43 protein-coding genes and 1 pseudogene (1 of these 44 cut by a window edge) are annotated in these 57671 nt (G+C 57.7%); 26 read left to right on the forward strand and 18 right to left on the reverse strand.

The features are described from left to right. Positions 1-468: 468 nt before the first annotated feature. The 4 genes and pseudogenes from AB4Y89_RS04570 to AB4Y89_RS04585 form a co-directional block, all read left to right on the forward strand. A pseudogene (locus AB4Y89_RS04570) lies at positions 469-714 on the forward strand (Ig-like domain-containing protein); the annotation flags it as partial. Positions 715-753: 39 nt separating this feature from the next. Beyond that, positions 754-2631: a hypothetical protein gene (locus AB4Y89_RS04575; RefSeq protein ID WP_442299875.1), complete on the forward strand. Its 1878-nt coding sequence runs from the start codon at positions 754-756 to the stop codon at positions 2629-2631. A 709-nt stretch (positions 2632-3340) separates the two neighbouring features. After that, complete coding sequence (locus AB4Y89_RS04580) at positions 3341-3763, forward strand: YciI family protein (protein WP_442299710.1); 423 nt, start codon at positions 3341-3343, stop codon at positions 3761-3763. Beyond that, on the forward strand, positions 3760-5025 hold the full coding sequence (locus AB4Y89_RS04585; protein ID WP_442299711.1) for an RNA polymerase sigma factor: 1266 nt from the start codon (positions 3760-3762) through the stop codon (positions 5023-5025). Before AB4Y89_RS04580 ends, AB4Y89_RS04585 begins: the two co-directional genes overlap by 4 nt. Here AB4Y89_RS04585 and AB4Y89_RS04590 read toward each other — a convergent pair. Next, a complete protein-coding gene (locus AB4Y89_RS04590; protein ID WP_442299712.1) occupies positions 5016-5303 on the reverse strand; it encodes an MGMT family protein in 288 nt (95 codons plus the stop codon). The genes AB4Y89_RS04585 and AB4Y89_RS04590 overlap by 10 nt on opposite strands. 347 nt (positions 5304-5650) lie before the next feature. On the opposite strand from AB4Y89_RS04590, the gene AB4Y89_RS04595 reads away from it, so the two are divergent. From AB4Y89_RS04595 to AB4Y89_RS04610, 4 genes are read left to right on the forward strand one after another with little or no spacing between them, the layout of a single operon-like run. Continuing rightward, positions 5651-6676, forward strand: coding sequence for a recombinase RecA (locus AB4Y89_RS04595; RefSeq protein WP_442299713.1), 1026 nt, complete (start codon positions 5651-5653; stop codon positions 6674-6676). Next, positions 6658-8184, forward strand: a complete 1527-nt coding sequence (locus tag AB4Y89_RS04600) for a DNA polymerase Y family protein (protein WP_442299714.1) — start codon at positions 6658-6660, stop codon at positions 8182-8184. The genes AB4Y89_RS04595 and AB4Y89_RS04600 overlap by 19 nt, the downstream gene beginning before the upstream one ends. Further along, on the forward strand, positions 8177-11392 hold the full coding sequence (locus AB4Y89_RS04605) for a DNA polymerase III subunit alpha (RefSeq protein WP_442299715.1): 3216 nt from the start codon (positions 8177-8179) through the stop codon (positions 11390-11392). The genes AB4Y89_RS04600 and AB4Y89_RS04605 overlap by 8 nt, the downstream gene beginning before the upstream one ends. After that, a complete protein-coding gene (locus AB4Y89_RS04610; protein WP_442299716.1) occupies positions 11379-11666 on the forward strand; it encodes a hypothetical protein in 288 nt (95 codons plus the stop codon). Before AB4Y89_RS04605 ends, AB4Y89_RS04610 begins: the two co-directional genes overlap by 14 nt. Positions 11667-11668: 2 nt before the next feature. Here the strand turns inward: AB4Y89_RS04610 and AB4Y89_RS04615 are convergent, their stop codons facing one another. Both AB4Y89_RS04615 and AB4Y89_RS04620 read right to left on the reverse strand, forming a co-directional pair. Continuing rightward, the gene (locus AB4Y89_RS04615) at positions 11669-12949 is read right to left on the reverse strand and encodes a hypothetical protein (RefSeq protein ID WP_442299717.1); all 1281 of its coding nucleotides are present in this window, start codon (positions 12947-12949) and stop codon (positions 11669-11671) included. A 192-nt stretch (positions 12950-13141) separates the two neighbouring features. Further along, positions 13142-13999, reverse strand: a complete 858-nt coding sequence (locus AB4Y89_RS04620; protein ID WP_442299718.1) for an aldo/keto reductase — start codon at positions 13997-13999, stop codon at positions 13142-13144. A gap of 306 nt (positions 14000-14305) precedes the next feature. On the opposite strand from AB4Y89_RS04620, the gene AB4Y89_RS04625 reads away from it, so the two are divergent. From AB4Y89_RS04625 to AB4Y89_RS04635, 3 genes are all read left to right on the forward strand, one after another. Further along, entirely contained in the window at positions 14306-15031 is a 726-nt protein-coding gene (locus AB4Y89_RS04625) for a 3-keto-disaccharide hydrolase (protein WP_442299719.1), read from the forward strand. Positions 15032-15095: 64 nt separating this feature from the next. Next, positions 15096-15947 (forward strand): c-type cytochrome, encoded by an 852-nt coding sequence (locus tag AB4Y89_RS04630; protein ID WP_442299720.1) that lies wholly within the window; start codon positions 15096-15098, stop codon positions 15945-15947. Continuing rightward, positions 15947-17614: an acido-empty-quinoprotein group A gene (locus tag AB4Y89_RS04635; RefSeq protein WP_442299721.1), complete on the forward strand. Its 1668-nt coding sequence runs from the start codon at positions 15947-15949 to the stop codon at positions 17612-17614. The genes AB4Y89_RS04630 and AB4Y89_RS04635 overlap by 1 nt, the downstream gene beginning before the upstream one ends. Before the next feature lie 65 nt (positions 17615-17679). On the opposite strand, the gene AB4Y89_RS04640 is transcribed toward AB4Y89_RS04635, so the two are convergent. From AB4Y89_RS04640 to AB4Y89_RS04660, 5 genes are all read right to left on the reverse strand, one after another. Beyond that, positions 17680-18819: a TIM barrel protein gene (locus AB4Y89_RS04640; protein WP_442299722.1), complete on the reverse strand. Its 1140-nt coding sequence runs from the start codon at positions 18817-18819 to the stop codon at positions 17680-17682. Positions 18820-18862: 43 nt separating this feature from the next. Then, the gene (locus AB4Y89_RS04645) at positions 18863-19699 is read right to left on the reverse strand and encodes a sugar phosphate isomerase/epimerase family protein (RefSeq protein ID WP_442299723.1); all 837 of its coding nucleotides are present in this window, start codon (positions 19697-19699) and stop codon (positions 18863-18865) included. Then, positions 19690-20667: a Gfo/Idh/MocA family protein gene (locus AB4Y89_RS04650; RefSeq protein WP_442299724.1), complete on the reverse strand. Its 978-nt coding sequence runs from the start codon at positions 20665-20667 to the stop codon at positions 19690-19692. The genes AB4Y89_RS04645 and AB4Y89_RS04650 overlap by 10 nt, the downstream gene beginning before the upstream one ends. Before the next feature lie 48 nt (positions 20668-20715). Beyond that, positions 20716-22248 carry a M81 family metallopeptidase gene (locus AB4Y89_RS04655; protein ID WP_442299725.1) on the reverse strand — a complete coding sequence of 511 codons (1533 nt, stop codon included), beginning with the start codon at positions 22246-22248 and terminating at the stop codon, positions 20716-20718. A 79-nt stretch (positions 22249-22327) separates the two neighbouring features. Continuing rightward, positions 22328-25720, reverse strand: a complete 3393-nt coding sequence (locus AB4Y89_RS04660; protein WP_442299726.1) for a TonB-dependent receptor domain-containing protein — start codon at positions 25718-25720, stop codon at positions 22328-22330. Positions 25721-26059: 339 nt separating this feature from the next. Between AB4Y89_RS04660 and AB4Y89_RS04665 the strand changes: the two genes are divergently transcribed. From AB4Y89_RS04665 to AB4Y89_RS04680, 4 genes are all read left to right on the forward strand, one after another. Next, the gene (locus AB4Y89_RS04665; RefSeq protein WP_442299727.1) at positions 26060-27205 is read left to right on the forward strand and encodes an ROK family protein; all 1146 of its coding nucleotides are present in this window, start codon (positions 26060-26062) and stop codon (positions 27203-27205) included. 24 nt (positions 27206-27229) lie between these two features. After that, the gene (locus tag AB4Y89_RS04670; protein WP_442299728.1) at positions 27230-28222 is read left to right on the forward strand and encodes a sugar phosphate isomerase/epimerase family protein; all 993 of its coding nucleotides are present in this window, start codon (positions 27230-27232) and stop codon (positions 28220-28222) included. A 14-nt stretch (positions 28223-28236) separates the two neighbouring features. Next, entirely contained in the window at positions 28237-29502 is a 1266-nt protein-coding gene (locus AB4Y89_RS04675; protein ID WP_442299729.1) for a Gfo/Idh/MocA family protein, read from the forward strand. A gap of 121 nt (positions 29503-29623) precedes the next feature. After that, entirely contained in the window at positions 29624-30304 is a 681-nt protein-coding gene (locus AB4Y89_RS04680; protein WP_442299730.1) for a UdgX family uracil-DNA binding protein, read from the forward strand. Between the two features lie 99 nt (positions 30305-30403). On the opposite strand, the gene AB4Y89_RS04685 is transcribed toward AB4Y89_RS04680, so the two are convergent. After that, positions 30404-31390, reverse strand: a complete 987-nt coding sequence (locus tag AB4Y89_RS04685) for an energy transducer TonB (protein WP_442299731.1) — start codon at positions 31388-31390, stop codon at positions 30404-30406. A gap of 271 nt (positions 31391-31661) precedes the next feature. Between AB4Y89_RS04685 and ileS the strand changes: the two genes are divergently transcribed. Together ileS and lspA are read left to right on the forward strand one after the other, a co-directional pair. Continuing rightward, on the forward strand, positions 31662-34541 hold the full coding sequence (gene ileS / locus AB4Y89_RS04690) for an isoleucine--tRNA ligase (protein ID WP_442299732.1): 2880 nt from the start codon (positions 31662-31664) through the stop codon (positions 34539-34541). Then, entirely contained in the window at positions 34541-35086 is a 546-nt protein-coding gene (gene lspA, locus AB4Y89_RS04695; protein ID WP_442299733.1) for a signal peptidase II, read from the forward strand. Before ileS ends, lspA begins: the two co-directional genes overlap by 1 nt. Positions 35087-35223: 137 nt before the next feature. Here the strand turns inward: lspA and AB4Y89_RS04700 are convergent, their stop codons facing one another. Then, complete coding sequence (locus AB4Y89_RS04700) at positions 35224-37101, reverse strand: CCA tRNA nucleotidyltransferase (RefSeq protein ID WP_442299734.1); 1878 nt, start codon at positions 37099-37101, stop codon at positions 35224-35226. 165 nt (positions 37102-37266) lie between these two features. On the opposite strand from AB4Y89_RS04700, the gene AB4Y89_RS04705 reads away from it, so the two are divergent. Then, entirely contained in the window at positions 37267-37806 is a 540-nt protein-coding gene (locus tag AB4Y89_RS04705) for a DUF6982 domain-containing protein (protein ID WP_442299735.1), read from the forward strand. Between the two features lie 78 nt (positions 37807-37884). Here the strand turns inward: AB4Y89_RS04705 and AB4Y89_RS04710 are convergent, their stop codons facing one another. The 3 genes from AB4Y89_RS04710 to AB4Y89_RS04720 all read right to left on the reverse strand — a co-directional run bounded on the left by AB4Y89_RS04710 (position 37885) and on the right by AB4Y89_RS04720 (position 42216). Beyond that, on the reverse strand, positions 37885-39498 hold the full coding sequence (locus AB4Y89_RS04710) for an amino acid permease (RefSeq protein ID WP_442299736.1): 1614 nt from the start codon (positions 39496-39498) through the stop codon (positions 37885-37887). A 238-nt stretch (positions 39499-39736) separates the two neighbouring features. Next, the gene (gene bla / locus AB4Y89_RS04715) at positions 39737-40615 is read right to left on the reverse strand and encodes a class A beta-lactamase (protein WP_442299737.1); all 879 of its coding nucleotides are present in this window, start codon (positions 40613-40615) and stop codon (positions 39737-39739) included. A gap of 50 nt (positions 40616-40665) precedes the next feature. Then, the gene (locus AB4Y89_RS04720) at positions 40666-42216 is read right to left on the reverse strand and encodes an APC family permease (protein WP_442299738.1); all 1551 of its coding nucleotides are present in this window, start codon (positions 42214-42216) and stop codon (positions 40666-40668) included. A 284-nt stretch (positions 42217-42500) separates the two neighbouring features. On the opposite strand from AB4Y89_RS04720, the gene AB4Y89_RS04725 reads away from it, so the two are divergent. The 4 genes from AB4Y89_RS04725 (at position 42501) to AB4Y89_RS04740 (ending at position 48656) form a co-directional block, all read left to right on the forward strand. Then, positions 42501-43802, forward strand: coding sequence for an acetamidase/formamidase family protein (locus tag AB4Y89_RS04725; protein ID WP_442299739.1), 1302 nt, complete (start codon positions 42501-42503; stop codon positions 43800-43802). Positions 43803-43886: 84 nt separating this feature from the next. Then, on the forward strand, positions 43887-46856 hold the full coding sequence (gene uvrA, locus AB4Y89_RS04730) for an excinuclease ABC subunit UvrA (RefSeq protein ID WP_442299740.1): 2970 nt from the start codon (positions 43887-43889) through the stop codon (positions 46854-46856). 11 nt (positions 46857-46867) lie between these two features. Next, positions 46868-48133, forward strand: a complete 1266-nt coding sequence (locus tag AB4Y89_RS04735; protein ID WP_442299741.1) for a tetratricopeptide repeat protein — start codon at positions 46868-46870, stop codon at positions 48131-48133. 22 nt (positions 48134-48155) lie between these two features. Further along, on the forward strand, positions 48156-48656 hold the full coding sequence (locus AB4Y89_RS04740) for a hypothetical protein (RefSeq protein WP_442299742.1): 501 nt from the start codon (positions 48156-48158) through the stop codon (positions 48654-48656). 63 nt (positions 48657-48719) lie between these two features. Here the strand turns inward: AB4Y89_RS04740 and AB4Y89_RS04745 are convergent, their stop codons facing one another. Next, positions 48720-50762, reverse strand: coding sequence for a beta-N-acetylhexosaminidase (locus AB4Y89_RS04745; RefSeq protein ID WP_442299743.1), 2043 nt, complete (start codon positions 50760-50762; stop codon positions 48720-48722). Positions 50763-50904: 142 nt separating this feature from the next. Here AB4Y89_RS04745 and AB4Y89_RS04750 point away from each other — a divergent pair, with 142 nt between their 5' ends. Together AB4Y89_RS04750 and AB4Y89_RS04755 are read left to right on the forward strand one after the other, a co-directional pair. Further along, positions 50905-51447: a hypothetical protein gene (locus AB4Y89_RS04750; RefSeq protein WP_442299744.1), complete on the forward strand. Its 543-nt coding sequence runs from the start codon at positions 50905-50907 to the stop codon at positions 51445-51447. 144 nt (positions 51448-51591) lie between these two features. After that, positions 51592-52278: a M48 family peptidase gene (locus tag AB4Y89_RS04755; RefSeq protein WP_442299870.1), complete on the forward strand. Its 687-nt coding sequence runs from the start codon at positions 51592-51594 to the stop codon at positions 52276-52278. Positions 52279-52311: 33 nt separating this feature from the next. On the opposite strand, the gene AB4Y89_RS04760 is transcribed toward AB4Y89_RS04755, so the two are convergent. Then, positions 52312-53169 carry a prolipoprotein diacylglyceryl transferase gene (locus AB4Y89_RS04760; protein WP_442299745.1) on the reverse strand — a complete coding sequence of 286 codons (858 nt, stop codon included), beginning with the start codon at positions 53167-53169 and terminating at the stop codon, positions 52312-52314. A 70-nt stretch (positions 53170-53239) separates the two neighbouring features. Between AB4Y89_RS04760 and hpt the strand changes: the two genes are divergently transcribed. Then, on the forward strand, positions 53240-53809 hold the full coding sequence (gene hpt / locus AB4Y89_RS04765; protein ID WP_442299746.1) for a hypoxanthine phosphoribosyltransferase: 570 nt from the start codon (positions 53240-53242) through the stop codon (positions 53807-53809). Positions 53810-53852: 43 nt separating this feature from the next. On the opposite strand, the gene AB4Y89_RS04770 is transcribed toward hpt, so the two are convergent. Continuing rightward, the gene (locus AB4Y89_RS04770; RefSeq protein WP_442299747.1) at positions 53853-55043 is read right to left on the reverse strand and encodes an MFS transporter; all 1191 of its coding nucleotides are present in this window, start codon (positions 55041-55043) and stop codon (positions 53853-53855) included. A gap of 116 nt (positions 55044-55159) precedes the next feature. Beyond that, entirely contained in the window at positions 55160-56458 is a 1299-nt protein-coding gene (locus AB4Y89_RS04775; RefSeq protein ID WP_442299748.1) for a sugar MFS transporter, read from the reverse strand. 146 nt (positions 56459-56604) lie between these two features. Here AB4Y89_RS04775 and deoC point away from each other — a divergent pair, with 146 nt between their 5' ends. Next, positions 56605-57369: a deoxyribose-phosphate aldolase gene (deoC, locus tag AB4Y89_RS04780; RefSeq protein ID WP_442299749.1), complete on the forward strand. Its 765-nt coding sequence runs from the start codon at positions 56605-56607 to the stop codon at positions 57367-57369. A gap of 168 nt (positions 57370-57537) precedes the next feature. On the opposite strand, the gene AB4Y89_RS04785 is transcribed toward deoC, so the two are convergent. Continuing rightward, a protein-coding gene (locus AB4Y89_RS04785; protein WP_442299750.1) for an HAD family acid phosphatase crosses the window boundary here: on the reverse strand, positions 57538-57671 show its 3' portion. 661 nt of this gene lie beyond the right edge of the window; only the last 134 of its 795 coding nucleotides appear in the window; its start codon lies beyond the right edge, outside the window; the stop codon is at positions 57538-57540.

Raw genomic sequence — 57671 nt, forward strand, 5'->3', positions numbered from 1 at the left:
CAGGTCCAACAAGGGCAAAGTTCTGGCCTTCTTCAGCCTTCCCTTCCTGACATCTTTCACGACCAAGGATGCTGCGACCAACATCCTGAATCCCGACGTAAACATTCTGCTGGCTAGTGGAAACTATCGTATTCACCTGCCGCTCGACGTTATGCATTATCTTGCGATGCCCAATGACTCTCGAGCTCGCCTTCAGGATTCCTCGCTCGCAAATTACTCAAAATAAATAACTTATAAATATGCTGGCAATTTGGCTTCCAAGTTGCCTAAACTAATGCGCCACTGCGCACTGCACCACTGTCTTTTGTGCTTGACCAGGACGATGAACGGCGCCAAGGGAGGGAGCCTGTGCCTTCGGATCTCAAGATCAGAGGGAGCTTTGCAATTGCTGCCGCTTTTCTCTTCGCAGTGATATGCGTTGGTTTGGTCACGCCACTGGTCCGCAGCTTCGTAACCATTCCACGTGTCATGGTTACCAGCCCTTACGCCGGCGAGGTAGGTGTCGAGCCCCAGGAACCGATCACATTGACCTTCAATAAGGCGATGTCGCCTGAAACGATACTTCCGGTAACCTTCAGCTTGCGTGATGAACAAGACAGGATCATTCCCGCTACAGTCTCTTACGACGATGCAGCGAATAAGGCGGTTCTCACGCCGCTTGCCGCATTGAGCCAGGGTTCCACCTATAAGGTGACACTGCGGGGAGGCAAACAAGGCATCCTCGATCAGCACAATCGTTCCCTGGCGGAGGATATGAAATGGCAGTTCACGACCGGTGTTGAGACTGCCGCATCGCCGGAACAAGGCCCAGACGGCCCCATCCTGCTGGTCACGAGTAAGGCAAATGGCTTCAGCCAATACTATGCGGAGATTCTTCGCAATGAAGGATTGAATGAGTTCGATGTCGCAGATATAGATCAGATTTCTGCACAGGAACTCGCCAGGCATGACATCGTGCTTCTGGGTGAAATGCCTGTTGATAGCAATCAAATCCGGGTCTTTGTCGACTGGGTACGAAGCGGTGGAACCCTGATCGCAATGCGGCCGCTCCGAAAGCTGGCGGAGAACTTCGGGTTTAGCTCGCCAACTTCCGAAGCTGACAAGGCCGTTCAGCATAGCGGCTATTTGAGGATCAACTCGAAGACCCCAGCGGGCGCTGGATTGATTCAGCAAGCGATCCAGTTTCACGGCGACGCCGATCTATTCGCCGCTGACAAGGCCACCGTATTTGCCACGTTGTATACGGATGCCAAAACTGCGACTCCATTCCCTGCGGTCAGCGCTCTAACGTTTGGCTCGGGCAACGTCATCGTATTCAGCTACGATCTGGCAAAGTCCGTTGTCTATACGCGCCAAGGCAATCCCGAGTGGTCGGGGCATGAGCGAGATGGAATCCCTCCGATACGGTCAGACGACCTGTTTTATGGACCGAGCGAAAAGGACCCCCAACCAGATTGGGTGGCCCGGGAAGCAATTGCGATTCCCCAAGCGGACATTCAACAACGGCTGCTGGCCAACTTAATCATCACTTTTAACGCGAGCAAAACACCGCTTCCACACTTCTGGTATTTGCCCCACGGCTTCAAGGCCGTCATCGTTATGACCGGTGATGATCATGGACATGGAGGAACCGCGGGACGCTTCCGTGAGTATCAACGTAAAAGCGCCAGCAACTGTTCGCTCGAAAAATGGGAGTGCATCCGCGCTACCTCGCACATTTTTGTCGGATCGATCTCCTCTGAACAAGCTGAGGACTTCGTGAAACAGGGATTCGAGATCGGATTGCACGTTTATACAGCATGCACAGATTGGCCGGTCCACCAGGTTCGAGAGGACGACGGTGTTGTAAGACGAGAAATCGATCGTGAATTTGTAAACGATCTCTATTTGCAGCAACTCCAAGGTTTTGCCGCAAAGTATCCTAATCTTCCGCCTCCTGTCAGCAACCGGACTGATTGCATCACCTGGGGCGATTACGATACGCAGCCACAGGTAGAGTTCAACCATAGGATTCGGCTCGATACGAACTACTACTACTGGCCTGCAAAGTGGGTCAAAGATACTCCGGGGTTATTTACCGGCTCCGGGCTCCCGATGCGTTTTGCCCGCCGCGATGGGAGTCTGATCGACGTCTATCAAGCTCCGACTCAGATGACGGACGAATCAAAACAGAGCTATCCATTCACGATTGATACGCTCCTCGCGAATGCTCTGGGAAGCGCGGAGTACTTTGGCGTATTTACCGCCAATATGCATAACGATGACGTAAAGTCTTCCGGCGCTGACGCGATCATCGCATCGGCTCAAAAACATCATGTCCCGGTCATTACCGCTGCACAGCTATTGAAATGGCTCGACGGGCGGAATGCTTCCCGGTTTCGGAATCTCAAATGGTCAAACTGCCAGCTTTCTTTTTCAATCGACGTTGGAATCGGAGGAAGTGGCATCGAAGCGATGCTGCCGATCCACTCTGCCGCTGGTGACCTGACTGCCGTTTCGCTCAACGGAGCTACCGTGCAGTGGCAAAAGCGAACCGTAGCAGGACTTTCTTATGCGGTTATTCCAGCCGGGCCGGGAACATTTCTGGCAAGTTACGGTCACACAGCGGCAGGTAGCATTGCGAGTCGCTGAAGATCCAGTAGGTCCTTATCGAAAAGATCCTGCAAACCCCCATCCGAGATATGGGGCACCCACCGGTAGTGAAGAAATCTATCTGGAGATCTTTGCAGCCGTACGCTTTTCGGCATGCCTTGAGGTCGGGAATTCTTCTTTTGTTTGGTAGACAACCCAACCGGGAAAGCGCTCCTGCGAAATACAGACGACTTCAGGACGCTTATCGCGCTTTGCAGGCTCGGGCTTCTCTCCCCGCAATCGGGCAGAAAGCATCGCGGGAAGCCGCATGACGAAAAACAGAGACATGAACAGCGATGAAAATACTTTTGCCGCAACCGTGACAAGGCCACTGACAGCGTAATCCACTACGAGCGGGGGGCCGAACGACGTACGAAGGGAAGATGAAGGCTTACCCATCTGAACATTCCTAAACGAGGCAAATCGCAATAGCCGCTGGATGGGTGCGGTTTTTGAAGATCCGCACCGATACTTAACCGTAGCCCGAATCGGTGCTGCCAACGCCAGGCCCCGACCGTCAGACTTTGGTTGCGGACCCAAAATGGAACCGTATTTTCGCCGTACGCGGTATCTCGCGGGGCCAGCAGCCGGAAACCTCGGACGGGCAAAAGAACCAGGATTTTATTGTGGCCTCGTAGAAATCGGCACTCCCGGTTCGACGTTTAGGTAGAACGACCAATTTGGTTGGAATCGATAATAGGAGAAAGCTATGCGTTTCATGATGATCGTGATCCCAAAGGGCTATGAAAGTGCAGCTCCAAATGCTATCCCAAGCGCCGAAGCAGTGGCCAAGATGATGGAGTACAACAGGAGTCTGCAGAAGGCCGGCGTGCTGTTGGCGCTCGATGGGCTCCTGCCTCCTTCGACCGGGGCACGTATTTCCTACACCGACGGCAAAGCTACGGTTACAGATGGACCTTTCGCCGAAGCTAAAGAGGTCGTTGGGGGCTACTGGATCATTCAGGTGCGGTCGCGGGAGGAAGCGATTGAATGGGCCAGGCGCGCGCCGATGGCAAACAACGAGATCATCGAAGTGCGTCAAATTCAAGAGATGAGCGATTTTCCCGAGGACATTCAGAAGGCAGCGGAAGGCTTCGAGACTCTGACGAATACCGTGGCCGTCAAAGCATGAGCAAAATCCATCAGACGATTGAGGCGGTGTGGAAGATTGAATCCACCCGCCTTATCGCGGGGATTGCACGCGTTACCCGCGACGTCGGCCTTGCGGAGGAATTGGCGCAGGATGCGCTCGTCGCGGCTCTCGAGCAATGGCCGGAAGAAGGTATCCCGGAAAAGCCTGGGGCATGGCTGATGACGGCAGCCAAACGTCGCGCCATTGACTATTTACGTCGCGGACAAATGCTCGACCAGAAACACGGAGAGATCGCCCGGGAAATTGAGTTCCAACAACAACAGTTGTCGGACGCATTGGACAGAGCCCTGGACCAGGTCATCGACGACGATGTCCTGCGCCTTATCTTTACTGCCTGCCATCCGGTTCTCGCAATGGAAGGCCGTGTCGCACTTACGTTGCGGCTGATCTGCGGACTCACCACAGCCGAGATTGCCCGGGCTTTCCTGGTGCCGGAGAAGACTCTGGGCCAGCGGATCTTTCGCGCCAAGAGGACTCTCACCGAAGCCCATGTTCCCTTTGAGACTCCGCGTGGAGATGAGCTGCGCAGAAGAGTGGAGTCCGTACTTTCGGTCGTCTACCTGATCTTCAATGAGGGATATACGGCAACCTCAGGCGAGGAGTGGATGCGGGTCGCACTCTGTGACGACGCATTGCGGCTCGGGCGAATACTCGTGGAACTTCTGCCCGGGGAGTCTGAGATCCATGGTCTTCTGGCGCTTATGGAACTACAGGCATCACGTACCGCTGCTCGTAGAGGACGGAATGGGCAAGCGATTCTCTTGCTGGAACAAGATCGATCACTCTGGGACTACGCGCAGATCAGGCGAGGAATGACGGCACTCGAGCAGGCGAAGAAGTTAGGAGGCGGCGCCGGCAACTACGCGCTGCAGGCGGCGATCTCCGCCTGTCATGCACGCGCCCGCACGCCCCAGGAAACCAATTGGGAACAGATCGTCCTCCTCTATGACGCGCTACTCCAGATCAGTCCGTCCCCAATTGTGGCGCTGAATCGGGCGGTAGCTGTAGGGATGGAACGAGGGCCAGCCGCCGGGTTGGCCGAGCTGGATACTCTGGGCGCTGAACCTGCGTTAGCCGGCTATCATCTGCTTCCCAGTATCCGTGGCGATCTGCTTATCAAGCTGGGCAGATTCACCGAAGCCCGTGAAGAGATCCAGCACGCGATAGACATGACACAAAACAGCAGAGAGAAAGAATTACTGATGGAACGGCTAGAGCGAATGCCTAAGGCTCACTCGTAGACCTCCCAGGGCTTGAAGGTGTGTTCATGCCGTTCCATATTCACCTTCTCTCCGATGAAGCGGACGCCTTCCAGCTTCAGGCGTGAGCGCTGCTCTAGTGCGGCTTCTCCATGCAGCTTGATTGCGCCTCCGGCGCCAAGCACGCGATGCCATGGCAGATCATCTGGCGGATCTGTACGAAGAAGCCTTGCCACGGCACGATGGTAGCGTAGATAGCCGGCTGCCGCGGCGACTCTGCCATAGGTGCTGACCTTGCCAGGCGGAATAGAGAGAATCATCAGCCGAAACGCGCGGTCGCGCTGCTCTTCCGGACGTGATGCGTCCCACAGAAGTCTCTTTTTAGCTTGCTGTATGGACAGTTGATCGATCCCAGATGATCTTGTCGGTCTTCGAGTTGGCTTTCCACCAGAGTGCATGTTTCCTCTCTGCCAGGCATTAGGCATTGGCTGTTTCTGCTGCGAAATTAAGCCGACTGCAGAGTCGGTTATGAAGCCGACAAATGCAGTCTTGAGTCGCCTGATAAACATCTTATTTACTTTGAGATAGATAGCAACCACGGGCACATCCCTGGATTTATTTCGCTTGCCTTCCACAGCCGGCAAAGGCGAATATAAGGCGAAACAATATGCCGCTCGCCTCCACAATCCGACTGCAGGTTGAGTCAGCTCTAGCACGGAAGATTCCCTCTGCTTTGACGCCGGCTCCCAGGCTTATCCGGCCCCAGATACCCACGGGCCTGGCTGAGTTAGATGAGTTGTCGGGAGGAGGATTTCCCCTGGGAGCTTTGACGGAACTGGTCGGAGCTGAATGTAGCGGACGAACTTCAGTGGCTCTCTCGTTCCTGGCGCAGTTGACCGCGGCAAATAAGGTGTGCGCCTGGGTCGACTCGGCGAATGCCCTTGACCCTGCCTCTGCTGCTGCCATCGGAGTGGACTTAGGCCGCCTGCTGTGGGTCCGTTGCGCTGACGTTGCAGACGTCTCTACGAAGACTACAAAGTCGGTAACGTTGCCGCCGGAGTATTTCATCCCTGGCTCTCCGAAAAAAGGACTGCATGGTGGAGGATTTGGTCCACACCCAAGAACCGAGGTCCGCGGACTCTCCGAAGCGATGTCCGGGCTTTTCACGGGAAAAACTCCATTGCCCAAACCTGTGGAGACCTCTGAGGCAAAGACAAATCGTTCGGCTTCAGGCGAATCTGTGGCGGCAAACCCCATCACGTACAGAAAGCGCCGTGCCAGGCATTACGATGCGATTGAGCGCGCTCTTCGCACCACTGATCTGCTTTTGCAGACTGGAGGTTTCAGCGCCATTGTTCTCGATCTTGCAGGTATCGCGCCGCAATACGTGGCACGTATTGAACTATCGACGTGGCACCGCTATCGTGTTGCCGCGGAAAAGACGCAAGCCTGCATTCTGTTGCTGACCCAGTATCCATGCGCGAAAAGTGGATCGGAGCTGCAACTGCGCTTGCTGAATGCCGAACCGATCCTTGAAGCCCGCACAGTCTTCAGCGGGATGCGGCCGCGCATCGAGGCATTGCGTCAACGCTTCCCGCAACCGGCAAACAATGTCGTGTCGATGCGGAAACCACCGCAAACGGCTCGCATGGCTTCCTGGCAGAGCCGAACTCCATGGGCAGGTGCACAGTGAACTCCGGTGCGTTGTATGCCTGCCTGCTGGTCAAGGAATTCTCTGCGCAGGCATTGCTACGTCTGCGTCCGGAACTGCGCGAGAAGCCGTGTGTGATTCTGGACGGCGAGCCGCCAGCCGAAACTGTGTCCTCGTTAAACACCAGGGCACGGTTATTAGGTGTGCAACGAGGAATGACGAAGGTTGAAGTGGATACCTTCGGAAACATAACAATGCTGTCCCGTTCCAGATCTGCCGAAGCGGCATCGAGGACCGCGCTTCTGGAGTGTGCAGGAGCCCATTCTCCGCGCGTTGAACTACAGGAAGCGGAGAATGTCTTTCTCTGCTGCCTGGACATCACCGGAACCGAAGCACTCTTTGGTCCGCCTGAAGTTCTTGCCAGGACGTTGCGGCAGCGGGTGGCATTGCTTGGTATCTCTGCCCAGGTTGCGGTAAGCGGAAACTTCCATGCGAGCATGCTGCTTGCGAAGGGGCTTCCTGCCAGGACAGCTATCGTTGTCGTTCCAGCCGCTAAAGAATCAGCGGCATTGGCTTCCCTTCCCTTATCGGTCCTAGGCATCTCGGAAGCGCATGCCGAGACGTTGTCTCGATGGGGCATCCGTACGCTTGGCATGTTGGCAGGCTTACCGCAGACAGATCTCATTGCCCGCCTGGGACAGGATGGCAAACGTCTGCAACAGATGGCCACCGGAACCTTGCCTCATCTCTTCCAGCCTATCGATATCCCGTTTGTACTTGAAGAAACAGCGGAGCTGGACTATCCACTCGACAACCTTGAATCCCTGCTTTTCGGTGTAGCCATCATGCTGGAACAACTCATCGTTCGCGCAGCCATGCGTGTCTACGCACTCGCATCGGTGACGATTGAGCTTCATCTGGAGGGGGGTGGAACGCACTGCCGCACAGTATCTCCCCGTGTTCCTGGCGTCGACAAACACCTATGGCTGAAGCTGCTTCATCTCGATCTTGAAGCTCATCCTGCAAATGCTCCCATCTATAAAGTCTGTCTTCGCGCCGAGCCGGGAGTTACCAGCAAAGTTCAACTTGGGTTGTTCTCTCCACAGCTTCCCGAACCCGGACGGCTGGACGTCACGCTCGCGCGAATTACGGCATTGGTCGGCGATGACAACATCGGCCGCGCCGTGCTCGATGACACGCACACTTCACCCGGTTTCCATATGGAGCCATTCGTTATTCCCTCAGGCAACTCGGCTACGCAGATCTCCCGTACGGCATACGGTTGCCTTCGGCGCGTATGTCCACCGGAACAGCTCGCTATCACACTCGAATACGGCAGACCCTCAGGCTTTTTCTTTCGGGGACATCGCTATACCGTTCGGAATGCCTATGGGCCGTGGCTTGCCGGCGGTGAATGGTGGAATGAACAGACCTGGCGGCAGGAGCAATGGGATCTGATTGCACGAGGCGATGACGAATCGATGCTGTACGGCTGCGTGCTCCAGGATCTTGTTCGCAGATCCTGGCTTCTTGTAGGGCTTTATGACTAGCGGTTATGTAGAACTCCATGCCGCGAGCGCATTTTCTTTCCTCGAAGGCGGATCTTCGCCAGAGGTAATGGCGAAGCGCGCCTTTGAAGTCGATATGCCGGCAATGGCATTACTCGATAGAAACGGATTCTATGGATCGGCGCGCTTTCATAAGATCGCCAGCGAGAACCATATCCATGCGCATGTAGGGGCGGAGATCTCCTCGGCCGCCTTCGGACAGCGGCTCGCGCCTCCAACCTGGTTGCCACATCAGCATCGTTCAGAGCCGGCACGTCTACCTTTGTTGTGCGAAACACGCCAGGGTTATCAGAACCTCTGCCAACTCATCACCCGATTCAAGATGCGTGAGAAGAAAAAACAGGAAGGCATGGCTACGCTATCGGATCTGGAAGAGCATGCCGCAGGTCTTATCTGTCTTACGGGCGGGGATGAGGGGCCGCTGGCTTCAGCCTTACAGCGAGGAGGAGAAGAAGCCGGCCGGGGTCTCCTTGAGAGACTGGTTCATATATTCGGACAAAGCAATGTCTACATCGAGTTGCAGCGCCATGGTGAACGCGAGGAAGAGTGGCGTAACCAAGCCGCCATTCGCATCGCACAGTCACTGAAGCTTCCTCTTCTTGCGACCAATGGAGTACGGTATGCGACCAAACAGGATCGGGAGATCCTGGACCTGTTTACAGCGATTCGCAACCACACGGAACTGGACCGGGCAGGTCGTCTGCTTTCCATCAACAGTCAACGTTATATTCGTGATGCGAAGCAGATGTCGGCTTTGTTCCGGGATATCCCGGGGGCAATCGAGAACACACTTGAGTTGTCCGCGCGCTTGACCTTCCAGCTTTCAGACCTTGGCTATGAGTTCCCTCGCTATCCAGTCCCTGAAGGTGAAACGATGGACAGCTTTCTTCGCAAGCGGGTCGACGAAGGGGTGATCTGTCGTTATGGTCCGAAGCGAAATGCCGCTCTATTGGAGCGGGCAAAGAAGCAGGTAGACCATGAATTGAAGCTTATTGCGAAGCTTGGTTTCGCCGGCTACTTTCTTATCGTCTGGGACATCATCCGGTTCTGTAAAAGTAATGACATTCTGATCCAGGGACGTGGCAGCGCGGCGAACTCCGCCGTTTGCTATGCCCTTGAGATCACAGCCATCGACCCGGTCGGCATGGAACTGCTCTTTGAGCGGTTTCTCTCCGAAAGCCGCGGTGAGTGGCCCGACATCGATCTGGATCTGCCATCGGAGGAAAAGCGCGAAGAGGCGATTCAATATATCTATCGCCGATATGGCGAGCTTGGCGCAGCGATGACAGCGAATGTCATCACGTATCGCGGTAAGTCCGCCACACGCGAGGTTGGAAAGGCTCTGGGATTCGATGCGGAGTCGCTTCAGAGGCTCTCTTCCATCGTGGCGAACTTTGAGTGGAAGGGACCTACGGACACGATGGCACACTCCTTCCAGAATGCAGGGTTCGATCTTCGCCATCCTCGGATCGCAAAATATCTGGAACTCTGTATGCGGATTCAGGACTTACCGCGTCACCTGGGGCAACATTCGGGCGGGATGGTAATTTGCCAGGGACAACTGGATCACATCGTCCCGTTGGAGCGCGCCTCAATGCCTGGCCGGACCGTTGTGCAATGGGATAAGGAAGACTGTGCCGATCTTGGCATCATCAAGGTGGATCTACTCGGGCTCGGTATGATGGCCGTCTTGAAAGACTGCCTCGAACTGATTCCAGAACACTATGGAGAGCAGGTGGATCTGGCACAACTTCCGGAAGATGACGAGGTGTACCGTGCGCTGCGGCGTGCAGACACGGTGGGAATGTTTCAAGTAGAAAGCCGTGCACAAATGGCATCACTGCCCCGCAACAATCCGGAGAAGTTCTATGACCTTGTGGTGCAGGTTGCCATCATCCGCCCCGGACCGATTGTGGGAAAGATGATGCATCCGTATATGAGGAGACGGCAGAAGCAGGAACCGGTCAGCTATCCGCATCCCTTGCTGGAGTCGACGCTCAAGCGGACATTGGGTGTCCCACTCTTTCAGGAGCAACTGCTGCGTATGGCCATGGTCGTCGCCAACTTCACGGGGGCTGAAGCCGAGGAGTTACGCCGTGCTGTCGGGATGCGGCGATCGTGGGAACGCATGAAGAATCTTGAAGGCCGGTTACGTTCGGGCATGACGGCGAATGGCATTGACGCAAAGACGCAGGACGATATTGTTCAGCACATCAGCTCGTTCGCCTTATATGGATTCCCTGAATCTCATGCGGCCAGCTTCGCTCTGATCGCCTATGCATCTGCTTATTTCAAGGTCAAATACCTGGCTGCGTTTACCTGCGCCATACTCAATTGCCAGCCGATGGGCTTTTACATGCCGGCTGTTCTAGTGAAAGACGCACAACGGCACGGACTACGTATAAAACCTATCGATGTTCAACGCTCGCAATGGGCCTGCACCATTGAGCATGAAGAGGATGGGGCACTGTCCTTGCGCCTGGGACTTGGGTATGCAAAAGGATTCAGAAAGCAGACAGCCGAGGCGCTCGTCATAGAACGTGAAGGACACGGCTTATTTCGTTCTGTCGATGATTTTGTGACGCGAATGACGACAATCAACCGCAAAGAACTAACCCTTCTCTCGAGTGTGGGAGCCCTGAATGTTATTGATGGGGTGCAGCATAGGAGGGATGCTCTCTGGCAAGTAGAACGCGCGGGACGGCCGGAAGGTCCCCTGCTTTCGCAGGTATCTGCACTACGAGAGGAAGATCCTTCCTCTCCACTCAACAAGATGACAATAGAAGAGAGGCTGGTGGCAGATTATGCGGGCACCGGCTTAACGGTCGGCCAGCATCCGATGGCTTACCGGCGACAGGAACTCCATCGTCGCAGTATTCTTTCCGCCGAAGAACTCAGACACCATCAACACGGAGATTTCGTAAAGGCTGCAGGTTGCGTCATTGCGCGCCAACGTCCAGGCACAGCACATGGTTTTGTCTTTCTGTCGATGGAAGATGAAACCGGTATCGCCAATGTGATTGTGACACCCGATCTCTTCGAGAGAGAACGTCTTATTGTCACGCGGAGCAAGTTCGTTTTTGTCGAAGGTCTGCTCCAAAATCAAGATGGAGTGATTCACGTCAAGGCTACCCGGATACGAACACTGAGCGATCTGTCGCTGGAGGTTCGATCACATGACTTCCACTAGTGGACGGGTAGGAGGGGTTCGTAAAGAAGTTGATGCTCAAAAGCTTGGTCCGGCGCTCTTGATTGCGTCGAGCCTTGTACTCGCAATTCGTACCGCCCGTTGGCCGGCGACCTCCGAGGAGGGTCTAGCCAATGTGGATTGGCAAAAAGAGGTGGAGCATAGCGGGCATATTGCAAAAGCCATGCTGAGCCACCTGATCTCCCGTTATCCGAGTCTCTTTCTTTTGAAGGATGTTCCCTGGTATGTCCCTACAGATGAGGATGTCCCCGAATGAAGCTACTGTCGGCTGATCACCTTCAGCTCCACTTGAGTATTTTTGGGGAACTCCACCGGATGTCCCTGAGAGAGAAACCGGAAGTAAATCGACTTCGCAAAGGCGTACGCTCCGAAACCGGTAGCGACATTGCGGTCGTTAACGGTCAGCGCGACAATGCGCGCAACAACGCCGAAACCATTCGCGGCAACGGTTTGTCTTCCTAACCCATTTCCATCCCGGTCGCGATCATGCCCTGCGACCGCCAGCACCCCCAGTAATGCGGGAGCCAGAAAACGATTCTTGTCGGCCGACGCCTTAACGCCACCCTCATTGTCGATAGAAAGATTGTCCGACTTGGAGCCGTCTACCCCACTAATAACCGCCGAGACGGGCTTTGCTTCCCGGTTGAGCGGCTTCAATGTTTGAAAGACAAAACGCAATTGCCCGTTCCTTCCGAAGCTTCGCGAGTGCTTTGACTGCAGTACCGTCCCATCCAGTGAGTCTCCTTCTGCAAGGATGAGATGCTTTGCGTCATCGAAGACAGGCACAGTGACGATAGCGTGCACCGTGTCGCCCTTCCTCGCCGTCTCTGAGCTCAACCGGTCCGCCAGCCTGGCTGTTACCGAAATCCCTTCCGGTCCAATCGTGGACGAGGACAGCTCCGGCGATACGGCAGCCGGCATGGGGATCACCAGGGGCCGGCTAAGGTCCGCAACAAACCTGGTTCCAGACCAGATCCGTTGCGGGTGGTACGGCAACTGGCTGAACAGGAGCTGCAGGGCACGATCGGAGCGTCCCGGACCGAAGACTGCATCCTTGGTGTCGTTGATCTGTCCACGGACATAGCCACTAGCCTGTTTCATCAACGACGGACTCTTCTGCGCCGTAGTAAACCGGATGGGCTGTGCGGTCGAAACAGTCGCCACTGCATCGATCGCGATCTCTTTGCCATCCAGATCGAGCAACTGAAAATGCACGATCGGCTCATGCAGAGGAGTCAGATCTCCGTCGAGTCTGGCTTGCAGGCGAGTCTTGAAAGCGATAGGAGCGAAGTCCTGAACGGTGCCGGTAACGCGGGTTCCCTCGGGCAGGACCAGCCTTTCGCGTACATAGACCGGCGAAACCAGAAAACCCTCGACAGCAGTTCCACGAGCGAGCGGTATGGTCTTTCGGATCTGGATGCGAAGCGGTACTCCAGCATCGACGGTCGCCCCACTCTCGTCAAGAGCCTGGGCTTTGGCGACCACACACAATAGAGACAACAGTACTGCAGGAAGCAGCGAAAATACTCTCCGCATCATTCGTCGTGGCATCCATTCCGGCCTGGGATAGTCCTGGTGAAGAGACTACCCGGTATTTTGGTTGTTCTCCAACCAAAGTGACGATTGCGGCTTAAGTCTCCATGAAGGTAAGGCGGCGCCAGCATTACAGGCGTGTAAACAAAAGAGCCACATCCCAAACTTGGCCCTTTGTTCTCGTCAGTACTCTCTATTTTATCGCTGCCCCGCAATGGCTTCCACTTCACGCCATTCCGCCTCGCTCAGTTGTACATCTGCAGCTTTCATATTCTCTTCCAGATGTGGGATAGAACTTGTTCCGGGAATTGGCAGAATAACCGGCGAGCGGTGCAGCAGCCATGCGATCGAAAGCTGCGAGAGCGTTATGCCGTGACGCTGTGCAAAGACGTCGAGTTTTCCTCCCGGCTGAGTCAGCTTGCCCGCAGCCACCGGGAACCAAGGAATAAAAGCCAGGCCTTCGTTGTGGCAATACTCCAGCACCGCTTCACTCTTGCGGTCGGCGATGTTGTAGAGATTCTGCACACTGACGATCTCAATAACCTTGCGCGCCTGTTTAATCTGCTCGACCGAAACCTCGCTTAGGCCAACATGACGGATCTTTCCCTGCTCCTGCAGCTTCTTAATCGCGCCCAGCGACTCCTCTACCGGCACCTTTGGATCGATGCGATGGAGCTGCCACAGATCGATCTGCTGCAGCTTCAGGCGCCGCAAGCTCAGCTCGACCTGCTGGACCAGGTACTCCGGCCGTCCAAGCGGTACCCATACATCCGGTCCCGTCCGGGCAAGACCGGATTTGGTCGCGATTACGACGCCCGGCTTGTACGGAGCCAGGGCCTGGCCGATGAGTTCTTCGCTGATGGTGGGCCCATAGCTATCAGCCGTATCGATAAAGTTCACGCCCAGTTCTACCGCCCGACGCAACACCGCCTTCATTGCCTCACGGTCTGCAGGCTCTCCCCACACGCCCTTGCCCACAATGCGCATTGCGCCGTAACCCAGGCGGGCAATTTCCAGGTCTCCGCCCAAATGGAAGGTCTTCACGATCGATGCCATATCTGTCTCCCTCGTTCCGCTTAGATGTCCCGCAGATTCAACAGGATTCGAGGAGATACAAACGTTTCTAGAGCGTTTTTTCCTGTTGCTGGGTATCCCGGAAAGAGCGTGCAGCGGCGTTTTCATTGCGGAAAACGCCCATAGATAGATAAGCCCTGTGCTACCCCTACAGGAAAAATGCTCTACCGGCCTAACGCACAGAAAAAATGAGCGAATCAGCCTTCCGCAATCGATTGACTTCTCTATCGATACGTTGAGCAAGTATCATGTGGGGCAATCCCACTTGCGCAGGAGTTCGTCGGCGAAATGATCCAGAAGAAGTCTGCAGGCTTGTCTTTCCTTACCCGCCTTGTACCTACCCGTCGTCTCTTCTTCCTCGCAGGCGCTGCCTGTACCGCTGCGGTGACACTTCTTACGGTCACGCATATGGGACGTGTAGGTGCCCAGCAAGCCAAGCCCAAAACTCCCGGCAATGACTGGATTCAGCTCTTCAATGGAAAAGACCTCACCGGCTGGGTTCCCGTCGGCGCCGAAAGCTGGACGGTGGAAGACGACGGTGTACTTCACGGCAAGGGTTTGACTAAAGCCTACGGTTACCTGGAGACCGATAAGGACTACAAAGACTTCCAGCTTTCGCTGCGTTTCAAATGCGTAGGCGACGGCAACAGCGGCGTCTTCTTCCATACCGGTTTCAAACCGAACTCCGTCGACACCACGCAAGGCATGCAGTTTGAGATCGACTGCACCATGATGCACCACACCGCCGGCGTCTACGCTGAAGATGGCCGCGGATGGGTTGTCTGGCCTGCGCCTGAGAATGAAGGTGTGGTCCGCCACGGCGAGTGGAACGATTACCTGGTGGAAGTCGTTGGCAATCGCTACCGGTCGCGCCTGAACGGCGTGCCGATGGTGGACTTTACCGATCCTAAGCCCGGCGCTCCGGATGGCCGTATCGCGCTGCAGTTGCATGCCGGCGGCGAAGGCAACATGCAGTTCAAAGACATCTGGATCCGCGATCTGTCGAAACGCTGATCACAAACCTATATAGCTCAGCTTGCCTGAAGCCCAGCTTCAACCTTGCACCTAGGATTCCTTCATGCCCGAAAGCAAATGGAGCCGTAGTTCGTCCCGCCGCATCGCCGCGGCGATGTTGTTGCTCATTCCCGCGGGGATCACGCTGTACAGCGTGGCGCAGCATATTGAGACGTCGAAGTTCAACGAAGCACCCATGCGTCCGGTCGATCCGCCTCAGATCGTCGCCGCAGGCAAGGCGTTGTACGAAAAGAAGTGTGAGAGCTGCCATAGCGCGGATCTACGCGGTAAGGAGAACGTTGGGCCCAATATCCTTCGTTCCCAGGACGCGCTTGTGGACATGCACGGTGAGTCTCTTGAACCTATTATCCGTGGCGAGAAGCAGGGGCTTGCGAATCACCACATCCTGACAGAAAAAGACGATGTCGCTGCGGTCGCAGCGTATGTCCGCAGCATCCTGAGCGAGATCGGCAGCCAGGGACGCGCGCCAGGGGATGCTCTGCGGTCGCCAAATATCCTCGTTGGCGACGCCGCCAGCGGCCAGCATTACTTTGAAGCAAAGTGCACACGCTGCCACTCCGCCGAGGGCGATATGAAGGGCATCGGCAAGAAGATCTCGAGCCCGAAGACGCTGCAATCGGCATGGATCCGTGGCAACCACTTCGGGGTGCCTGTTCCCACCATCACCGCCACGGTGCAGGAACCAGGCAAACCAGCAGTCGAGGGTACAGCGATTCACGTCGATGACTTCCTGGTAACGGTGAAGCTGCAGGACGGCACGCTACAAACCGTTCGCCGCACATCGCAGACCAAAGTCGAGGTGCATGATCCATTAGAGGCTCATCGCAACCTGCTTCCGACGTACACCGACAAAGATATTCACGACGTAACCGCATACCTGGTGACACTCAAGTGATGAAGCTTCGGATCTTCTCGTTTACTGCGGCGCTCCTGCTCGGCCCTCTATCGCATGCACAGTCCGTCTCGCATGAGGACCTGATGCGTCCGCTCAAGGATTCATGGCTCACCTACAACGGTGATTACACCTCGAAGCGCTATAGCTCGCTGACCTCGGTAAATCGCAAGACCGTGAAAAACCTCGGCCTTGCCTGGATCGCCAAGATGGTGCCTGGGAATGAGCCGGCGCCGTTGACCGGCTACAGCCGCGTCAACGCACCGGTCGTTGTGGGAGGAGAAGGTACAGAGCAGCGCAGTGCGCGCGGCGGTTCGATTAAGGGCACCTTCCTGGAGAACAACGGAGTGCTCTATGTCACGATGCCAGACAATGTCTGGGCTGTAGACGCTCGAAGCGGCGAAGTACTGTGGCACTACTTCTGGAAGACTCGCGGCGGCACACACATCGGCAATCGCGGTGTTGCCCTGTGGCATGACTACGTCTTCTTCGAGACGCCGGACAACTATCTCGTCTCGCTCGAAGCCAAGACCGGGAAAGAGCGCTGGCATCGCAAGATCGCCAACGTCGAAGGCGGCTACTTCTCTACCCCCGCGCCTACCATCATCAAAAACCATGTGCTCGCCGGTGTGGGCAATGACATTGATGCCCCCATGTTCCTGAAGTCATACGATCCCGAGACAGGCGACCTGCAGTGGACCTGGTACGTCACGCCGCAGAACCCTGGCGATCCCGGACTCGATACCTGGAAGAACCTTGACGCTGCACGTCATGGCGGTGGTGGAACATGGGTCGCCGGCGCCTACGATCCTGAGACCAATCTCTATATCCTCGGAACCGGCAATCCCACGCCTTCCTGGCAGACCGGTCTTCGCGGAGATGGCGATAACCTCTATACCTGTTCGCTGGTTGCCCTGGACGTGGATACCGGCAAGCTGAAGTGGAATTACTCCACTTCGCCGCATGATACACACGACTACGACTCCGCACAGGTTCCGGTGCTGGTGAATGGTAAGTTCAAGGGCCGCGAGCGCAAGCTGGTGATGACTGCTTCCCGTAACGGCTACTTCTTCGTACTCGATCGCGTGACCGGAGAGCATCTGCTGACCAGAAAGTTGAGCGATGCAACAAACTGGGCCGAAGGCTACACCGAGAAGGGCGGCCCGAAGACAAATCCCGCGAAGGACGCCTCGATTGGCGGAGCACTGATCTCGCCTGCCTCAGGAGGCACGGTCAACTGGCAGCCGCCTGCCTTCTCGCCGCAGACAGGTCTTTTCTACCAGTACCACGTCGATAGCTACTCGATGGCCTATCTCACTGATCCTGATCCTCGTGGCGCGATGGGCCTCGGTGGTAAGGAAGAAGTTGCCATGGGATCTACCGGCAGCTACGTGCTTGGTATCGACTACAAGACTGGCCAGCCACGCTGGCGCCGCAAGCTCTATGGGACTGGCTTTGGCGGAGGAGGCCTGCTCGCGACGGCCGGAGGTCTTGTCTTCACCGGTGACGGCTCAGGCAGCCTGGTTGCCTTCGATGCTGCCAATGGCAATCCGTTGTGGAGCACACGCATCGGCGCTGTATCTAACGCTCCGCAAACCTTTGAGCTCGACGGACATCAGTACGTTATCTCCGCGGTAGGAGACACGGTGTATGCGTTCGAACTGAAGTAGACCGATGCATGAAACGAAGAAGGCGCGCCTAATCTGGGCGCGCCTTCTTATTTGTGAACCATTCTCTACAGCGCGGCCATGACCTCATGATAGAGATACTTTGCGCCTTCGATGCCGTCCCATGGGCCATCCTCGTACTCCAGGGCAAAGACACCGATGTAATTGTTGTTCAGCATAATGCGCACGTTCCGCTGCACATCGGGTTGTCCCCAGCGGTCCCAGAACTTGGCATGGCAGGTCGTGTGCGCATAGGGCGCCAGGTCTTCCAGTGCGTGATAGAGCAGGTACTTGTGTTCCCAGTTGCAGAAGTCCGGTGAGGCCTCGCAGTAGGGATTGTTTACCTCTTCGATGATGGTCCGGATGTTGATGGGATTGGCGGTAAGCCCCCAGTGGTTCTCAAGCGTTACCTTCACACCCACCTGGGCGCCATACTCGGCCATCTCCTTGAATGACTCGATGCACTTGTCCATGTACTTTTCGAGATCAGGATTCTTGGGGTAGCTGGTCTCATTCGGCTGTGGCGACGGAGCAATGCGGGGACCTCCGCTGTTGACGCGCATACTCTTAGCGCCAAGAATCGCCGCTCCGTCCAGCCACTTCTTCGCTACGTCGATTCCTGCGCGACGCTTCGCTTCATCCAGATCGCAGATATCGCGCGGAGCATTATTGGAGATGTGGTGACACGCAACGCCTTCGGCATGTTGCTTCGCAGCCATCTTTTCGAGCCACTTTTTGCCGTTGTCGCTTGCGGGATTGAACTCGGTGATCTGGCGAGGCTTCCCGTCGTAGCCGGTGATGGTCATCGGCTCGTATTGGCTTTGATCGTCCACATCACCAAAGAGACTGGACCAGATATCCATCTTCGTTACGCCGGGAAAGGTCGCCTTGGTGAACGCCGGAAAGTCCAGCAGTGTAATCTCGCCGTATTTTTTCTTCATCTCGGCAACGGTCTTCTTGTCGCCGACATTGCCTCGATTCTTAAATATCCAGCGGATGGGATAGCTGTTGGAGGCGATGCGCGCAACCTTCTCCTTATCGGTAAGCTCGCGCTTCACGCCGGCATGTGTGATGGGCTCTGGAGTCGCAGCCTGTTGTGCATCGAGCGCTGATGGAGCAAGCAAACCGGCAGCCAGCCCCGTGCCTGCACCGCGAAGAAAGTTGCGGCGGTTGTACTGCTTTGTGAAGCCAGATGCCGTGTTGCTCATCGTTCCAATCTCCTTCAAGGAAATTCCTGTGGTGCTCCGTTACTCAGAGGGCCTGTTTCCAATCCTTCAACCGCTGCACAGCAAGCCGGATATCTGCAGACCGCTGGGCTGCATCGGGCTCTTCGCGCTCAATTGTCAGCAGGCCGGTGTAGTGGATCTGCTGCAGGAGCTTGAGAAATCCAGGAAAATCGACTTCACCCTCCCCAAGCGCTACCTCGTTTCCAAGCTGACCAGGGCCTGCTGGAGAACGGCCGTCCTTGCAATGCACAGAGAGGACGTGATCCTTCAGAAGCGCAAGCGCCTCCAGCGGATCGCCGGAACCGTAGAGCACCATATTGGCTGGATCGAAGTTCACCTTGATGTTCGGCCGTTGCACATCACCCAGAAAACGCAGAAGCGTCCGGGCGCTCTCCTGGCCGGTCTCAAGCACAAAGTTCTGGCCGTTGGCGGCGCAGATATCGCAGAGTTCCCGCGCAATGCCGAGTAGCTCCTGGTACAAGGGCGCGGAAGCATCTTCGGGGATAAAGCCGATGTGGCAGGAGAGAGCCTTCAAGCCAAGCTGCGCTGCAAAGTCAGAGACCTGATGTGTGCGTTCGATGCGCTCAGCAGCATAGCCCGGAGCCGTGAATCCAACCGTCTGGTGCACACGCTGCAGATCGGCATAGTCTTCTCCTGCGTACGCAGCCACGGCGCTGGAGAAGTAGACCTCTCCGCTTGCCAGGGCTTCTTTCCAGCCGGCAAGCGCTGCTGTTGTATCCAGACTGGGCGGTACACCAAGCTGTCCAGCGCTCAGACCGAACTCCTTCAATGCGGCAAGGTGAACTGCCGGTTCCTTCTCTGCCCAGAAAACAAGTCCTAGCTGCATCGGTGTTACTGCCATTGCATCTCTCTTCCCTGCTCCTCGCGGGAGCGTTTTACAAGTTCAGACAGGCGCACCACGCGAGCGGAGTCCGCCGGAGGACAGCGGAGGGGAGCCACACCGCGCGTTGCGCAATCGACAAAATAAGCAATCTCATCGGCGTAGGCGTCATGCTCAAGGATAGTGATCTCTTCAGCGACACCGCCGTGCAACTGCTTGAGTACGCTGCCATCGTAGTGCAACTCGCTTTCTGCTGCACTTACCCGGAAACTCGCTGAAAACGGCGTCTCCGGTGCTAACCAGCCTCCGGTAACTTGCACCTTTAGATCATTCGGATAGCGCAGTGTAATCTCCGCGGTATCGACCTCACCGATGCTTACCGCGGAGACCGAGACAGGAGTTCCAAACCAGAGCAGCACCTGATCAAGATCGTGGCTTAACAGGTCGAGAATCGCTCCGCCGCTGCGAGCTTCGTCCGAAAGCCATGTACTCCACTGCGGAAAGCCGGTGCTGCGCTGCAGCTGGCAGGAACGAATGCTGCCCGCTCCCAGTTTCCGCACATACTCCATGGCATAGACGTAGGGCTGCATGAAGCGAAGCACCTGGGCAACCATGAAGACTTTGCCTGCCTTTTCGGCAGCAGCCATCAGCTCCTCGCACTCGGTTGCGTGCAGCGACATTGGCTTCTCGCAGAGAACGTGCTTCCCTGCCTGCAACGCCGCCGTGATGACTTCTTGATGAAGATGGGTTGGCAAACAAATATCGACCGCATCGACGGCCGGATCGTTGATCACATCGCGCCAATCCGGAGTCCATTTCACGGACTCATCAATCGTAGCTGTCTTCAGTGCAAGGTTGCCGCGCGTCGGGCTATCGGCGGAAGGACGTGTGTTGGATGCAAGGGCATACAGGGTCATGCCCGGAAGACTCTGAATAGCGGCCGCATGGGCTCCACCCATGAAACCGTATCCGATAAGACCGATCTTCATTTACAACTCCGCATTCATTATTTCCGTCAGGGATGTATCAGACACGGCTCAGGAATGGCTTCGGGCCGAAGTGTAAACCGTGGGTGTGAACGTCAGGTCATCCACAAATGGGAAGGTTGGTTTGCGGTACTTATTCGCTGGCAGATGGACGATGTCCTGATTGATAGAGCCATCCGTCAACGCCATCAGATTAGGATTGGCGATGGCTTTGATCTGTGGTTCGAGATAGCCGGATTTCACGACGACAATCTTCGCTGACTTTGGATCGATGCCCATCTTCGTGAAGTCGACGATCTCGTGATACGGCCTACGGTACGCACTGAGAATCAGCGTGATGCCCTGGATTTGAACGGCTGCTTCCCGCTTCGCCGGATCGGCGATATCAAGCAGCGACTTCACCGTCGCTTGTACCTTTACTGGTTTGCTGGCATAAGGGTCGAGCGTAGCTCCGATCGACAGCGGAATCGTCTTGCCTACGCCTGCCTGATAGCAGGCTTCAACTGCCGGCCGGTCCGCTATACCACCGAAGACAACATCCTTGGCTCCCGCCTTCAGAAGGGCTTCCAATACGGTTGCCTGATCGCCATTGCCTCCGCCGGTAGGGTTATCGCCGGAATCAGCAAGGACGACGGGAGAGGTCTTCGAGGCCATCGCCTTCTGAATGCACGCGTCGAGCGAGCAGACCTCGGTACCGAAGTCGAACTCACGTCGAGCGTCCCAATACTGTTGCGCCAGATTCTTCGCGACCTTTTCTTCTTCTGCAGGATTGGTTCCGGTCACGACTACCGATGCGGCGCCGCGCGGTTCGTCTGCCCAGACATATCCCACCAGCATCGAGACATCGAGCACTCCAGGCGTCTTATTCAACTCCGGTAACTGGGACCACAAGCGCTTGCCGGGATTCCACTCCGTTGAGCTCCGCTCACCGGGCATCAGCACTGGGATGCTGGCCCACATCAGCGTTGTACGGATGTTCCCCTGGATGCACTTCACCAGCATGTCGCAGGCGCGGCTCATGGTCTCTTCGCGATCGATATGCGGCGCGGTTCGGAAGGCGGACATCATGTCCAGCGTGTCGATAATGCGCTTGCTGATATTGCCGTGAAGATCATAACTTGCCGACATCAGGCACTTCGAGCCAACGACCTTGCGAGCCGACTCATACCAGTCGGCTTCTGCGTCCTGCATCCCTTCCACGAACATGGCTCCGTGCATGGGAAGGTAGAGACCATCCAGTGGCAGCAGGATCTGCAGGCGCTCCAGAAACTCTGTTTTGATCTTGTCGTACGTATCTCGCGCTATCGGTCCTCCTGGGACGGCGGTAGCGACGAGTGTCGGCATAAATGGAACTTTGGGATAACGCTTCTTCAGAAATGCAAAGCGGGCGTTCTCATCCGCTTCTTTCCCACGCAGGATGGTGAAGTCTTCCATGCGTGCACGGATGTGGCCATAGGTGCTGCTCTCAATCCCAATGCCGCCGTATGCAATACGCGGCGTTGTTCCTGCGGACCATCCGCGGTTTGAGGCTGCAAGAGCAAAGGCAGACGCCGACGCGGTCTTCAAAAACTCTCTACGTTGCATGAATGCAGATGCTCCTGGAAAGATGAAGCGTAGGTCAAGAATTTGGGGCGGCCATGAAGGCCGCCCCATGTGTTGTTCGTTAGAACTTCACGCGCGCCGCGAACTGAATGAGACGCGGGTTGTAGGCATTCGCCGTTGAAGTGATGGTGCCGAAGGTCGATACGGGAGCGCCTGCCGAGAGCGACAACGATGAGAGCGGGTTCACAAACTGCGCTGTGTTCAAGACATTGAAGGCCTCAGTGCGGAACTCAAGCTTCACACGTTCGGTCAGATCGAAGTTCTTGAACAAGGACAAGTCCACGCGCTGGAGCCCGGGACCGTAGAGCTGGTTACGACGCTGATTGCTCACCGTTCCAGCAGGTTGGAAAGAGAAGGCGCTGGTATCGAACCACTTGCCAATAGTTGGATGGCTGACCTTACCGCTTCCCGTCATGTTTGCCCGATCACTGTTGCCAGCCGTCGGACGTGTACCACTGCGGTTCGTCACGTTCGTGACCGAAAACGGCATGCCCGTATTCCACACCACAACTCCGTTTGCCTGCCATCCCCGGGCGAGGACGCCAGTGAAACCGTGCAGGCCCTGACCGAATGGGAGAGTGTAGTTGAATGTACCGGTCACACGCTGACGGACATCCAGATTGCCGTTGCCATACTCAAGAGTGGGAATCAGATCCGCGGAAGATCCGAAACCATTGCCACCGTTGTTGCTGATCGACTCTGAGTTATCCAACAGACGTGCCCACGTGTAGCCAACCTGCAGATCCAGTCCCTTGCTGAAGCGCCGCTTCAGCACGGCCTGCATTGCATGGTAGCTGCTGGCCCCGTTACTGCGATAAAGCGGGATCGATGTGACGTTTGGCACAGTGGCGTTGAACCGACGACGGGTGTTGAAATCGGTTGAGGTTGCTGGAGAATTTGTCGTTGTATCGCCTCGTGCTGTCTGAGTGAACGACAGCGCACTCACCGCCACTGGAACCGTGTTGTAGTCCGAGAGGTAGTAGGCATTGTGGCGACCTAACTCACCCACGTAGGACAAGGTTCCCACAAAGCCAGCGACCTCACGTTCTACGGTCAGGTTGAACTGTTCGATGTAGGTTGAGCGGAAGTTCGGATCCAGAGCTGCGGTAATGCTGCCACTTGGAAATTTCCCATCCGCGCTGACGTAAGGGTTCGGAGTTGGCGTGGGTAGACCGCTGCCAAACTTCCTATATTGATTTGGGTTCTGAAGGCCAAGCTGTTGCGCCTGTGCGGCCGCTTGATCCGGCGTATAGGCACCCCATGTTGCGATGAATGGTTGATTGACGAGCGCCGAACCTGAAGTAGTGTTTTCCGGAGCAAAGGTCAAACCGAAGCCGCCACGGATTACGGTACGGGGCATAGGTGTATAGGCGAAACCGAAGCGGGGAGCGAAGTTGCTATAGTCGGTCTTCACACCGCCATGTGAGTCGGCATTGACTCCCGCGACCAGTATCCGGCCTTGGTTGATATCGAAGTTGGACAGAACATTGTTGATTTCCGTGTACGGTGTGAACAGGTCGTAACGGACACCCACATTCAGAGTCAGGTTCGGCAACAAGTGAATATCATCCTGCACAAACACATGCGGCTCCCATGTGCGGTTGCGCGGCGTGTACAAGATCCAGTTACGGCCCTCAGTCAGATAGTCGCCAGTTAACAGCGTGGAGAAATCCGTAAACGCCCAGTTGCCGTTCGCCGTATCTGTTTGTGTGGTGGAGTCCTGCCTACGGATCAAGCCAGCACCGATCTTGATGGTCTGCTTGTGCCGAATGTAGTTAACGACTCCCTCATACTGCCAGGTGTTCTCGTGATAGATAATCGGCGGGCGGTTGCCGAGCGTCGGAGCGGTTCCCTGGTTAACAGTGACCGCAGAAAGCTCTGCGGTACGCGCATCGACGTTCATATTGGCCTGCCCCATTGCCGTGTTGATCGCCTTCCCATAATTCAACGGGAATTGAGCATTGTTCAACAGCGTATAACCGGCCTTCAATTCGAGAAGTAGATTGGGAGTGAAGGTGTGGATATAGTTGAGGTGTGCCTGATGCGCGCGCGTCTGCGCCGGTCCGGGATAGCTCCCCAGGTTACCGCCCGGCTCGATGACACCGGCCGCGGTGTTCACGGCCGGAAACAGCGAGCCAATTTTGGTATCCACGCGATTGTAGGTGTAGCGCAGGTAAGTCAAATCGCCATTGTTGAAGCGATGATCGACACGTCCGTCACCCGTTTTTGAGAACTGGTTATCAGCACGAGCTCCTACGTAATTTCCGGAGACCGCGTTATTCGTCGGCAGCGGAAACAGATTGAGGTACTGCTGGCCGACCTTGTCGAAGGAGGCCGCTGGAATAACCTTGTTAATCGCCGCATTGTCCGTAAAGTTGCCCGGATTCTGACGTTCGAACAGTGTTGGCACGGTCGTGGTCGTCGGATTCTGGTTCTTGATGATATCCAGGCCCTCATAATCCGCAAAGAAGAAGCTACGGTCCTTAACGATACGGCCACCAATGCTACCGCCGTACTGGTTTTGGCGATACTTCGGCTTCGGAATATTGGCGCCGAACTTGAACGGATTCGCATTCAGTACGTCGTTACGGAAGAACTCGTACACCGATCCATGCAGGGTGTTCGTACCGGACTTGGTGATCACGTTCACAATCGCACCCGCCGCACGGCCTACTTCTGCCGTAAAGACGTTTGCCTGAACGCTGACTTCCTGGATGGCATCGACTGAAGGACGAACACCGATCGAGCCGATCACGCGCTCGTTATTATCGATGCCATCGATGGTCTGGTTGTTCATCATATCTGCCTGACCGTTCATCGAAACAGATGACGTCTGGCGGCGATCGTCAGGCCGGTTGCCGCTCGCAAGGCCATTGTTCAGCCCTTCCGTCGCTCCCGGGGTCACCTGGACAAGATTGATGAAGTTACGGCCATTGAGCGGAAGCTCCTGGGTCGCCTTTTCCGTAACCGTTGTAATCAGCGCTGAGGAGTCCGTATGCAGTGCCGGAGGCGTCGCCTCGACGTTTACGATCTCGCCTTGGGAACCCACGACCATGTGCGAGTCTTCACGGGCACGGTCACCTGCTGCCAGGTTGAACGAATCAATCTTAAAGACCTTGAATCCTGTCGCTGTCACCGCCAGCGAGTAACGGCTTGGCTTGAGCAGCGTGAAGACAAACTCACCGCCGTCTCCCGAGGTCAAGACACGGGTCTCGTGCGTTTCGATGTTTGTCAGCTCAACCTTTGCATTCGGGATAACGGCGCCGCTTTCGTCCGTCACCGTACCGACGACATCAGCAGTCGTGTTCTGCGCCAGGAGCGGCGACCCGGTAAACAACAGGACAGAGCCGGCAAGCAGGGCTCCGCGAAGAACGGAACGCGTTAAACAAAGAGAACTCGCCGGGGACCATCTTCCCGGCCTACGTTGACTGGTACTCCTGAAACCAAACTTCATTTGCGGCCTCCCACAATCTCGATTGGTTGTGTGTGTGATGCGGGGCTGCCCACCATAACGCAGGGAGAAGACCCGCGGAGTAGGAATGCGCTGTGTTTTATATTGTCTTCTTATTCTTTCAGTCACCGAAATTATTCGGCACCAGGATTAGCGTCATTCGTTGTACGATCTACAGGAAAGCAGGAATGCAATGTTTCGGTGACTGGATGATATCCGTGCACCGTCAGGCGGTCAAGGCGATTTGTAACCCTGGTTTGGTCGTCCTGTAACCGCATGATGGAGTACGACGTCCCGTGCCGTTTTGTTCCACCTGCTGTCCGGGAGAAGCTGTCGTTGAAGGTGCCGTTTCAATCCGCGAAGACCTCGATCATCGCAGCCTTGCTGCAACACGACCGCCTCTCAAGGCTCGAGCTGAGTGAGCTTACCGGGGTCAGCCCAGCCGGCATCACCGAGGTGACCCAGAAGCTTCTTCAGCAGGAACTGCTGGCGGAGACTCCATCCATTGATCCTCCGGGCCGGGGCAAGCGTCGCGGACGGCCGCCGGTAGAGCTCTCTCTTCAACCAGGACATTCCTGCTTTGCAGGCATCAATATCGGCGAAGGCGAGATGGTGCTCGCGATTACGGACCTGAAGGGAGAGGTTCTGGAACAACGCCACGTTCCGGCAGTTGATTCCCTCTCAGAGATTCCCGAAGCAATACGCACGACGTTCCTCGCCGCGCTGAGTCATGCCTCGATTCCGCGCACCAGAGTGCGTGGCGCTGGTATCGCCGTATCAGGAATCGTCGATGCCGACCAGGGCGTGTGCCGTTACTCCGCCGCACTGGACTGGCGTGATGTTCCCATCGCCCGCATCATCGGAGAGGCTCTGGAGCTGCAGGCGTGGGCCGACAACGATGCCAACGCAATTGCCATTGGGGAACATATCTTCGGCAATGCGAGGGAGTACGACCACTTCTCTTCCATCGTGTTGGGACGTACGATTGGCTCCGCCCACTACATGCACGGCATTCTCTATCGCGGACACGATGGCAGCGCCGGCGAGATTGGGCACATCTCGGTCGATCCACATGGAATACTTTGCCGCTGCGGCCGCAACGGATGTCTCGATACCATTGCCGGCGGTTCCGCACTGCGGCAGGCCGCTCACGAGAAAGGCCTAGTGATTGAGAGCATGCGCGACCTGGAAGACCTGGCGATGCATGGCGAGCGTAACGCCGTGCAGCTACTGCGCTGTGCAGGCAAGGCTCTCGGTTCGGCCATTGCATCGCTGGTGCACATCAATAATCCGCAGGCGGTTCTCTTCACCGATCTGGAGGGCTTTGAGAACGGAGTCTTCCGCACCGCCATTCGCCAGGGAATCGAAAACAGTATCCTTCCCCGTTATCTCGGCTCCACCGAGATTCGTTTCACCACCGCCGACCCGGTGTCGTTACCGAGGAGCGCGGCTTCCATCGCAGCTTTCAACTACCTGATGTCGTTATAGAACTTCGTACACGGAGGTCCTGAGATGTTTGCAACACAGCAGAAACAGGAAGAGATGCCGACCGAACGCCGTACCTTTCTCAAGCAGGCCGCTGCTGCTGCCATCGGTGTAGCAGCTGGTGGAATGACTCCGCCGGCACTCTTCGCAGAGAGTGCAACGCGGAAACAACCCACGCATGCTCCTATGGAGCTTGGCCTGCTTATCAAGCCTTCTCCGGACCCCGAAGCGAAGATTCGCCTGGTTCGCGATCTCGGCTTTAAAACCTGCTTCCTCTCGCTCGACGGCTACCTGAACAATTTCACGCCCGCGCTGACGAAGCAGATGGCAGACCTCCTGGATAAGTATCAGGTCATTGCGACGACAGCCGAAGTCGTGAATCCCCAACCGCTCAAATGGAACTTCACGGAAGGCCCCGCCACCATTGGCCTGGTCCCGCGAGCCTATCGCCAGGCCAGGCTTGATGCGCTGAAGCAGTGTTCCGACTTTGCCAAAACCCTTGGCATCGACAAAGTTCAGACACACTGTGGGTTTATTCCTGAGGATCCCAAGGACCCTCTCTACCCTGAAACGGTAGCCGCCATCCGTGAGATCACCGAGCACTGCGCTGCCAATGGCCAAAGCTTCCTGATGGAGACCGGACAGGAGACACCCACCACCATGCTGCGCATGTTGAAGGACGTAAACAATCCTGCGCTTGGTGTGGGCCTTGATACCGCCAATCTGATTCTTTACGGCAAGGCCAACCCGGTAGATGCATTGAAGGTTCTTGGACCCCACGTTCGCGCTATGCACGCCAAGGACGGCAAATGGCCAACCGACCCGGACCAGCTCGGCAAAGAGGTTCTTATCGGTAAGGGCGAAGTGGACTTCCCGAAGGTTTTGTCCATGCTGCATGAGGTTGGCTATAAAGGTGCTGTCAGCATCGAACGTGAGACCTCCGGACCGCAGCAGGTCGAGGACGTAAAAGCTGAAAAGCTGTATCTCGAAGACATCCTCAACAAGATCAAGAAGGCATAACCAGACGGAGGAAGATGATGAATCGCAGAAAGTTTTTGCAGGGTGCAGGAGCTCTGGGCGGCCTGATGATTGTGAAGCCCAGTGTCGCTTTCAGTTACGCAGCAAATTCAACCGTGCAGTATGCTCTGCTGGGCTGCGGCAAACGCGGTACGTCGGTTGCGACCTCGTTTGCGAAGAATACCCAGGCGCGCATCGTCGCCCTCGGTGATATCTTCCCCGACCAGCTTGCAAAGGGTAAACAGCATTTTGACGAGATCAATGCATCGCTTGGCTTCCCGGCAATCGACGACAAGATGACCTTCCACGGGTGGGAGGCCTATAAGGCGCTGGCCGCTAATCCGAACGTCGATGCGGTACAGATCTCCACGCCGCCATTCTTCCATGTCGAGCACATGGACGCCCTCACCACTGGTGGCAAGCACGTCTACTGCGAAAAGCCTGTCGGTGTCGATATTCCCCAGACCCGGCGTGCTCTTGAGATCGCGAAGCGAGTTGGCACCAAGGTGAGCGTCTCTGTTGGTTTCCAGATTCGTTCCGCTCCTCCGTTTGTTGAGGTCGTTAAGCGCATCCACGATGGGCAGATCGGAAAGATCGCTTCCCTCAGCGGGCACTACAACGCACCGGCTGCCAGCTATCCAGACCGTGGCGCGATGCCGCAGGATGAGCAACGGCTACGGAACTGGCTGTGGGATAAGACCCTCTCCGGCGATATTCTGCTCGAACAGAACATTCACGTCATCGACGTCTGCAACTGGGTGATGCAGGCTCATCCGGTAAAGGCTACCGCGCGAGCCAGCCGCAAGGTCCTTCAGAACTTCGGCAATATCAATGACAACTATGAGGTGATCTTCACGTATCCCAATGGAGCCGAGTTTGTCTTCAGCTCCACTCAGTTCAACTCCGCCGGCTACTTCGATGTGAAGGAGACGATCTTCGGCTCTGAAGGCCTTGCCGAGATGCCGTATAAGGGCGCGCTCGGTATTCAAGGATTGAAGCCGTGGACCTGGGCCGGCAGCGATCAGACAACGAACACCAAGTTCGCAGCCGATGGCGCCTTCAGCGACAACCTGGCTGAAGCGGACAAGAAGAAAGACCAGAGCTTTATTGAGAGCATCACCGAAAACAAGTTCCAGAACCAGATCGCTGCCGGCGTAGAGAGCGCCCGCAGTTGCATGTTGGCGCGCAAAGCTGCTGAGACAGGCCGCAGTGTGACCTGGGACGAGATCGAGGCTGACAAAGAAGAGTACAAGCTCGGTCTTGATCTTCGAAAGTACGTCTAACTACGGATTCAATCACGAATGCCCGGCACATCGCCGGGCATTCGTGTATTTACCGTCAGGATGCCGATGACAACGGCCACCAGGCACACGACATCTAATCTCCGGCAAGGAGAGATGCCCGATGCCGAAGATTACTACCGAAGGTGCTGCTGCGTTCGTTCCCGAAGATCGCAGCCTGCCTGTGCTTCGTCAGGCGGTACAACAATGCCACGGATGCGATCTCTATCGCCATGCGACCCAGGCCGTATTCGGCGAGCTGGAAACTCGCGAGGACGCCACGCGACCGAAGGTGGCGATGATGATGATCGGCGAACAGCCGGGCGATCAGGAGGACAGGCAAGGACGTCCGTTTGTTGGCCCTGCCGGCAAATTGCTCGATCAGTGTCTCGATGAGGCACGGATCGATCGCCACGCCGTATACGTCACCAATACCGTCAAGCACTTCAAGTGGGAGCCTCGCGGAAAGCTTCGCATCCACAAGAAGCCCGGCATGCAGGAGATCCGGGCCTGCCGGCCATGGCTACAGGCCGAACTGGAGACGGTGCAGCCGCGATTGATTGTCTGCCTGGGCGCCGTTGCCGCGCAGTCGTTACTCGGCTCAAAGTTCAGGCTCACACAGGCGCATGGAGAGATTGAACAGGTAAAGGGGCTACCTCCGATTATCGCGACCTTACATCCCTCGGCAGTCCTTCGAGCGCGAACGGATGAAGACCGGCATCGCAGCCGGGAGATCCTTGTTGCGGACCTCAAACGGGCCGCAGACTATTTGAAGCATCCCCAACGTCACAGCAATGCAGCATGATCAAGGCGCCGCGATAGCAGCTGCCTGCATTGCGGGCAGCTCCGCAAACAGCATAGCCCGGGGATTATCCCGGGCTATGCTGTCACAACAGAGGTTCTGTTAGAAGATCTGGAAGTTCACGGCGACCGCCAGCTCTACCGCAACGGGTACACCGTTCTCGGTAGCAGGCTTGAAGCGGTATTGCCGTACAGCTTCGATTGCCTTGTCGTCCAGTCCCATGCCAACCGGACGCGGCACACGGACGCGTTGCGGGCGTCCCTGAGTATCAACGATCAGGCTAACAATGACTTCGCCCTGGAACTTGGCCTTACGGGCTTCTTCGCTGAACTCAGGTTCCGGGCCGTAGATCAACTGCGGTGCGAGAACACCATTGCCGATCCTTTTGACACCGCCACCGTAGTTTCCACCCGATCCCGGTCCGAGACCCGATCCGTTGCCGGACCCAATGCCGGTTCCGGAGCCGTTGCCGAGCGAGGAGACTCCGACTGCCGGAGCGTTCGGCATACCGAAGTTCGGCATATTCACATTCGACATCTTTAGGTCCTTCTGGACTTCAATTGTCGGCTCGATCTTGATCTTTGGCTCTACGAGAGGAGGCTTGTTCGGCGGAACAATCTGCTGGTCGGCAAACTTCGGAAGAGCGCCTTTAGTGACCGGCGTTGGGCCACGCTGACCGCCGCCGCCGCCCATGCGTTCCGCTGCCTTCAGCGAGACGGGCGGAGGCACCTTCGACATGTCGACGTTGCTGACGAGGGGCTTCGCCATGATCTGGACGACCTTGTTTTTCACAATCCAGACGATGGCAAGGATCACCAGCACATGCACCACCGCTGCTATAGCTGTGGACTTGGGATCACGTTTGACCTTCATGCGGTCGACGACCGCAATCGGCTTTGATTGCAATTGGAGCGGAGGCAGCTTCTCAGGGAAGAAGACGTCCTTCAGACTCGCCCATAGCGAGGTAAACACGTTTTCTTCCGTATTCTGGAGTTCTGTCCCGAAAATAGGCTCGGCGCTCTTACGGGCGTCGAACTGACCATCGTTCTTAGGATCGAGTCCCGGTGGCGTCAAAACAGTATTCGCCATAAGCTGCTTCGCAAACCTGGCCTGCGGGCCGTATTGCGCCCACACCCTTCTTCCAAATTCTCGCGCCGTTGGTGGACTACATCTCCCGGTCTGTTGCCGGTTCCTGCCACGTCGCGTTCAGCGTCTGGCTCCGCTCCTAGTTTACAGAGGTTTTCCCAGGCGCGCAGTCACTTTCTTTGACGCATGGAACCACATCCGGGTATACGGCTGCAATGCCCTGACAAAGTAAAATGATCTTTTGGTGACCTCGCGTACCAACTCAGGAAAAAGCATGTCAGATTCGCCCGCGCAGAAGCCGTTGAAGTCTACCCTGAACCTGCCCCAGACCGCCTTCCCCATGAAGGCCGGCCTTCCGCAGAACGAACCAGCACGCCTCCAGAAGTGGAACGAAAACGACCTCTATGGACAGATTCGTGCCGCCCGCGCCGGCGCGCCGAAGTACATTCTGCATGACGGCCCGCCATACGCCAATGGCGCTATCCATCTGGGCCATGCGCTGAATAAGTGCATCAAGGACTTCGTCGTTAAATCCAAGACGATGACGGGTTTCGACTCCCCCTATGTGCCCGGCTGGGACTGTCACGGCCTGCCCATCGAGATCAAGGTCGATGAGCAGCTTGGCCGTAAGAAGTTGGAAATGGATGCTGTTACCGTCCGCCAGCAGTGCCGCGACTACGCGCAGAAGTACGTGGATCTGCAACGCTCACAGTTCCGCCGCATGGGAGTCCTCGGCCGCTGGGATGATCCTTACCTGACGATGAGCTTCCCCTACGAAGCCCGCATCGTCGAGACCTTCTATGAGTTCTTCGAGCACGGCTACGTCTACAAAGGCCTGAAACCCGTCTACTGGTGCTGGCATGACAAGACGGCCCTGGCCGAGGCCGAGGTGGAGTACGAGCAGCACACCTCGCCTTCCATCTACGTCCGCTACCGGCTCCTCAGCGACCCCGCCGATCTGGCGCCGGAGCTGGCCGGCCGCGAGGTCTACACCATCATCTACACCACCACTCCATGGACGCTTCCCTCCTCGCTGGCGGTGGCCTTCAATCCGGAGTTCGACTACGTCGCCCTCGAAAACACCGATGGCGCCATCTACCTGGTTGCGGAAGCGCTCGCCGACGCCGTCCGCGAGTCCTGCAAGATGCCGGAAGCAAAGGTACTCACGCACCTGAAAGGCACGGCGCTGGAGAACACCACCTTCGCGCATCCTTTTCTGCATGGACGCACGATCCTGGGAGTGCTGGGCGATCACGTCACCGCCGAACAGGGTACGGGTGCGGTCCACACCGCCCCGGCACACGGTCCAGATGACTTCTACACTGGCGCAAAATACGGCCTGCCGCAGACCACGAATGTCGACGATGCGGGACGGATACGCAACGGCCTGCCGGAGTACGACGGCTTGCACATCTATAAGGCCAACCCCATCATTCTGGACATCATCCGGAAGAACGGATCATTGCTCTCCGAAGCCGAGGTCAAGCACAGCTACCCGCACTGCTGGCGCTGCCACAGGCCGGTGATCTACCGCGCCACGGAACAGTGGTTTATCGGAATGGAGACGCCGGTCAAGGACCAGCAAGGCAACGAGACCACCTTCCGCCAACGCGCGCTGGATGAGATCAAGAAGGTGACCTGGGATCCATCCTGGGGCGAAGAGCGTATCTCGAACATGATCGCCACCCGCCCTGACTGGTGCATCTCGCGCCAGCGCATCTGGGGTGTGCCCATCGCCGTCTTCCTGTGCCAGAGCTGCGATCACCCCCTCAGCGATAAGGCACTCAATCAGAGCATCGTGAAGCTCTTCGAGAAGGAAGGGGCCGACGCCTGGTACAAGTACCCAGCCGAGCAACTGTTGGCGGCTGGAACGGCCTGTACCAAGTGCGGGCACTCCGCCTTCCGTAAGGAGATGGACATCCTCGACGTCTGGTTTGAGTCCGGCTCGTCCTGGCATGCCGTGCTGGAGACTGAGCCCGAGCTCAGCTTCCCCGCCGATATGTACACCGAGGGCGGCGACCAGCATCGTGGCTGGTTCCACTCGTCGCTGCTGGCTTCTGTCGGCATCCGCAACGCCGCACCCTACAAGTACGTTGCTACCAGTGGCTGGACACTGGACGAGCAGCGCCGTGCCTTCTCCAAGTCGCTCGGCAACGGTGTCGATCCTGTCCTGGTGATGGATCAGCTCGGCGGCGATATCGTCCGCCTCTGGGTCGCCTCGGTCGACTTCCGCGAAGACGTCATCGCCTCAGTCCCGCTGATGAAGCGCCTCGCTGAAGAGATCTACCGCAAGCTGCGCAACACCTTCCGTATCCTGCTGGCGAATCTGTATGACTTCAACCCCGCGGAACACGCGGTGAAGGAGTTCAGCGCCCTCGAACCGCTCGACCAGTACATGCTGGCCAAGGGGGCCGAGATCGTCGCCAAGGTGCGCAAGGCCTACGACGAGTTCGAGTTCCATCGGGCGTATCACGCCATCAATGAGTTCTGTAACTCTGACCTGAGCGCGTTTTATATCGATGTTCTGAAGGACCGTCTCTACACCTTCGCGCCCAATGCCCCGGGACGCCGCAGCGCCCAGACCGCGATCTGGAAGATCACGGAAGCCCTGGTTCGCCTGGTCGCACCGGTGCTCTCATTCACCGCGGATGAGGTGTGGGAGTATCTGCCGAAGGTCGAGGGCCGCGAAGCCAGCGTCCACATCGCGCATTTCCCCGCTCCGGAAGACCTCGCTCCTGCCAATACTGAAAGCCTGGTTGCGAACTGGGACAAGTTGCTCGCTGTTCGTGACACGGTTCTGCTGTCGCTCGAAGAGGCAAGAAAGAACAAGCAGATCGGTAAAGCGCTCGATGCCAGCGTAGCCGTAACCATTCCGGCGCCGTTGAAAGAAAGCTTTGATAGCTTCGGTTCTCACTTCGCTGAGCTGTGCAATGTATCTGCATTCCGGTTCTCGGTGAATGGCGATCAGACACCGTCGGTAGAAGTAACACCGTGCGAGACGCTCTCCGAGATCACAAAGTGCGAACGCTGCTGGCGCTACACCAATGACGTTGCATCCGATAGCCGTTATCCGACCGTCTGCGCTCGCTGCGCAACGGCACTCGACGAGATCGGCTACGAACCGTATACCGTGACTCAGGAGCAGCCTGTCTAATGCCCGACACCGTTGTTTCTCCGGTCACCAACTCCAGTCGTACACGCGATCTTCGCCTGTGGCTGCTTGTCATTACCGCGTTGGTAGTGACTGCCGACCGCCTGTCGAAGCTATGGATTGAAGCGCATATCGACCTGGGTTCGACCATCCCCATCATGCCGCGGTTTTTCCGGTTGAGTCATGTCTTGAACACGGGTGCAGCGTTCTCCATATTCGCTGACTCCACCTCGCCCGAACGTGTGCGCATTGTGCTAATCGCGTTTTCGGTCTGCGTTACGGTGGTGATTGCCGCCATGATCTACAGAGTTGGCCGCACCCTGTCACTGACCAGCTTCGGGCTGGCCCTGATTCTCGGTGGAGCGCTCGGCAATCTGTACGATCGCATCCGCTTTGATCATGTGGTCGACTTTCTGCAAGTTCACGTCGGCACCTATTACTGGCCTGATTTCAATCTGGCTGACTCTGCTATCTGTGTCGGTGCATGTCTGCTACTGCTGGAGATATTCCGGCCGCAGCCAAAGGAATCAGCAAACGTCCAGGAATGAGAAAAGAATCATCGGGGATGAGAAAAGGGCTGCCAGACCGGGCAGCCCTTTCCACGTATCAGTGGCTCCGGCCCCGACGGCGGCACAGAGTCTACGTTGACGAAAACCTTACTCCTCTTTGTCCCCTGCTGTCACCTTCACCGCTTCTTCGCGGGGGCCTTTTTCGCAGGGGCCTTCTTGGCAGGCTTCGCTGCGGGTTTAGCCGGCTTATGGGCAACGGGTTTCTTTGCCGGAGCCGCCTTCTTTGCTGGGTGAACCGGCTTTTTGGCAGCGACAGCATGCTTGACCGGAGCCGCCTTCTTTGCCGGAACGGCGGCTTTCTTCGCGGGCGCCGGAGCCGGCTTCTTGGCCTCGGGCTTTGCAGGAGCCTTCTTCGCCGGAACAGGCGCCGGCTTCTTGGCTGCAGCCTTTGCCGGAGGAGCCGGAGCTGCCTTCTTGGCAGGGGTAGCAGGAGCTACTGCCGGCTTTTTCGAAGGCGCAGGCGCGGCGGCAGCCTTCTTCGCAGGGGCATGTTCCGCAGCCTTCACTTCCGCAGGTGCGGTCCTCTTCGCAGGGGCCACCTTCACTGGCTCTAGAGCGGCCGCTGTATCGATCAGATCCTCGTCTCCAATCTCGATACCCGCATCACCCGAGGCGATTAGCTCGTCTGCCGGCGCCTCGACGACAGGAGCAGCCTTCTTCGCACGCTTCGACTCCTTCTTGGCGGCGCGCGGACGGCGCAGGTTGACAGGCGGAGGCGGCGCCGGCGGCGAGTAAGGTTCGAGGTATGCCTTCATCTCCTCAACGGTCGACAATTTGCCGTCCATCAGCTCAAAGAAGAGCTTCTCGACCAGCTCTTCATAGCCAGGAAGATCCGGTGTGATCCGCATCTCCAGCATCAACGCATAGGGGATCTTGAGGCGAGCCTGTGGCCACTCCGAGGTAAAGGCCTTGAACTTGTTCTGCACGGAACTGGACTTCGTCGCGAAGACCATCTGCAGTACGGCCTCGGGCCTGGCTGCGTGCAACAGCTTCCACGCCGCGGACGGCGCCGCGGCCGACTTGCCGGTAAATTCAGCGGCAAGCGCTTTGCCCTGAGCCTCCATGCCGTCAATCGCTTCCACGAATGCCTGACGTGGGAAGCCGTGCTTCAGTGTGGCGACATCTTTTGGCGTCAGCTTGGCCGTCAGCAGCGGGAAGGCAATGGCTGAGGCATCCGGGAAGATTCCCTGCAACTGCAGCAGGCCCACCTTGTCCCGCAGATCGTCCAGGGCGGCTGCATTTACTACCTTCGCTCCCCAGGCCGGCATAAGGGCCTTCATCCACCCATCGTTCTCCAGATGGCGCAGGACGCGCAGGCCGTCTTCCTCATACGCAATCTCTTCCAATTCGTAACCGCGATACCAGGCCGGAAGGTTAGCGATATAGTCTTCTTCCTTTGCCGTCTCGTAACGGGCGCGAGTACGCTCTTCCAACTGCCAGCCCAGGCGCGCAGACAGCCGGGCGGCGCGGATGAGGCGGGACGGATCTTCAATAAATCCATAGTTCGAGACCAGGCGAAGCTCCCTGTTCTCGATATCGGCAACGCCGTTCAGCGGATCCATCAGGAGGCCCCAGGAGCCCTCATTGAGCGACAACGCCATAGCATTGGCCGTGAAGTCACGACGGCGCAGGTCTTCCAGAATGTTCGCCGGCTTGTAAACCGGCTTGGCCGGTTTGGGGTAGCTCACGCCCAGCGTACTGCTGATTTCCACCCGTACAGAGCCTGGGAAGTCGAAGAAAAGCGACTGGGTCGGCTCATACTCGCCGGAGAAGGTGCCGCCGGCTTTCTGTATATCTTTCTTCAACTTGAGAGCATTTCCCTGAACTGCCACATCAAGATCGCGTACGGAGGTGCCGGCCGTGAGGTCGCGCACAGCTCCTCCGACCAGGAACAGCGTCATTCCGCGTTCCCGGACGACGGTCCTGATCTTCTCCAGCGCATCCTTCTGGTTAGCAGATAGTCGATTTTCGAGCAGGTAGATGTAGTCGGCCATAGATAGGCGGGCAGCGCTCCGGACTTCGGATTCGTCGCTAACTCTCGCCGTATCAATCGCTTAGCACCGGCAAGCAAGACGACACAAAAGCCAAATGTAACATATAGGTACCGCTTTTGCTACATTCCTGCTGCTTTTTATGAACCCGATGAGACAATGCCGTGTATGCCTGCGGGACGAAAAAAAGTTCTCATCCGAAGATTTAGCCGCGACACCATAGCCGGCTACCTGCCGGCTGCAGGCTTTGTTCAGGACGATGCACTGGAGCTCCTGGATCTCTCCGGAAGGGTAATGCCGATTCCCCTCTCCGAGATCAAGATGGTGCTCTACGTCCGCGACTTCAACCTTACGGAGAAAGATCCGGAGCGGACACTGCGGAAGACCTTTCTCTCCAAGCCGCGAACAGAGGGTCTCTTTATCCGCCTGAAGCTCCGCGACGAAGATGTGCTGGAAGGACTGGCCCCGTTAGATATCAGCCTGATGGATTCCGCAGCGGAGGACAAGGGGGTCCAGTTCACACCTCCCGATGTCCGGTCCAATGTGCAGCGGATCTTCGTCCCTCGCCGGGCCATTGAGAGCATGGACCTTCTGGCGGTGATCACCACGCCGTCCAAGAAGAAACCCGTCGCCGCGACCTCCTCAGACAAATCCCTCCAGGAACAGCTCTTCGCCACCGAGCTGCCGCCGAACTCGCGGCCCAATTAAGCTCGAAAAATGCTTTAGGCATCTCATCCAATACGAAAGGGCGGCCGAAGCCGCCCTTTTCATATTCTGCCCCTTAGTTCAGTCGGCTGCGACTTCTCTCTCGACCTGAGCCTGCACCTTCGAGTTGAAGCGAGAGTAGGTGAAGTAGACGATCAGGCCGATTACGAGCCAAACGATCAGCCGGGCCCAGTTCTGCCAGCCGAGCTTGTACATCATGTATCCGTTGAAGATCACGCCGAGAACCGGTACCACCGGGATGGGCCATACCAGCGGAGCACGGAAGGGGCGCTCGCGACTCGGATCGGTCTTGCGCAGCACCACGACCGCGATGCAGACGATCACGAAGGCCAGCAGCGTGCCGATGTTCACCATCTTGCCGATATCGTCGATCGGCGTAATGGAACCGACGATGGCGGCCAGAAAGCCCGCCAGGATGGTCCCCTTCCACGGAGTACGGAACTTCGGATGAATCGCGCCAAAGAACTTCTGCGGCAGCAGGCCATCCTTGGCCATGGCATACAGCACACGCGACTGGCCGAGCAACATCACCAGCATGACTGAGGTGAGACCGGCCAGGGCGCCTATGGTGATGATATCCGCCGCCCATCCCAGGTTATGGGAGAGGAAGGCGCGGGCCACTGGGGCCTCGATGTTGATGTCCTTCCAATAGACCATGCCGGTGAGAACACCGGCGACACCGATATAGAGCACGGTGCAGATCAGCAGCGAGAGGATGATACCGATCGGCAGATCGCGCTGCGGATTCTTAGCCTCCTGCGCGGTCGTGGAGACGGCGTCAAAACCGATATAGCTGAAGAAGACCAGCCCCGCCGCCAGACCAATACCGCCACTGCCAAAGGGTGCGAAGGTTGACCAGTCATGACCCCAGTTCGCCTTGTCCACATACTTGATACCAAGTGTGATGACGAAGAGAACCACGGCTACCTTCATCACAACGATGCCGGAGTTGAACTTGGCCGACTCCGAGATACCGATGACCAGAATCGTCGTGATGATCAGAGCGATGATGAAGGCCGGAAGGTTGAACCCAATCTCCATGCCAAAGAGATGTGGAGCCCCGAGAAGCGCGTGCGCCTGAGACGTCAGATCGGAGGGAGCAGCAGCCTTGAGTGCATCCAGAGCGCTCGAAAACGCCTGCGTTCCAGGAATCAGTTCGGGATGTTGTACAGCCAGCATCTTGCGGGCGATGACATCGGTCGCCGTACGCAGCCCGGTCCAGTGGTCGTAGGAGAGCCACAGCGGGAACTTCAGTCCGAAGATCGATAGGAACTCGATGAAGTGATTCGACCAGCCGGAGGAGACGGTGCTGGCGCCCATGGCGTACTCAAGCGTCAGATCCCAGCCGATGATCCAGGCAAAGATCTCGCCCAGCGTGGCATAGGCATAGGTATAGGCAGAGCCGGCCAGCGGAATCATAGCTGCGAACTCGGCATAGCAGAGACCGGCAAAGACGCAGCCGAGGCCAGAAAGTACATAGGCCAGCGTAAGAGCTGGCCCTGCGGAGTGTGCGCCTATACCGGCTAGAACAAAAATGCCGGCTCCAATGACCGCGCCAATACCGAGCGTAGTGAGTTCAAACGGTCCGAGCGCCCGGACGAGTGTGTCGGAGCCTTCCTCTTGTGCTTCTTTGAGGAGAGCATCCATTGATTTCGTGGCGAGTAGTTTGGCCATGTAGCGGCGACGGCTCCTTAGTGCCTCAGTATTGCTGGGATGTGAAGAGAATACCCGAAGGCGGGCAGTTTCGGGGGGAAACTCTCCGCCACTCGCCTTCGCGGTCAAATCCAATTACATGCCCTGCTGGAGCATCTCCCTGTAGGTGTGATGTGGGCTTCGGCATCTATGGGCGTTTTCCGCAATGAAAACGCCGCTACACGCCTATTCCGGGACACCCAGCAACAGGGAGAATGCTCTAAACGTACAACGACCCGAGCTTTCTGCCAATCTCCTGAAAGACCAGATTGCTCTGTTCCGTCTCCAGTTTGCTGCCGGTGTAATACACGGTGATCAGAACCGGTTTCCGGTTTGGCGGATACAGGACCGAGATGTCGTTCGTCGTGTTGTAGTCGCCCGATCCTGTTTTGTCGCCTTCCTTCCAGTCACCGGGCAGGCCCGCCTTAATCTTCTTCAGACCTGTCTGTGTCGCCAACATCCAATCGTTCAACTGTTTACGCGATGCGGAGCTGAGCACATTGCCGAGAGTCAGCTTCTGGAGTGTCGCCAACATCGCCGATGGCGAAGTTGTGTCGCGCGGGTCGCCGGGGATTCCGGAGTTCAGGCTCGGCTCATTCCGGTCAAGGCGCGTAGTCGTGTCGCCGATGCTCCGCAACCACTTCGTAAACCCGGCAGGCCCACCGACCGTAACCAGCAACAGGTTCGCCGCCGTATTGTCCGAAAGCGTAATCGCTGCCTCACATAGCGCGCCTACCGTCATTCCGGTCGCAACGTGCTCCTTCGTGACCGGAGCATACGAAAGCACCTCCGCCTGGGTATACGTCACCAGGCGATCGAGCTTCTCTTCCCCTCGATCCACCCGGCTAAGCACCTGGGCTGTCAGCGCGAGTTTGAAGGTGCTGCACATCGGGAAGGCTTCGCCGGCGCGATAGCCGACACGGGTTCCGGTCTGCGTATCAAGAACAGACACGCCCAGACGGCCGCCTTTTTCCTTCTCCAGTTGCGTGAGAAAGGGTTCCAGTGATTTGAGGTCAGGCGTAGAGGAAGCAGCAAAAAGCCTGTTGCCAGAGGCAAGAACAGCGGTAGTGGATGCGAGAAAGGCGCGGCGTGTCGGCATGATGCGTTCAGGGTAGATGGAGATCTTCCTGTGGACGGGGCCGCAGGAATTCAATCAGTAACGCCCACACCGTCCAAACTCTCAGACTTCTCGCTGCGGCTCTTCCAGATCAGGTACACCGGAACTCCCAGCAGCACCAGGATCAGCCCCGGCCAGGTGTACTGCGGCTTATACCGCAGCAGGACGTAGCTTACCCATGCCGCCATCACGATGTAGATTGCCGGCAACACCGGATATCCAATCGCCTTATAAGGACGAGGCGCATCGGGCTGTTTCCGCCGCAGGATGAAGATCCCGGCGATGGTCAGGATGTAGAAGACCAATGCGGCAAAGATCACGTAGTCCAGCAACTGCCCGTACGATCCGGAGAGGCAGAGCAGGCACGTCCACAGGCACTGCACCCAGAGCGACACTGTCGGCGTGTTCGTCTTGTGCGAGAGCTTGCCGACGGACTTGAAGAAGAGACCGTCCTGGCTCATGGCGTAGTACACGCGCGCCCCGGCGAGCAGCATGCCATTGGCGCAACCGAAGGTCGAGATCAGAATGGCGAGTGCCATGATGCGCGATCCATATCCCGAAAACGCCTGCTCCATCACCGCGGTCGCCACGCGGTCCTGACTCGCATACTGAATGCCGCGGGCAACGATGGTGGTTCCCTGCGGATCGCCATGCAGCGGAAGCACCGCCAGGTAGATGAAGTTGCAAAGGATGTACAACAGCAGCACGGTACCCGTGCCCAGCACCAGCGAAAGCGGCAGGTTGCGTTTGGGGTTCCGAACCTCACCCGCGGTGAAGGTGACGTTATTCCAGGCGTCAGCCGAAAACAGTGAACCCACCTGCACCACCGCCAGAACGGTCAAGAGACCGACCCATACCGTAGGGCCGCCTGCACCCTGCTGCACCGGATGCAGATCGCTCCAGCCGGCGCCCTTCCAGAAGTTGCCATTGGAGAAGTTGGCAGCGATCGCCGTCGCATTGCGGGCCAGCAGGCCCAGGAGGACGACCATAGCCAAAGCAAAGATCTTCGCCGAGGTGAAGATGTTCTGCACCAGGGCTCCCAGCCGCACGCCCATCGAGTTGAGCGCGGTGAGCAGAACGATGATGACGATCGCCGCCAGATTGGCCGTGGACAAGCCGATATCCATGTTGCCAAGCACCATCGGACCAACCGCGATCGGTGGAACATGCGCGATATGGATCAACCAGTGATCGGCGGCCACCGATGGGAAGAAGACCCCGAGAAACTTGCCAAAGGCAACACCCACTGCGGCGATGGTGCCTGTCTGAATCACCAGGAACAGCGTCCATCCATACAGAAAGCCCCAGAGCGGGCCGATCGCTTCGCGGAGATAGACATACTGCCCGCCGGCCTTCGGCATCATGGCAGCAAGCTCTCCATAGCTGAGCGCGCCGATGATGGTCATTAGCGCGGTTACCAGCCATGCTCCGATCAAAAGCGCGGGTGAACTGGTACCGCGAGCGATATCCGCTGCAACGATGAAGATGCCGGATCCAATCATGGATCCCATGACGATGGCAGTGGCAGAGAAAAGGCCGAGGCCCTGAACAAATTTAGGCTGCGAGGTTTCTGGCGTGGACACGTTGGCACTGTTTTACCAGTTGACGTGGAAGGTTGCCAGTTCGGAATCTTGCAAAGAGCTCCCGCCGAAATACGAAAAGATTCGTCGTTATCGGAACTTCCCTAACCAGAGCAACGTAGCCATGTCTAAGAGCTTTGTCCCTGTTGCTGGGTACTCCGAAAGTAGCGTGCAGTGGCGTTTTCATCGCGGAAAACGCCCGTAGGATGCTGAAGCCCTGGGATATACCGACAGGGAAAACGCTCTAATCGAAACCGGTTTTCAGTCTTCACAAGGAGAGCAGTCATATGAAGGGTCTGGCAGTGACGGTGTGCTGGTTAGCGTGCGCGGCGTTTGGAATGGCGCAGGAGCAGAGTCTAACGGGCAAATGGATGGCGACGGTAGATTTTTATGGCTCACCTCTTTACTGGAAGATGGAGCTCAAACAGGACGGGGAGAAGATCGCCGGGGATTTTTCTGGCGATAAAGTCGAGGGAACCTATGCCGGCGGTAAACTCCACTTTCTGGCGAAGGACACGCAGGGCGGCTCAGAAGAGCTGACAGCGACCGTAGTGAATGGCCAGATCACCGGCACCGTGATCTGGATCGACCGCTCCGACAAGGAGCATCCAGAGACGCGCACCTTTCTGGCGGACCGGATGCCGGAGCGTCCCCAGGGTCCGGCAAAGACACATGAGTTTATCCCCACCGTCTTCCATCGTCAGTTCTCTGCCCTGAACAAGCCTGTGCTGACGATCAACCCAGGCGACACCATCCATACGACCACGGTCGATGCCGGAGGTGCGGATGCGACCGGCGTAAGGCGCTCGCTTGGAGGCAATCCCGAGACCGGTCCGTTCTATGTAAGCAGCGCTATGCCGGGTGACACGCTGGTTGTCCATATCAAGTCACTCCAGCTCAATCGTGACTACGCCATCAGCACCGACGGCATCGTGCCCCGAGCACAAAGCCAGGGCATGGCTGTAACGATGAAGGACACGGGCAAAGGGGCGAAGTGGAAGCTCGATCTGGCCAAAGGCATTGCGACCCCGGAAAGCCCCGGCGAGCACATGAAGAACTATAGCGTTCCGGTTCGACCCATGCTTGGGTGCATCGCCGTAGCAGTACGGCCATCCAATGCCGCCCCGGGGACAGGAGACGACGGGAGCTATGGCGGCAATATGGATTTCAATGAGATCACCGAAGGCGCCACTGTTTATTTGCCAGTCATGGTTCCAGGAGCACTGCTGTACTTCGGCGACGGCCACGCCGTGCAGGGTGACGGAGAGACCACGGGCGATGCACTGGAGACCTCCATGGATGTGACCGTGACCGTCGATGTCATTCCCGGCAAGCGTCCGATGGAGCCTCGGATCGAGAATGCGACCCACATCATGGCGATGGGAGAAAACGGATCGATCGACGATGCTCTCAAGGAAGCCACGGAGAACATGGCGACCTGGCTCAAGGATGAGTACCACCTCACCCCAAGCGAGATCGGCATGGTCATCGGCACGGCGGCCGAATATCGCATCAGTGAAGTGGCAGACCGGAATGCAGGCGTTGTGCTCAAGATCAACAAAGAAAGGCTGAAAGGCCTGTCGAAATAAGCCTGTTCGAGCGTTGCCGCCGGTGGCGGGGTGCAGGGGGAGTTTCCCTCAAGGGCCCGCTCCGGCGACAATAGAAGACTGGCCATGAACGAGCAGATCGTCATTCGCGGAGCGCGCACCCACAATCTGAAAAACATTGACGTCGACATCCCCCATAACGCCCTGACGGTAGTCTCCGGCGTTTCTGGCTCGGGAAAGTCGTCGCTTGCCTTCGATACGGTCTACGCCGAAGGCCAGCGTCGCTATGTCGAATCGCTTTCGGCGTACGCCCGTCAGTTTCTGGAGCGGATTGAGAAGCCTGATGTCGACCACATGGAGGGACTTGCTCCAGCCATCGCCATCAAGCAGAAGAACACCACCCGGAATCCGCGTTCTACAGTTGCGACCGCGACGGAAATCTATGACTACATGCGGCTTCTGTATGCCCGTTGCGGCACGGTAACCTGCCTGCATTGCGGAGGCATCGTCCGCCGCGACACGGTCGACGAGATCGCTGCCGCCGTCCTCGGCCTGGGCGAAGGCACCCGGCTGCACGCGCTGTTCCCGATCCAGCGCCGCGACGTCCTGCTGGAACCGATGCAGGAGTTTGCCCCGGCTGCGGAAGAAGAGGCGACGGCCGCCCCAAAGCCCGTGAAAAAGGCAGCGAAGAAAAGCGCGAAGTCGAAGCCCGTCGAGGCGCCAGTCCTGGTGGATCCTACCGATGCCCAGAAGGAGCGCCTCTTCGAGCTCCGCAAGCGGGGCTACAACCGGCTCTTCCAGAACGGCAATATTGTTGAATTCTCTACCCCTGAGTCGTTGCTGGAGCTCGACTTCACCAAACCGATCTATGTGCTTGTCGACAGGCTCTCCGTCTCCTCTGACGTCCGTGCACGTATCGTCGACGCCATTGAGACGGGCTATCGCGAATCCAACGAGATCTACTTCCAGACCGCTCCGCGTGACGGCTCCGCCCCGCAGATTTTGCATTTCTCTGCAGCCTTTGAGTGCGTGAACTGCCATCGTGCTTATCGCGAGCCGGAGCCGCGTCTCTTCAGCTTCAATAACCCCTTCGGCGCCTGCCCTCGCTGTCAGGGCTTCGGAAACACCATCGACTTCGATCCAGGCCTCATCATCCCCGATCCGTCGAAGACCCTTGCAGGCGGAGCCATCGATCCGTGGGAGCGTCCCAAGTACCGCGCCTTCCACGGTGAGCTGAAGCGCTTTGCCAAGGCCAATGACATTCCCGTCGACGTTCCCTGGTACGACTTGACTCCGGCGCAGCAGGAGATGGTGCGGCAGGGTGGAAGCGGTTTCCCGGGCATCCGGGGTTTCTTCGACCAGCTTGAGAAGAAGAAGTACAAGCTCCACGTCCGTGTCTTCCTCGCAAAGTACCGGGGTTACGCTCCCTGCCCGGTGTGCCATGGACAACGGCTCCGCGCCGAAGCACGCGCTGTTCTGTTGAACGAAAAGAACATCTGCGAGGCATCGTCGCTCACTATCACCGCAGCCCGCGAGTTCTTTGACAGCCTGAGTCTCACGCCGGCGCAGGCAGAGATCGCCGGGAAGATCCTGGAAGAGGTTCGCCAGCGTATCGGCTTCCTGGAGCAGGTTGGCCTCGATTACCTTACCCTCGACCGGCTCTCCTCTACGCTCTCCGGCGGCGAGGCCCAACGCATTCAGCTTGCCACCTCACTGGGGTCGCGTCTGGTTGGCGCGCTCTATGTCCTCGACGAGCCGTCGATCGGTCTGCACACGCGGGACACCGCGAAGCTGATCCACATCCTCGAAGAGCTTCGTGACCTGGGTAACACCATCTTGGTCGTCGAGCATGATCCCGATGTCATCCGCTCCGCCAACCACCTTATTGACATGGGCCCGGGCGCCGGGGAACTCGGCGGCAAATTGCTGGCCTCCGGGACCGTTGCCGAAGTCGCAAAGCATCCGGATTCCACCACTGGACGCTATCTCTCCGGGCGCGCTCATATTCCGGTACCCTCAAACCGCCGTGAACCCGGCCGCACCAAGTTGAAGCTCACAGGCGCCCGCATCCACAACCTTCGCGGCGTGGATGTCGAGATCCCGCTTAACCTTCTCTGCGTTGTCACGGGTGTCAGCGGATCGGGTAAGTCAACCCTGATCCACCAGGTCCTGTACCGCGCCCTCATGCAGCAGATGGGGCAGACCGAAGGCGGCGATCCTACGGGACTTTACCGTGAACTCACCGGCGCCCAGAACCTGAGCGAAGTGGTACTCGTCGACCAGTCGCCCATTGGCCGTACACCGCGCTCCAACCCTGTTACCTACATCAAGGCCTTCGACGCCATCCGCGATCTCTTCGCCGCGCAGCCCGACTCCAAGCGCAAGGGCTACACTGCCGGAAGCTTCAGCTTCAACGTCCCAGGCGGACGATGCGACGTCTGCGAAGGAGATGGCACAGTCACGGTCGAGATGCAGTTCCTCGCCGATGTCGAACTCCCTTGCGATGAGTGCCACGCAACCCGCTATAAAGCCGGCATCCTCGAGATCAAGTACAAGGGCAAGAACATCCATGACGTGCTGAATATGACCGTCCGCGATGCCCTGAGCTACTTCGCCGGACATCCAAAGATCGTCGACCGGCTCGCTGTCCTGGATGAGGTCGGCCTCGGCTACGTGCGTCTCGGCCAGTCGGCCACAACTCTCAGCGGCGGCGAGGCGCAACGGGTCAAGCTGGCCGCTCACCTGGCAACGGCGCGCGCCGCCATTGCGGCGCAACGCGGTGAGAGTGCGGCGAATAAGAAGGCCTCGTCCCGTACCCTTTACATTCTCGACGAGCCTACGACGGGCCTGCACTTTGACGATGTCGCGAAGCTGCTTGCAGCCTTCCGTAAGCTGATCGAAGGTGGCGGTTCCCTGCTGGTGATCGAGCACAATCTTGACGTGATCAAGAGCGCCGATTGGGTCATCGATCTCGGCCCCGAAGGTGGCTCCCGCGGCGGGCAAATTGTCGCCATCGGAACTCCCGAAGAGATTGCTGCCAACCCAGACAGCATTACCGGGAAGTGGCTTGCGCCGGTGCTCGACGTCAAACATTAAGAGGAACATCCATGGCATCGAAGACTTTTCCGGCGTCTCTGCGCCTTTTCACCTTCGGCGGAGCCCTTCTGGCCGCCACCTCCGGCCCATGGGCGCTCCCAGCTGCAGGTCAGCAACTGCCGGCCGGAACACGCTCCGTCGCCGACGAAGACCAGGACCGGGCCGAACAGTACAAGAAGGCCCAGGCTGCGCTTGACCAGCAAAACTATGCCGAAGCTGAACGGCTGCTGATCGGGCTCGTCAAGGCAGATCCGAAGAATGCCGGAATGCTTTACCAACTCGCCTTCGCACAGGAGGCACAGGAGAAGGACGATGCAGCGGAAGCCAGCTATAAAGCCGCGATCGCTGTCGATCCAAAGCAGTTCGAGTCCACCCTGGCGCTTGGTCTTATACAGGCCCGGAAGGGGCATTTGGATAGCGCGAGAGAGACGCTGCAGAAGGCAGTCGCCTTACAGCCGGGGGACGCTGCCCAGGCAAGGGTATTGAAAGCGCGGGCTTACCGGGCGCTCGCTCAGATCGACCAGGCCAAAGATCCTGCCGCGGCGCGCGACTGGCTGGTAGCAGCGCTCAAGCTTACGCCGGAAACACCCGAAGATACCCTTATGGTTGCCGAGCTTGCCGATGCTGCCGGAGATACCGTTGACGCCGAAGCCCAGTACAAAAAGCTGATGGCGAAAGGCCCCATTAGCCCCGAAATTGCTGTAAGTTACGCCCGTTACCTGCTGCGCCATGGCCAGGCCGCCGCGGCGACTCCACTGTTGGAGCAGTTGCTGGCGGCGAATCCCGATGATGCCAATCTGAAGCGTCTGCTCGCGCACCTTTATACCCAGGCAAACGATCCGGCGAAGGCCGAACCGATGTTGCGTGCTGCGCTTGCCGCGACCCCCGATGATCCATCGTTGCTGGACGATCTTGGTTCTGCACTGGTTCTGGAGAAGAAGTTCGACGAAGCGCAGCAGGTGTTCACCAAAGCCGTAACATTACCTTTGGATCGCTGGGAACGACCGCAGGATCTGGGTGAAACGCTCGGTCATCTCGCTTTTGCAGCGTCAGAGAATCATCAGCCCAGAATTGTGTTGCAGGCGCTGACACAGAGAGCTACACTCCTTCCAAATTCGCCGTCAACTCTATTTCTGGAGGCAACGGCGAACGATAGCCTGCATCAGACGGAACGAGCTGTTCTGTTGTATCACCAGTTCTTATCAGCCGCTGCAGGAAAGTATCCGGACCAGGAGTGGCAGGCTCGCCACCGACTTGCTGCTCTCGAACACAGGTGAGCACTTCCGAAAGGGGTGCGGTATGCCGTTCGCAGTACGCAGTGCATGTAACGCTTTACTTCGCCCTGGTTTCCGCCACGCCGCTCTTTCCTTTTTCGCGGTGGGCGTCCTGCTGCTGCCTCCAGCAGCGCAGGCAGCAGGCGCCGCAGACGTAGACCTGACAGTCATTCAACAACTCGAAACCAAAGCCCTACTCGCAGCTCCACGAGAACAGTGCTTCCTATACACGGAGCTGGTGGGCCGTATGACGGAGCTGGCCAGCCGTCAATTGGCAATGGGTGACACCGACAAAGCCGCGAACACAATCAAGAAAATCTCCGAGTACGCCGAGCGCATCCACATGGGCGTAGCCGATGATTCCAAGAAACTGAAGAAGGCAGAGATCCTGCTCCGCGAGACCGACCACCGGTTGAACGACATCATGCATGCCTCCTCCGGCGATGACCGTGGCATGGTTCAAGCCACCCTGAAACGCCTGCAGACCGTTCACACGGAACTGCTGGCCGTCATCTTCCGACACTAAAACAAGCCATACCCGCGTGTCCTATGCCCCATTGCGGACATAGGACACCGCCGGGCAGCTAGTCTAGTGCGCACCGTCCGTCAGTTTCGTCAGCGAATCGAGGAAGGTGAAGCGCACCATGGCGGTGGCCTTTTTGGCTTCTTCAATCGTGTTCTTCCGCGACTGCCAGGCCGCATCACTGGAGACGGCGGTTCCCTTCTCAAACGACTCGGCGGCCTTCTCTCCAAGCGCCGTCAAAATGCTCAATTGATCGAGTTTCGGCAGCACATCCTGCATCTGGGAAGAAGCCTGCACCTGCTGTTTTGCGTGTGGGATCGCCTGCGCGATCCCGGCGTACCAGGAGCGAAGCTTGCCGCAGGCATCCATGTCCTTCTGCAGACAGCGATCGACCATTACGTTGCTCCAGTGACGCGAGGGCGGATCAGGCCGTACGGCATCCACGAAGCGATCGAAGGGTGTCAGTTGGTCGGTGTGCTGGGCCTTGTAGCGCTCGCCGAAGCTGACCGGCTCCAGCACGGAGGCAATCGTGCGAAGATCTCCGATCTGTTCTGTGTGAGCTATCGCACGTAGTCGGGCGTCGCCGCTCTGCAGGTGGTTAAGTCCCAGCGATTCCAGCTCCAGAGAAACAACCTCCAGCCGGTCATACATGCTGTTGACGTCAGTAACGCTTTGCGGCGACCAAAGGCGCTCGGCAATTGCGGCGGCGCGAGGCCAGATACGGGAGTCGATGTCGACCTCGTTCAGATGCTCGCCCCACATAGGCGTTTCGCCGCCAAGGATGCGCTTCTGTTCTTCGGCGGTAAGCGTCGCGTTCTGCGGGATGGGGTCGGCGAGGTAGTGATCGGCTGCCGTCTTCATGCCGTCAAGGTAGTACGGCGCGGAGAGAATGCCTTCGTAGCCCATCTGTGCACCCTTGGCCAGCGAGGCGACACCCCGCCAGGATTGCACCACGATGTCCTTCGGGAGCTCGGGTGTCAGGATCTCGTCCCATCCCATCATCCGCTTATGCAGCGAAGTCAGAATCGCCAGCACCCTCGTATTGAAGTAAGCCTGCAGCGCCTCGTTGTCCTTGAGATGGTGCGTCTCTTTGAACTTCAGGATGCGCGGATTGTTCTTCCAGTCGGGTGCGGACGTTTCATCGCCACCGATGTGAACGTATGCGTCTGGAAACAACGCCGTTACCTCGGTGAGGAACTTCCGCAGGAAGACATAGGTCTCTTCACGCGTGGGATCGATGGCGACGTCGCTCACGCCGAACTCGCGGCGTATGTCATCAGGCACCGTGCCGCTGGCCAGTTCCGGATAGGCGTAGAGCCATGCAGCGGAGTGGCCGGGCATCTCAATCTCCGGCACAACGCGGATGCCGCGCGCCCGGGCGTAGGCGACAATCTCCTTCACATCTTCCTGCGAGTAATACAGGCCATCCGATCCCTTGCCGGTGAGTTTGGGAAACAGCTTGCTCTCCAGACGGAATCCCTGATCCTCCGTCATGTGCCAGTGAAAGACATTCATCTTCACCGCTGCCATGGCATCGATATTGCGCTTCAACACCGGTACCGGTTGAAAATGGCGGCCGCAGTCGATCATCAGACCGCGCCAGGGGAAACGCGGTGAATCATGTACCGTGACTGCCGGAATCACATAGCCCTGCGGCGTCGGCTGTACAAGCTGGATCAACGTCTCCAGCCCATGCATTGCACCCACGTCGGTATTAGCCTCAATGACGGCCTTCTCGCTCGTCACTGTCAGCGAATAGCTCTCGTCCTCGCTGAGGCTCTGCACCGCCTCGCCGGGCGAGACGACGCTTACCTCCAGCGGCGTCGTTCCAAAGACACCTCTTCCTTCATGACGAAGGTCAGCCGCGACCTCGATCCGCCGGAGAGTGCGGGCAATCGCAGCTTCCAGACGGGCGTCATGCGAGCGAGGCGTGGTGACTTTGAACGTGGACTGCAGCGCCAGCGCCCCGGAGCCTCTCGTCAGCTCCGCCGGCAAGGGCATCAAACCGGTCTGGGCTCCTGTTTGGGCTCTGGTCTGGGCTCTGGCGGCAGCAGAAAGAGTGAGGGCGAGGGCAACAAAGAGGACCGGACGAAAGCGATCGATATTCATGACTTATGGGTTCCCGGATGGCCGGGAACAGACAGTATAGGTTTCCAAGGCGACAGAGATCACGGCTATATGACCTAGAAGACGGCGCCTTCCCTTCCTCAAATTGCTGACAAATTCTCTGGTTTGCCCCTACAATCCCGTCATGCTTCGCCGCCTGGTCTGCCTTCTGCTGCTTGGTTCCGCCTTTTGCGCCTTCGCGCAGAAGCGCGACGAGACTGCTCTTTCCGACGCCGAGGTGGAGGAGATCCGCGAAGCCGCCATCGACCCCGCCGCGCGCATCACCATCTTCCAGAAAGCTCTGGAGACCAGGATCAACAGGATCGAGGAGATTCTGAAAAAGCCGAAAGCGCCAGGAGCAACTGAGGACATCCACGACTACATGGAGCAGTTCCGAGCGATTGCCGACGAACTCGACGACAACCTGGACGACTACCAGCCAAAGCACCCGGACCTGCGTAAGATTCTTCCGAAACTGTTGGCAGCAACCGAGCGCTGGACGACGGTTCTGAAGACTCCACAGGACAATGCTGCCTACACGCTCGCCCGTAAGCTGGCGCTTGAAGCAGCGAAGGATCTTCACGACTCCGCCAAGGAGATGATTGACGAGCAGGCGGAGTGGTGGAAGACCCACAAGCCGCCACAGAAGAAAGGCGAGGCCCCCGAACCTATCGTGGTGCCCCGGTAGCAGATCTCAACGCTCATTTGCGCCAGAGCATTTTCCCTATAGAGCGGGGCTTCCGCATCTGTGCGCGTTTTCCGCAATGAAAACGCCGCTGCACGACTCTTCCGGGATACCCAGGAACAGGGAAAATGCTTTACGTTGAATGTAGTGTCTCCCGAGCTCCGCCAACTGTTTCACGAGGAATACCGCGAGCTGCGGCCCCGTGCCCCCATGCCGGAGCTCCATGTCCGGTTCCGGCGATTTACGTCGCTGAACACGACCATCCGCCTGCGCGACGGCAAACTTTACGTCTCCCTCTCCGATCTTCTGGAGGCCGCTCCCGAGAGCGTGCTGCGGGCCATTGCCCACATCCTGATTGCAAAGCTGTACCGTAAGCCGATCCTTCGCCTGCACGCCGACCGCTACCGCCGCTACACCCAGTCGGAGCCGGTCTCAAAGATGGCGGAGCATATCCGCCAGACCCGCGGCCGAAAACGTATCCTCACCGCTAAAGGGCGCCACTATGACCTCGACGAGGTCTTCGAGACGCTGAACCGCAGGTTCTTCCACGGGCTGATGGGACGTCCTGTACTCACCTGGAGCGGACATAACGCACGCCGCCTCCTAGGCCACTACGACGCCGCTCACAATACCATCATGATCAGCCGAGTCTTTGACCGGCCAGACACACCGCGCTGCGCCATCGAATACCTGCTTTATCACGAGATGCTCCACCTCAAGCACCCCGTCCGTGTGAAGTCAGGCCGCCGCTGCGTACATTCGCGTGAGTTCCAGGCAGAAGAACGCCTCTTCCCTGAGCTGGAAGAGGCGAAGGCTTATCTGAAGAGACTCTGATTTATTCAATGATTCAATCATTGAATCATTGACTTAATTTGCGACCGCTTCAGCCTCCGCGACCCATTTCTTCGATCGCGTCTTCGACCAGAGAATCAGCACGATACCAGCCAGGATTGAGCCAAGTGCAGCTACCTGGGCGTTGCTCATGCCCCAGTGGACACGGGGGTTGATGCGGATGAGCTCGACAAACCAGCGCGCGATCCCTGTCAGCACCAGGTACTCGCCCGTCAGCTGGCCGATAGGCAGGTTCTTCTTGGCGCGATGCCAGAGCCAGAGACCGAAGACCAGCGAGTAGCCCAGCTCGTAGACCGGCGTGGGATGGACCTTTAGATCGGGAGGATTCGGTACCGGCGGATCGAGCGCGTCGTTGCGGATGTGCACGCCCCAGGGCAACTTTGTGCTCTTGCCGTAGTCGCCGTCTCCCGAGAGCAGGCATCCGAGGCGGCCAACGCCGTAACCGATGGCAGCGGCAGGAGCAGCAAGATCCAGCATACGCAGGCCTCCCACTCGGGCTCCGTTCCGGAACTTCGCCTGGCGTCCCTGCCATAGCAGCATGGCGATGCCGGCGCAGAGACCGCCGAACCACGCAAAGCCTGCCTGGAACCACTTGAGCAGATAGAGGAGGATCTCGCCCGGATGATGCCAGCCCGGCAGCATGATGCGGCGCATCGAGTCGGCCAGTTCCGCGGGGTCCTGCAGCTCGTGATATGCCTTCGCGCCCAGCACGCCGGCGATGGTGACGAACGCGACGACATTCAGGGCGTCGGCATCGATGGAAAAACGCTGAAAGTTGTTGTGGAGGATAACCGTGGCTACAACGGCACCCAGCCAGAGAAGGATTCCGAAGGTGCCCAGCGTGAACGGGCCAAGATGCAGGTACGGATACATGTTTCCTTCAAGTATACGGTTCCAGCCGCTTGATTCCCCGCCCCGAGGCTCGATAAGCTCGGATTCATCTATGTCCACACCCAATCCCGTCGAGCCCGCATTCATTCCTCCTGACCAGATGGAGGTCCTGATCTCGGAACAGCAGATCAAAGACCGTATCGCCGCAGTCGGCCAACAGATCTCCGAGGAGTATGCGGGCAAGTCGATCGTTCTGATCGGCGTGCTCAAAGGCGCGGCCATGTTCCTTGCCGATCTCGCCCGATCGATCACGGTCGACAATACCTTCGACTTCGTCGCCGTATCGAGCTACGGACGCGCCCGCGTCTCCTCCGGCGCCGTCAAGCTGATTAAAGACATCGACAACCCCATCGAGGGCAAGCATGTCATCATCGTCGAAGACATCCTCGACACCGGCCTTACGCTGAGCTACCTGCACAAGCTTATGCTGCAGCACAAACCGGCAAGCCTGAAGATTGCGACCTGTATCGACAAACCGTCGCGTCGTGTTGCGCAGATCGAAGCTGACTATGTCTGCTTCAAGATTCCAAACCACTTCATCATCGGCTATGGCATGGATTTCGCCGAACGCTACCGTGGTGTTCCCGATATCCGCCTCTACCCGGAAGATGCCGGTCACTAAGAGTGAATGCAGAAAAGGCCCTGCCGGGGGCAGGGCCTTTTCGTTAGTGGCCCATCGACACAAAGGCCGAATTGGTCGTGTGCTTCGGCCGCTTCCGGTCAGCCTTCAATTCGATAAAGCCCAACACGAGCACCACGGCGGCGATCGCCGCCGCCAGATATCCAAGCTGCCCGTAGCCGAGGCCCATCGTTAGAGCGACGCCACCTACGCTTGCCCCTAAAGCGTTGCCGAGGTTGTAGGCTCCCTGGTTCATCGTCGCCGCCAGGTTTGGGGCACTCCTGGCCTGATCCACAACACGTGACTGCAACGGGCTTCCCATGGCGAAGTGCACCATACCCCACAGGGGCACCATCGCAATCGAGGTCAGCGGATACCGCTGCGTCATCGGCATCACCAGCAGCAGGCAGATCAGCACAGCGCAGCATCCAAGAAAACTTGGCAACTGCTTCCAGTCGCTTAGTTTGGCTCCGATCAGATTGCCGACCGTGATCCCGACACCGAAGAGCACCAGGACCATCGCCACCGCGTGCGGCGACAGCCCGGTAACATCTCGCAGGATCGGCGCAATGTAAGTAAAGACAGCAAACAGCGAAGTCGAAGAGATGGTGCTGAGGACGAGCACCATCAGCACCTGCGGCTTCAACAGAGTCCGCACCTCATCCTTCACATGTACGCGAGCCGGCATCTGCGACGGCACCAGGCTCCACAAGCCGGCGCCTGCTACAAGTCCGATCGGGATAAGAGCCCAGAAGGTCGACCGCCAGCCGAAGGCTTGTCCCAACGCGGTTCCCGCCGGCACACCCAGCACATTCGCCAGCGTCAGGCCGCTGAACATCAGTGCGATGGCCTGCGCGCGTTCACTGCGGTGCACCATCGTCGATGCCACCACGCTGCCGATACCGAAGAAGGTTCCGTGACAGAGAGCAGTAATGATGCGGGCGATCAGCAGAAGCTGGAAATTCGGCGCCAGTGCGCACCCCACATTACCCAGCAGGAATAGCGCCATCAGCCACATCAGCGCTAACTTGCGATCCATGCGGGCCATCAGCACCGCCAGGATCGGCGAGCCGATGGTCACGCTCAGCGCGTAGCCGGAGACCAGGATGCCCGCGCGCGGAATCGAAACATGGAAATCTGCCGCCAGCTCCGGCAACAGACCCATGATGACGTATTCGGTCGTCCCGATTCCGAAGGCCGAGACAGCCAGAGCCAGCAGCGACTTACGTATTGCCATAGCTAGAGCATTTCTCCTGTTGCTGGGTATCCCGGGAGGAGCGTGCAGCGGCGTTTTCATTGCGGAAAACGCCCATAGATGCATCAGCCCTGCACTACACCTACAGGAGAAATGCTCTAGGCTGCGCGGTGCTCTGTGGCGCTGTGATCGCCGCGCAACCCGAAGACCACGATGTACACGTAGCAGACAGCCGCCACCATCAGCGCATGCTGCACGCCGATCTTATCGGCCACGAAGCCCGAGAAGAGTGGGATCACCGCTCCACCAACGATGGCGCAGACCATGAGGCTCGATCCCTTGCTCGTCAACTCGCCCAGGTTGGCGATACCGAGCGTGAAGATGCTTGGGAACATGATGGAATTGAACAGGCCTACCGACAGAATCGACCACATCGCCGTATGACCCGAACTCAACATGCTCAGCAGCACCAGCAGGCATGCCGCCGTCGCTGCCAACGCAAGCAGCTTGGAGGTCTTTACCTTCTGCAGCACCGCTGAACCGACGAACCGCCCGATCATCGCGCCGAACCAGTAGATCGATACATACCTCGCCGCCACCGTTTCGGTGAATCCGCTGATCTCCGGCAGGTGCATATAGTTCACCAAAAAGCTTCCTATCGTCACTTCTGCGCCGACATAGAGGAAGATGCCAACCGCTCCCAGCAGAAGCTGCGGATGCCCCAACAGCGCTCCCCACGAGGAACCGCGCGCGTCAGGACGGAAGTCCTGCGTTAACCCGCCCATCGGCGGCAGCTTAATCACTGCCAGCGCTACCGCAAGCAGCATCAGCAAACCGGCTATCCCGAGATATGGCAAACGCACGGTGGAAGCCTGCTGCGCGCGGAACTGCTGCAATGCCGCCTGTGTCAGGCTGCCAAGCTTTGGCGCTTCGACTGCGGCTCCCAGAATCAGGGCGCTACCCAGGTACGGAGCCACCGTCGTTCCGAGCGAATTGAAGGCCTGTGCCAGGTTCAACCGGCTGCTGGCTGTGCGCTGTGGTCCAAGGTTGGCTACATACGGATTGGCGGCGACCTGCAAGGCGGTGATACCGGCGGCAAGCACGACCAAAGCAGCGAGAAAGAGCGGAAAAGCCGCCAGCGAAGCCGCGGGAAGAAACAACAGTGCACCTACGGCCATCGTCAGCAGGCCGGCAATCATGGTGCGCTTGTATCCGATGAAGTCCACCAGCTTGCCGGACGGAATTGCGAAGACGAAGTAGGACGAGAAGAAGGCAAACTGTATCAGCATGGCCTGGGCATAGCTCAGCTCGAAGACCATCTTCAGGTGAGGAATCAGAATGTCATTCAGACAAGTTAGAAAACCCCACATAAAGAACAGCACGGTCGCTGTCGAAAGGGCTTTCATGTTTGTCGTCTCTGGCCCACCCGAGATCGACTGCGTTGTTGTAAGCTCCATCCAAACCTCTTCGTGTTAACAAACCAACAAGGGTGATTGTAAGCCAGCAAAAATCATCGATTGGTCCATCCACTTTTGTCTCTGCCTCTATTTTTCGGGCATAGAATATGCTCTTGGGCCCAACATGGGCCATACGCAGGAGCAATATGAGTATCTCGGTCCCTGACCCGACCACCTTCGACGCCGCCAGCTTTGCTGCGCAGGCACTCTCTTCTCCCGCAGCCCTGGCTGCAGTACTGGATCACACCCTATTAAAGCCAGACGCCACGCGGGCCCAGGTACTGGCTATCTGCGAGGAGGCCGCGAAGTACAAGTTCGCCTGCGCCATGGTGAATCCCTTCTGGACAGGGACTGCAGCAGCAGCATTAAAGGGCACCGGAGTTCCTGTCGGTGTCGTCATCGGCTTCCCTTTGGGCGCCACTTTGACCGCCAGCAAGAAGGAAGAAGCGGGGCGTGTCCTCGCCCTGGGCGCGCATGACGTCGATATGGTGCTGAATATTGGTCTTCTTAAGTCCGGCGAATTCGACGCTGTCAAGCACGACATCCACATCGTCGCCGAGGTTGTCCACGCCCACGGCGGCATTCTGAAGGTCATTCTGGAAACCTGCCTTCTGAGCTTTGAAGACAAGATGCGTGCCAGCGAGCTTGCTATCGAAGCCGGCGCCGACTTCATCAAGACCTCGACCGGCTTCTCGACAGGCGGAGCCACGATCGACGATATCCAACTCATGCGCGGCGTCGCCGGAATCCGCTGTGGCGTCAAGGCCTCCGGCGGTATTCGCAGCCTGGCCGACGCCCAGGCAATGCTTTTTGCTGGAGCCACCCGAATCGGGGCCTCCGCGTCGGTGCGCATCGTGAATGAGTTGGCGAATCCTATGGATGCAGTCGGAGTTCCCACCGGCGGCTACTAAGGAAGACGCTACCGCATATCCCCGCCGTCACCTGTGATGGCGGGATATGACGTTTTGAGCATTTTTCCCTGTTACTGGGTATCCCGAAAGAAGCGTGCGGCGGCGTTTTCATTGCGGAAAACGCCCATAGATGCGGAAGCCCTACACCACACCTACAGGGAAAATGCTCTAAGGCAGGTAATAGAACGGGTTTGGCAGCTTTACGCTCGTCTCGGCCTGCGGCTCTCCGAACAGGTCGCTGTACTGATCTCCGATATTGAGGATCAGCCGATATCCAGCCGCAACCACCTTCGCTCTCTGCG

The organism is Terriglobus sp. 2YAB30_2 (assembly GCF_052114765.1).
In the GTDB taxonomy this organism is placed as follows: Bacteria; Acidobacteriota; Terriglobia; order Terriglobales; family Acidobacteriaceae; genus Terriglobus.

What these genes read in the sequence shown, in the direction of transcription:
- AB4Y89_RS04735 (WP_442299741.1), top strand. Translation starts at nt 46,868, where the DNA reads ATGGCATCGAAGACTTTTCCGGCGTCTCTGCGCCTTTTCACCTTCGGC.
- AB4Y89_RS04760 (WP_442299745.1), bottom strand. Translation starts at nt 53,169, where the DNA reads ATGTATCCGTACCTGCATCTTGGCCCGTTCACGCTGGGCACCTTCGGA.
- AB4Y89_RS04635 (WP_442299721.1), top strand. Translation starts at nt 15,947, where the DNA reads ATGAAGCTTCGGATCTTCTCGTTTACTGCGGCGCTCCTGCTCGGCCCT.
- AB4Y89_RS04630 (WP_442299720.1), top strand. Translation starts at nt 15,096, where the DNA reads ATGCCCGAAAGCAAATGGAGCCGTAGTTCGTCCCGCCGCATCGCCGCG.
- AB4Y89_RS04670 (WP_442299728.1), top strand. Translation starts at nt 27,230, where the DNA reads ATGTTTGCAACACAGCAGAAACAGGAAGAGATGCCGACCGAACGCCGT.
- AB4Y89_RS04745 (WP_442299743.1), bottom strand. Translation starts at nt 50,762, where the DNA reads ATGAATATCGATCGCTTTCGTCCGGTCCTCTTTGTTGCCCTCGCCCTC.
- AB4Y89_RS04710 (WP_442299736.1), bottom strand. Translation starts at nt 39,498, where the DNA reads ATGGCCAAACTACTCGCCACGAAATCAATGGATGCTCTCCTCAAAGAA.
- AB4Y89_RS04610 (WP_442299716.1), top strand. Translation starts at nt 11,379, where the DNA reads ATGACTTCCACTAGTGGACGGGTAGGAGGGGTTCGTAAAGAAGTTGAT.
- uvrA (WP_442299740.1), top strand. Translation starts at nt 43,887, where the DNA reads ATGAACGAGCAGATCGTCATTCGCGGAGCGCGCACCCACAATCTGAAA.
- ileS (WP_442299732.1), top strand. Translation starts at nt 31,662, where the DNA reads ATGTCAGATTCGCCCGCGCAGAAGCCGTTGAAGTCTACCCTGAACCTG.
- AB4Y89_RS04590 (WP_442299712.1), bottom strand. Translation starts at nt 5,303, where the DNA reads ATGATTCTCTCTATTCCGCCTGGCAAGGTCAGCACCTATGGCAGAGTC.
- hpt (WP_442299746.1), top strand. Translation starts at nt 53,240, where the DNA reads ATGTCCACACCCAATCCCGTCGAGCCCGCATTCATTCCTCCTGACCAG.
- lspA (WP_442299733.1), top strand. Translation starts at nt 34,541, where the DNA reads ATGCCCGACACCGTTGTTTCTCCGGTCACCAACTCCAGTCGTACACGC.
- AB4Y89_RS04775 (WP_442299748.1), bottom strand. Translation starts at nt 56,458, where the DNA reads ATGGAGCTTACAACAACGCAGTCGATCTCGGGTGGGCCAGAGACGACA.
- AB4Y89_RS04655 (WP_442299725.1), bottom strand. Translation starts at nt 22,248, where the DNA reads ATGCAACGTAGAGAGTTTTTGAAGACCGCGTCGGCGTCTGCCTTTGCT.
- AB4Y89_RS04675 (WP_442299729.1), top strand. Translation starts at nt 28,237, where the DNA reads ATGATGAATCGCAGAAAGTTTTTGCAGGGTGCAGGAGCTCTGGGCGGC.
- AB4Y89_RS04580 (WP_442299710.1), top strand. Translation starts at nt 3,341, where the DNA reads ATGCGTTTCATGATGATCGTGATCCCAAAGGGCTATGAAAGTGCAGCT.
- AB4Y89_RS04750 (WP_442299744.1), top strand. Translation starts at nt 50,905, where the DNA reads ATGCTTCGCCGCCTGGTCTGCCTTCTGCTGCTTGGTTCCGCCTTTTGC.
- AB4Y89_RS04770 (WP_442299747.1), bottom strand. Translation starts at nt 55,043, where the DNA reads ATGGCAATACGTAAGTCGCTGCTGGCTCTGGCTGTCTCGGCCTTCGGA.
- AB4Y89_RS04600 (WP_442299714.1), top strand. Translation starts at nt 6,658, where the DNA reads ATGGGCAGGTGCACAGTGAACTCCGGTGCGTTGTATGCCTGCCTGCTG.
- AB4Y89_RS04725 (WP_442299739.1), top strand. Translation starts at nt 42,501, where the DNA reads ATGAAGGGTCTGGCAGTGACGGTGTGCTGGTTAGCGTGCGCGGCGTTT.
- AB4Y89_RS04650 (WP_442299724.1), bottom strand. Translation starts at nt 20,667, where the DNA reads ATGAAGATCGGTCTTATCGGATACGGTTTCATGGGTGGAGCCCATGCG.
- bla (WP_442299737.1), bottom strand. Translation starts at nt 40,615, where the DNA reads ATGCCGACACGCCGCGCCTTTCTCGCATCCACTACCGCTGTTCTTGCC.
- AB4Y89_RS04700 (WP_442299734.1), bottom strand. Translation starts at nt 37,101, where the DNA reads ATGGCCGACTACATCTACCTGCTCGAAAATCGACTATCTGCTAACCAG.
- AB4Y89_RS04575 (WP_442299875.1), top strand. Translation starts at nt 754, where the DNA reads ATGAAATGGCAGTTCACGACCGGTGTTGAGACTGCCGCATCGCCGGAA.
- AB4Y89_RS04605 (WP_442299715.1), top strand. Translation starts at nt 8,177, where the DNA reads ATGACTAGCGGTTATGTAGAACTCCATGCCGCGAGCGCATTTTCTTTC.
- deoC (WP_442299749.1), top strand. Translation starts at nt 56,605, where the DNA reads ATGAGTATCTCGGTCCCTGACCCGACCACCTTCGACGCCGCCAGCTTT.
- AB4Y89_RS04625 (WP_442299719.1), top strand. Translation starts at nt 14,306, where the DNA reads ATGATCCAGAAGAAGTCTGCAGGCTTGTCTTTCCTTACCCGCCTTGTA.
- AB4Y89_RS04640 (WP_442299722.1), bottom strand. Translation starts at nt 18,819, where the DNA reads ATGAGCAACACGGCATCTGGCTTCACAAAGCAGTACAACCGCCGCAAC.
- AB4Y89_RS04620 (WP_442299718.1), bottom strand. Translation starts at nt 13,999, where the DNA reads ATGGCATCGATCGTGAAGACCTTCCATTTGGGCGGAGACCTGGAAATT.
- AB4Y89_RS04740 (WP_442299742.1), top strand. Translation starts at nt 48,156, where the DNA reads ATGCCGTTCGCAGTACGCAGTGCATGTAACGCTTTACTTCGCCCTGGT.
- AB4Y89_RS04680 (WP_442299730.1), top strand. Translation starts at nt 29,624, where the DNA reads ATGCCGAAGATTACTACCGAAGGTGCTGCTGCGTTCGTTCCCGAAGAT.
- AB4Y89_RS04595 (WP_442299713.1), top strand. Translation starts at nt 5,651, where the DNA reads ATGCCGCTCGCCTCCACAATCCGACTGCAGGTTGAGTCAGCTCTAGCA.
- AB4Y89_RS04705 (WP_442299735.1), top strand. Translation starts at nt 37,267, where the DNA reads ATGCCTGCGGGACGAAAAAAAGTTCTCATCCGAAGATTTAGCCGCGAC.
- AB4Y89_RS04585 (WP_442299711.1), top strand. Translation starts at nt 3,760, where the DNA reads ATGAGCAAAATCCATCAGACGATTGAGGCGGTGTGGAAGATTGAATCC.
- AB4Y89_RS04615 (WP_442299717.1), bottom strand. Translation starts at nt 12,949, where the DNA reads ATGATGCGGAGAGTATTTTCGCTGCTTCCTGCAGTACTGTTGTCTCTA.
- AB4Y89_RS04685 (WP_442299731.1), bottom strand. Translation starts at nt 31,390, where the DNA reads ATGGCGAATACTGTTTTGACGCCACCGGGACTCGATCCTAAGAACGAT.
- AB4Y89_RS04660 (WP_442299726.1), bottom strand. Translation starts at nt 25,720, where the DNA reads ATGAAGTTTGGTTTCAGGAGTACCAGTCAACGTAGGCCGGGAAGATGG.
- AB4Y89_RS04645 (WP_442299723.1), bottom strand. Translation starts at nt 19,699, where the DNA reads ATGGCAGTAACACCGATGCAGCTAGGACTTGTTTTCTGGGCAGAGAAG.